54 protein-coding genes, 1 tRNA gene and 1 pseudogene are annotated in these 57200 nt (G+C 63.8%); 30 read left to right on the forward strand and 26 right to left on the reverse strand.

Translation table 11 applies throughout. The features are described 5' to 3' along the window. Positions 1 to 92 precede the first annotated feature (92 nt). Both secG and ACK41X_RS02855 read left to right on the forward strand, forming a co-directional pair. Positions 93 to 485 carry a preprotein translocase subunit SecG gene (secG, locus tag ACK41X_RS02850; RefSeq protein ID WP_409719064.1) on the forward strand — a complete coding sequence of 131 codons (393 nt, stop codon included), beginning with the start codon at positions 93 to 95 and terminating at the stop codon, positions 483 to 485. A 125-nt stretch (positions 486 to 610) separates the two neighbouring features. Continuing rightward, positions 611 to 2239, forward strand: a complete 1629-nt coding sequence (locus ACK41X_RS02855; RefSeq protein WP_409719066.1) for a CTP synthase — start codon at positions 611 to 613, stop codon at positions 2237 to 2239. On the opposite strand, the gene ACK41X_RS02860 is transcribed toward ACK41X_RS02855, so the two are convergent. Both ACK41X_RS02860 and ctaD read right to left on the reverse strand, forming a co-directional pair. Beyond that, entirely contained in the window at positions 2202 to 2450 is a 249-nt protein-coding gene (locus tag ACK41X_RS02860) for a LysR substrate-binding domain-containing protein (protein WP_409719201.1), read from the reverse strand. The genes ACK41X_RS02855 and ACK41X_RS02860 overlap by 38 nt on opposite strands. 145 nt (positions 2451 to 2595) lie before the next feature. After that, the gene (gene ctaD, locus ACK41X_RS02865) at positions 2596 to 4221 is read right to left on the reverse strand and encodes a cytochrome c oxidase subunit I (RefSeq protein WP_409719068.1); all 1626 of its coding nucleotides are present in this window, start codon (positions 4219 to 4221) and stop codon (positions 2596 to 2598) included. A gap of 198 nt (positions 4222 to 4419) precedes the next feature. Between ctaD and ACK41X_RS02870 the strand changes: the two genes are divergently transcribed. From ACK41X_RS02870 to ACK41X_RS02880, 3 genes are read left to right on the forward strand one after another with little or no spacing between them, the layout of a single operon-like run. After that, positions 4420 to 5286: a VOC family protein gene (locus ACK41X_RS02870; RefSeq protein WP_409719070.1), complete on the forward strand. Its 867-nt coding sequence runs from the start codon at positions 4420 to 4422 to the stop codon at positions 5284 to 5286. Between the two features lie 34 nt (positions 5287 to 5320). After that, positions 5321 to 6160, forward strand: a complete 840-nt coding sequence (gene kdsA, locus ACK41X_RS02875; protein ID WP_409719072.1) for a 3-deoxy-8-phosphooctulonate synthase — start codon at positions 5321 to 5323, stop codon at positions 6158 to 6160. 38 nt (positions 6161 to 6198) lie between these two features. Further along, on the forward strand, positions 6199 to 7365 hold the full coding sequence (locus tag ACK41X_RS02880) for an MFS transporter (RefSeq protein WP_409719074.1): 1167 nt from the start codon (positions 6199 to 6201) through the stop codon (positions 7363 to 7365). Here the strand turns inward: ACK41X_RS02880 and queF are convergent. Further along, complete coding sequence (gene queF, locus ACK41X_RS02885) at positions 7362 to 7817, reverse strand: preQ(1) synthase (RefSeq protein ID WP_409719076.1); 456 nt, start codon at positions 7815 to 7817, stop codon at positions 7362 to 7364. The genes ACK41X_RS02880 and queF overlap by 4 nt on opposite strands. A gap of 79 nt (positions 7818 to 7896) precedes the next feature. On the opposite strand from queF, the gene eno reads away from it, so the two are divergent. From eno to ACK41X_RS02930, 9 genes are all read left to right on the forward strand, one after another. Next, a complete protein-coding gene (gene eno / locus ACK41X_RS02890) occupies positions 7897 to 9174 on the forward strand; it encodes a phosphopyruvate hydratase (protein ID WP_409719078.1) in 1278 nt (425 codons plus the stop codon). A 134-nt stretch (positions 9175 to 9308) separates the two neighbouring features. After that, entirely contained in the window at positions 9309 to 9545 is a 237-nt protein-coding gene (locus ACK41X_RS02895; protein ID WP_409719080.1) for a DUF433 domain-containing protein, read from the forward strand. A gap of 3 nt (positions 9546 to 9548) precedes the next feature. Next, entirely contained in the window at positions 9549 to 9884 is a 336-nt protein-coding gene (locus ACK41X_RS02900) for a DUF5615 family PIN-like protein (RefSeq protein WP_409719082.1), read from the forward strand. Positions 9885 to 9958: 74 nt separating this feature from the next. Then, positions 9959 to 10276, forward strand: coding sequence for an FtsB family cell division protein (locus ACK41X_RS02905; RefSeq protein ID WP_409719084.1), 318 nt, complete (start codon positions 9959 to 9961; stop codon positions 10274 to 10276). A gap of 153 nt (positions 10277 to 10429) precedes the next feature. Continuing rightward, positions 10430 to 11440 carry a pyruvate dehydrogenase (acetyl-transferring) E1 component subunit alpha gene (pdhA, locus tag ACK41X_RS02910; protein WP_409719086.1) on the forward strand — a complete coding sequence of 337 codons (1011 nt, stop codon included), beginning with the start codon at positions 10430 to 10432 and terminating at the stop codon, positions 11438 to 11440. A 41-nt stretch (positions 11441 to 11481) separates the two neighbouring features. After that, complete coding sequence (locus ACK41X_RS02915; protein WP_409719088.1) at positions 11482 to 12906, forward strand: pyruvate dehydrogenase complex E1 component subunit beta; 1425 nt, start codon at positions 11482 to 11484, stop codon at positions 12904 to 12906. 13 nt (positions 12907 to 12919) lie between these two features. Beyond that, positions 12920 to 14287, forward strand: a complete 1368-nt coding sequence (locus tag ACK41X_RS02920) for a pyruvate dehydrogenase complex dihydrolipoamide acetyltransferase (protein ID WP_409719090.1) — start codon at positions 12920 to 12922, stop codon at positions 14285 to 14287. 289 nt (positions 14288 to 14576) lie between these two features. Continuing rightward, entirely contained in the window at positions 14577 to 15614 is a 1038-nt protein-coding gene (locus tag ACK41X_RS02925; RefSeq protein ID WP_409719092.1) for a Bug family tripartite tricarboxylate transporter substrate binding protein, read from the forward strand. A 143-nt stretch (positions 15615 to 15757) separates the two neighbouring features. Continuing rightward, positions 15758 to 15982: a hypothetical protein gene (locus ACK41X_RS02930; protein ID WP_409719094.1), complete on the forward strand. Its 225-nt coding sequence runs from the start codon at positions 15758 to 15760 to the stop codon at positions 15980 to 15982. Between the two features lie 77 nt (positions 15983 to 16059). On the opposite strand, the gene modA is transcribed toward ACK41X_RS02930, so the two are convergent. Beyond that, positions 16060 to 16761 (reverse strand): molybdate ABC transporter substrate-binding protein, encoded by a 702-nt coding sequence (modA, locus tag ACK41X_RS02935; protein ID WP_409719096.1) that lies wholly within the window; start codon positions 16759 to 16761, stop codon positions 16060 to 16062. 139 nt (positions 16762 to 16900) lie between these two features. Between modA and lpdA the strand changes: the two genes are divergently transcribed. Further along, complete coding sequence (gene lpdA / locus ACK41X_RS02940) at positions 16901 to 18322, forward strand: dihydrolipoyl dehydrogenase (protein ID WP_409719098.1); 1422 nt, start codon at positions 16901 to 16903, stop codon at positions 18320 to 18322. Positions 18323 to 18356: 34 nt separating this feature from the next. Here the strand turns inward: lpdA and ACK41X_RS02945 are convergent, their stop codons facing one another. Together ACK41X_RS02945 and ACK41X_RS02950 are read right to left on the reverse strand one after the other, a co-directional pair. After that, on the reverse strand, positions 18357 to 18680 hold the full coding sequence (locus ACK41X_RS02945; RefSeq protein ID WP_409719100.1) for a hypothetical protein: 324 nt from the start codon (positions 18678 to 18680) through the stop codon (positions 18357 to 18359). A gap of 184 nt (positions 18681 to 18864) precedes the next feature. Beyond that, positions 18865 to 20331 carry a hypothetical protein gene (locus ACK41X_RS02950; RefSeq protein ID WP_409719102.1) on the reverse strand — a complete coding sequence of 489 codons (1467 nt, stop codon included), beginning with the start codon at positions 20329 to 20331 and terminating at the stop codon, positions 18865 to 18867. A 115-nt stretch (positions 20332 to 20446) separates the two neighbouring features. Here ACK41X_RS02950 and lipA point away from each other — a divergent pair, with 115 nt between their 5' ends. Together lipA and ACK41X_RS02960 are read left to right on the forward strand one after the other, a co-directional pair. Next, positions 20447 to 21397, forward strand: a complete 951-nt coding sequence (gene lipA / locus ACK41X_RS02955) for a lipoyl synthase (RefSeq protein WP_409719104.1) — start codon at positions 20447 to 20449, stop codon at positions 21395 to 21397. Positions 21398 to 21403: 6 nt separating this feature from the next. Further along, positions 21404 to 21865: a type II toxin-antitoxin system RatA family toxin gene (locus ACK41X_RS02960; RefSeq protein ID WP_409719105.1), complete on the forward strand. Its 462-nt coding sequence runs from the start codon at positions 21404 to 21406 to the stop codon at positions 21863 to 21865. A gap of 25 nt (positions 21866 to 21890) precedes the next feature. Here ACK41X_RS02960 and ACK41X_RS02965 read toward each other — a convergent pair whose 3' ends face one another. After that, entirely contained in the window at positions 21891 to 22400 is a 510-nt protein-coding gene (locus tag ACK41X_RS02965) for a CinA family protein (RefSeq protein WP_409719107.1), read from the reverse strand. 9 nt (positions 22401 to 22409) lie between these two features. Further along, positions 22410 to 23582, reverse strand: coding sequence for a bifunctional 2-C-methyl-D-erythritol 4-phosphate cytidylyltransferase/2-C-methyl-D-erythritol 2,4-cyclodiphosphate synthase (locus ACK41X_RS02970; protein ID WP_409719109.1), 1173 nt, complete (start codon positions 23580 to 23582; stop codon positions 22410 to 22412). 149 nt (positions 23583 to 23731) lie between these two features. On the opposite strand from ACK41X_RS02970, the gene dusB reads away from it, so the two are divergent. The 8 genes from dusB (at position 23732) to hflX (ending at position 33862) form a co-directional block, all read left to right on the forward strand. Next, positions 23732 to 24787: a tRNA dihydrouridine synthase DusB gene (dusB, locus tag ACK41X_RS02975; protein ID WP_409719111.1), complete on the forward strand. Its 1056-nt coding sequence runs from the start codon at positions 23732 to 23734 to the stop codon at positions 24785 to 24787. Continuing rightward, on the forward strand, positions 24784 to 25938 hold the full coding sequence (locus ACK41X_RS02980) for a two-component system sensor histidine kinase NtrB (protein ID WP_409719113.1): 1155 nt from the start codon (positions 24784 to 24786) through the stop codon (positions 25936 to 25938). Before dusB ends, ACK41X_RS02980 begins: the two co-directional genes overlap by 4 nt. 19 nt (positions 25939 to 25957) lie before the next feature. Beyond that, a complete protein-coding gene (gene ntrC, locus ACK41X_RS02985; protein WP_409719115.1) occupies positions 25958 to 27400 on the forward strand; it encodes a nitrogen regulation protein NR(I) in 1443 nt (480 codons plus the stop codon). Positions 27401 to 27513: 113 nt separating this feature from the next. Beyond that, complete coding sequence (locus ACK41X_RS02990; RefSeq protein WP_409719117.1) at positions 27514 to 29784, forward strand: ATP-binding protein; 2271 nt, start codon at positions 27514 to 27516, stop codon at positions 29782 to 29784. After that, positions 29781 to 31151: a sigma-54-dependent transcriptional regulator gene (locus ACK41X_RS02995; RefSeq protein WP_409719119.1), complete on the forward strand. Its 1371-nt coding sequence runs from the start codon at positions 29781 to 29783 to the stop codon at positions 31149 to 31151. Before ACK41X_RS02990 ends, ACK41X_RS02995 begins: the two co-directional genes overlap by 4 nt. Before the next feature lie 47 nt (positions 31152 to 31198). After that, positions 31199 to 32056, forward strand: a complete 858-nt coding sequence (locus ACK41X_RS03000; protein WP_409719121.1) for a D-amino-acid transaminase — start codon at positions 31199 to 31201, stop codon at positions 32054 to 32056. 177 nt (positions 32057 to 32233) lie between these two features. After that, the gene (gene hfq / locus ACK41X_RS03005) at positions 32234 to 32491 is read left to right on the forward strand and encodes an RNA chaperone Hfq (RefSeq protein WP_409719123.1); all 258 of its coding nucleotides are present in this window, start codon (positions 32234 to 32236) and stop codon (positions 32489 to 32491) included. Then, a complete protein-coding gene (hflX, locus tag ACK41X_RS03010; RefSeq protein ID WP_409719125.1) occupies positions 32492 to 33862 on the forward strand; it encodes a GTPase HflX in 1371 nt (456 codons plus the stop codon). On the opposite strand, the gene mazG is transcribed toward hflX, so the two are convergent. Further along, on the reverse strand, positions 33820 to 34704 hold the full coding sequence (mazG, locus tag ACK41X_RS03015) for a nucleoside triphosphate pyrophosphohydrolase (protein WP_409719127.1): 885 nt from the start codon (positions 34702 to 34704) through the stop codon (positions 33820 to 33822). The two genes, hflX and mazG, sit on opposite strands and share 43 nt — an antisense overlap. A gap of 207 nt (positions 34705 to 34911) precedes the next feature. Between mazG and ACK41X_RS03020 the strand changes: the two are divergent. The 3 genes and pseudogenes from ACK41X_RS03020 to ACK41X_RS03030 all read left to right on the forward strand — a co-directional run. Further along, positions 34912 to 35055, forward strand: a pseudogene (locus tag ACK41X_RS03020) (IS1595 family transposase); the annotation flags it as partial. A gap of 38 nt (positions 35056 to 35093) precedes the next feature. Then, positions 35094 to 35900: a hypothetical protein gene (locus ACK41X_RS03025; protein WP_409719129.1), complete on the forward strand. Its 807-nt coding sequence runs from the start codon at positions 35094 to 35096 to the stop codon at positions 35898 to 35900. Then, positions 35887 to 36411 (forward strand): type II toxin-antitoxin system VapC family toxin, encoded by a 525-nt coding sequence (locus ACK41X_RS03030; protein WP_409719131.1) that lies wholly within the window; start codon positions 35887 to 35889, stop codon positions 36409 to 36411. Before ACK41X_RS03025 ends, ACK41X_RS03030 begins: the two co-directional genes overlap by 14 nt. Positions 36412 to 36719: 308 nt before the next feature. Here ACK41X_RS03030 and ACK41X_RS03035 read toward each other — a convergent pair whose 3' ends face one another. The 8 genes from ACK41X_RS03035 to ACK41X_RS03070 all read right to left on the reverse strand — a co-directional run bounded on the left by ACK41X_RS03035 (position 36720) and on the right by ACK41X_RS03070 (position 44821). Then, complete coding sequence (locus tag ACK41X_RS03035) at positions 36720 to 37514, reverse strand: MBL fold metallo-hydrolase (protein ID WP_409719133.1); 795 nt, start codon at positions 37512 to 37514, stop codon at positions 36720 to 36722. Positions 37515 to 37544: 30 nt separating this feature from the next. Next, a complete protein-coding gene (locus tag ACK41X_RS03040) occupies positions 37545 to 38339 on the reverse strand; it encodes a TatD family hydrolase (RefSeq protein WP_409719135.1) in 795 nt (264 codons plus the stop codon). 12 nt (positions 38340 to 38351) lie between these two features. Further along, on the reverse strand, positions 38352 to 38783 hold the full coding sequence (locus ACK41X_RS03045) for a hypothetical protein (RefSeq protein ID WP_409719136.1): 432 nt from the start codon (positions 38781 to 38783) through the stop codon (positions 38352 to 38354). A gap of 45 nt (positions 38784 to 38828) precedes the next feature. Further along, a complete protein-coding gene (metG, locus tag ACK41X_RS03050) occupies positions 38829 to 40889 on the reverse strand; it encodes a methionine--tRNA ligase (RefSeq protein ID WP_409719138.1) in 2061 nt (686 codons plus the stop codon). Positions 40890 to 40975: 86 nt separating this feature from the next. After that, a complete protein-coding gene (locus ACK41X_RS03055; protein ID WP_409719140.1) occupies positions 40976 to 42022 on the reverse strand; it encodes a DNA polymerase III subunit delta' in 1047 nt (348 codons plus the stop codon). Further along, positions 42022 to 42687, reverse strand: a complete 666-nt coding sequence (gene tmk / locus ACK41X_RS03060; RefSeq protein ID WP_409719142.1) for a dTMP kinase — start codon at positions 42685 to 42687, stop codon at positions 42022 to 42024. Before tmk ends, ACK41X_RS03055 begins: the two co-directional genes overlap by 1 nt. 29 nt (positions 42688 to 42716) lie before the next feature. Beyond that, entirely contained in the window at positions 42717 to 43940 is a 1224-nt protein-coding gene (locus ACK41X_RS03065) for a D-alanyl-D-alanine carboxypeptidase family protein (protein ID WP_409719144.1), read from the reverse strand. 71 nt (positions 43941 to 44011) lie between these two features. After that, entirely contained in the window at positions 44012 to 44821 is an 810-nt protein-coding gene (locus ACK41X_RS03070) for a septal ring lytic transglycosylase RlpA family protein (RefSeq protein ID WP_409719146.1), read from the reverse strand. A gap of 541 nt (positions 44822 to 45362) precedes the next feature. Between ACK41X_RS03070 and ACK41X_RS03075 the strand changes: the two genes are divergently transcribed. Next, positions 45363 to 45452 (forward strand) — tRNA-Ser (locus ACK41X_RS03075). A 198-nt stretch (positions 45453 to 45650) separates the two neighbouring features. Next, the gene (locus tag ACK41X_RS03080; protein WP_409719148.1) at positions 45651 to 45896 is read left to right on the forward strand and encodes a hypothetical protein; all 246 of its coding nucleotides are present in this window, start codon (positions 45651 to 45653) and stop codon (positions 45894 to 45896) included. Between the two features lie 71 nt (positions 45897 to 45967). Here ACK41X_RS03080 and ACK41X_RS03085 read toward each other — a convergent pair whose 3' ends face one another. From ACK41X_RS03085 to ACK41X_RS03125, 9 genes are all read right to left on the reverse strand, one after another. After that, the gene (locus ACK41X_RS03085; protein WP_409719150.1) at positions 45968 to 46669 is read right to left on the reverse strand and encodes a Crp/Fnr family transcriptional regulator; all 702 of its coding nucleotides are present in this window, start codon (positions 46667 to 46669) and stop codon (positions 45968 to 45970) included. 139 nt (positions 46670 to 46808) lie between these two features. Beyond that, positions 46809 to 50231 (reverse strand): AAA family ATPase, encoded by a 3423-nt coding sequence (locus ACK41X_RS03090; protein ID WP_409719152.1) that lies wholly within the window; start codon positions 50229 to 50231, stop codon positions 46809 to 46811. 296 nt (positions 50232 to 50527) lie between these two features. Then, complete coding sequence (locus tag ACK41X_RS03095) at positions 50528 to 51421, reverse strand: hypothetical protein (RefSeq protein WP_409719154.1); 894 nt, start codon at positions 51419 to 51421, stop codon at positions 50528 to 50530. A gap of 121 nt (positions 51422 to 51542) precedes the next feature. Next, entirely contained in the window at positions 51543 to 51974 is a 432-nt protein-coding gene (locus ACK41X_RS03100; RefSeq protein WP_409719156.1) for a hypothetical protein, read from the reverse strand. Positions 51975 to 52214: 240 nt separating this feature from the next. After that, positions 52215 to 53369, reverse strand: coding sequence for a branched-chain amino acid ABC transporter permease (locus ACK41X_RS03105; protein WP_409719158.1), 1155 nt, complete (start codon positions 53367 to 53369; stop codon positions 52215 to 52217). 9 nt (positions 53370 to 53378) lie between these two features. Next, positions 53379 to 54248: a branched-chain amino acid ABC transporter permease gene (locus tag ACK41X_RS03110; protein ID WP_409719160.1), complete on the reverse strand. Its 870-nt coding sequence runs from the start codon at positions 54246 to 54248 to the stop codon at positions 53379 to 53381. A 5-nt stretch (positions 54249 to 54253) separates the two neighbouring features. Beyond that, positions 54254 to 54955: an ABC transporter ATP-binding protein gene (locus ACK41X_RS03115; RefSeq protein WP_409719162.1), complete on the reverse strand. Its 702-nt coding sequence runs from the start codon at positions 54953 to 54955 to the stop codon at positions 54254 to 54256. Continuing rightward, positions 54955 to 55671 carry an ABC transporter ATP-binding protein gene (locus ACK41X_RS03120; RefSeq protein ID WP_409719164.1) on the reverse strand — a complete coding sequence of 239 codons (717 nt, stop codon included), beginning with the start codon at positions 55669 to 55671 and terminating at the stop codon, positions 54955 to 54957. Before ACK41X_RS03120 ends, ACK41X_RS03115 begins: the two co-directional genes overlap by 1 nt. 126 nt (positions 55672 to 55797) lie before the next feature. Continuing rightward, positions 55798 to 57144, reverse strand: a complete 1347-nt coding sequence (locus ACK41X_RS03125; RefSeq protein WP_409719166.1) for an ABC transporter substrate-binding protein — start codon at positions 57142 to 57144, stop codon at positions 55798 to 55800. Between the last annotated feature and the right edge of the window lie 56 nt (positions 57145 to 57200).

Consider the following 57200-nt stretch of genomic DNA (forward strand, 5'->3'; position numbering starts at 1 on the left):
CCCGCATTCCCTATATGCCAGCTCGACACAAGCGTCCCGGCCGGGGCCAAGCCGGAATGGAAGCGAGCATTGGACGCATCAGGATTTGACGCATGCAGACCGTGGTAATCGTCATTCATCTGCTCATCGTGCTGACCATGATCGGCCTCGTGCTGCTGCAGCGCTCCGAGGGCGGCGGGCTCGGCATGGGCGGCGGTGGCGGCGGCTTCATGTCGGCACGCGGCACCGCCAATCTGTTGAGCCGGTCGACCGCCTATCTGGCCGCGGCGTTCTTCGTCACCAGTTTGCTGCTGTCGTGGCTCGCCGGCCATGAGCGCAAGCCAACCTCGATCCTCGACACGGGCACGCCGGCCGGACCGTCGGTGCCGGCGCCGAGCGGGCAGATGCCGCCCTTGGGTTCGGGATCCGGCGGTGTGCTCGACCAGTTGCAGCGGCCGGCGCAGCCGCCGCAACCCGCGGGGCCTCAAGTCCCGCAATCGCAATAATCCCTGAAGGGCCGGGCCGGTTGACCGGCCCTTCGGCTTTGCAGGTATATCCTGGCAGGTTATCCCAAGGCGCGTGGGGCTTGCCCCTCGTCGAATCGAATGCGGCGGACTAAAGGTTGAGCCCCATGGCGCGGTACGTATTCATCACCGGCGGCGTGGTATCTTCGCTTGGAAAGGGGCTCGCATCGGCGGCGCTCGGCGCGACCCTTCAGGCGCGCGGCTACAAGGTGCGCCTGCGCAAGCTCGATCCCTATCTCAATGTCGATCCCGGCACGATGTCGCCGTATCAGCACGGCGAGGTGTTCGTCACCGACGACGGCGCGGAGACCGATCTCGATCTCGGCCATTACGAGCGATTCACCGGCCGTCCCGCCAACAAGCAGGACAACATCACGACCGGGCGCATCTATCAGGACATCATCGCCAAGGAACGCCGCGGCGATTATCTCGGCGCCACCGTCCAGGTGGTGCCGCATGTCACCAACGCGATCAAGGATTTCATCCGCGACGGCAATGACGGCTACGATTTCGTGCTGTGCGAGATCGGCGGCACCGTCGGCGATATCGAGGGCCTGCCATTCTTCGAGGCGATCCGGCAACTGGGCAACGAATTGCCGCGCGGCGACGCGCTCTACATCCACCTGACGCTGCTGCCGTTCATTCCGAGCGCCGGCGAACTGAAGACCAAGCCGACCCAGCACTCGGTCAAGGAGCTGCGCTCGATCGGCATCCAGCCCGACATTCTCCTGTGCCGCACCGACCGGCCGATCCCGCCGGAGGAACGGCGCAAGCTCGCGCTGTTCTGCAATGTGCGCGAGACCGCGGTGATCGAGGCACGCGACGTCGACAATATCTATGCGGTGCCCGAGGCCTATCACGCCGCAGGACTCGATACCGAAGTTCTGTCGATCTTTGGCATGGACGCGAAGACGGAGCCCAACCTCAAGCGCTGGCAAGTGATCAACGAGCGGATCCGCAATCCGGAAGGCCAGGTGACGATCGCGGTCGTCGGCAAATATACCGGTCTGAAGGACGCCTATAAGTCGCTGATCGAGGCGCTCGCCCATGGCGGCATCGCCAACACCGTGAAGGTCAATCTCGACTGGATCGAGTCGGAGGTGTTCGAGCACGAGGATCCGACGCCGTTCCTGGAACATGTCAACGGCATCCTGGTGCCGGGCGGATTCGGCCAGCGCGGCGCGGAAGGCAAGATCAGGGCGGCGCAGTTCGCCCGCGAGCGCGCCGTACCCTATTTCGGCATCTGCTTCGGCATGCAGATGGCGGTGATCGAGGCGGCGCGAAACCTGTGCGGCATCGAAACCGCCAATTCGACGGAGTTCGGTCCGACGCCGGAGCCGGTCGTGGGTCTGATGACCGAATGGCTGAAGGGCAACGAGTTGCAACAGCGCGCCGCCGGCGGCGATCTCGGCGGCACCATGCGGCTCGGAGCGTATCCGGCTGCGCTCGCGCGCGGCAGCCGCGTCGCCGACATTTACGGCGCGACGGAAATATCGGAGCGGCACCGCCATCGCTATGAGGTCAATACCGCCTACAAGGACCGGCTGGAACAGCACGGCCTGCGCTTCTCCGGCATGTCGCCGGACGGTGTTCTGCCCGAGATCGTCGAGTATCAGGACCACCCCTGGTTCGTCGGCGTGCAGTTTCATCCCGAGCTGAAATCGCGGCCGCTCGAGCCGCATCCGCTGTTTGCGTCGTTCATCGGGGCGGCGGTGGAGCAGAGCCGGCTGGTGTGACGGGGTTCAGCGCCGCATCCCTTCGCAGACGCTCTGCCGCAAAATCGACAAAGGCGCGCACCCGTGCGCTGGCGCGGCGGCCGGATCGGTGGACGATGTGAACCGGGAATGGCGGCGGCTCGAACTCCGCAAGCACGATCGTGAGCTGCCCCGCCGCGACCTCGCGGGCGATCTGATAGGACAGAACGCGCGTCAGCCCGTGCCCCGCGATCGCGGCAGCGATGGCAACGTCCGCCGTGTTCACCACGAGCCGCCCGCGCGGCTGGGCCGCGATGCGGTCCTGCTGCGCTGGACCGCTCCCGAGCTGTCGCCGAGGCTTGCGGCCACCGGATCCTGGGACACAGTGGCCGCATCAATCACCTGATCCTTGGCAATCTCTCGAACTGATGGAACGGCGGCGGCGAGGATAGCGTCCATTCCAGCGTGGTGGCGCCTTCGCCCCAGGGATTGTCGCCCGCCACAACCCTGCTCCGGAACGCGGCGATCACGGCGTAGAAGAACACCAACAACCCGGCAAAGAACACATACGAGCCGATCGACGAGATGTAGTTCCAGCCGGCATAGGCATCCGGATAATCGGCGATACGGCGCGGCATGCCGGCCATGCCGAGGAAGTGCTGGGGAAAGAAGATCAGGTTCGCGCCGATGAAGGCGAGCCAGAAATGCACTTTGCCGAGCGTCTCCGAATACATGTATCCGGTGATTTTCGGGAACCAGTAATACCAGCCGGCAAAGATGCCGAAGGTGGCGCCGAGCGACATCGTGTAGTGGAAATGCGCCACGACATAGTAAGTGTCGTGCAAGGCGCGGTCGACGGCGGCATTGGCGAGCACGACGCCGGTCACGCCGCCGATGGTGAACAGGAAGATGAAGCCCATCGCCCACATCATCGGCGTCTTGAACTGGATCGAACCGCCCCACATGGTCGCGATCCAGGAGAAGATTTTCACGCCGGTCGGCACCGCGATCACCATGGTGGCGGCCACGAAATAGGCCTGCGAAGCGGTATTCATGCCCACCGTGTACATATGATGCGCCCAGACGATGAATCCGATCGCGCCGATCGCGACCATGGCATAAGCCATGCCGAGATAGCCGAAGACCGGTTTTCGTGAGAAGGTCGCGACGATCTGGCTGATGATGCCGAAGGCGGGCAGGATGAGGATATAGACCTCCGGGTGTCCGAAAAACCAGAACAGGTGCTGGTAGAGCAGCGGGTCGCCGCCGCCGTCCGGTGAGAAGAAAGTCGTGCCGAAATTGCGGTCGGTCAGCAGCATGGTGATGGCACCGGCCAGCACCGGCAGCGACAGCAGCAGCAGGAATGCGGTCACCAGCACCGACCACACGAACAGCGGCATCTTGTGCAGGGTCATGCCCGGCGCGCGCATGTTGAAGATGGTGGTGATGAAGTTGATGGCGCCGAGGATCGAGGAGGCGCCGGCGATATGCAGCGACAGGATCGCGAAGTCGACGGCCGGTCCGGGATGGCCGGATGTGGCCAGCGGCGCATAGACGGTCCAGCCGGTGCCGACGCCATTTTCGCCCGGCGCGCCTTCGACGAACAGCGAAATGACGAGCAAGGTGAGCGCCGATGGCAGCAGCCAGAACGAGATGTTGTTCATGCGCGGGAATGCCATGTCAGGTGCGCCGATCATGATCGGCACGAACCAGTTGCCGAACCCGCCGATCAGCGCCGGCATGACCATGAAGAAAACCATGATCAGCCCGTGCGCGGTCACAAACACATTGAAGATGTGGGCGCTTGAAAAGATCTGCATGCCCGGCTCCTGCAATTCGAGCCGCATGCCGATCGAGAGAATGCCGCCGACCACACCCGCGACAATGGCGAAGATCAGATAGAGCGTGCCGATATCCTTGTGGTTGGTCGAATAGACCCAGCGGCGCCATCCGGTCGGATGATCGTGGGTATCGTTGGCATGCGGATCGTAGGCATGCGGCTTGTCGATTGTTCTGGCGTCCACCTTTTCCCCCGGAATGGCATCGTTACGCTCACACCAAATTGGGCGGACAGGCGGGGGTGGAGACCTTGATCTAGATCAAGGTGTTCCGGACAGTGTCTCGCCCGCGTTCGAATCCTCGCTTATATGCACGTCCGGTGGCGGCGGGCCGGAACAGGGGTTCGCCGATGTTTTTTTTGGGGTGGGAGGACTGCCGGGGCCATGGCAAGGGGACTCGATCATATCGTCCATGCGGTGCGCGACCTCGATGCCGGTGCGGGCATGTATCGCCGGCTCGGTTTCACCGTGGGTGCGCGCAACCGCCATTCCTGGGGCACGCATAACCACGTCGTCCAGCTTCCCGGATTTTTCATCGAAGTGCTGACGGTCGCCGAACCTGAAAAGCTCGGCGATGACGGATTCTCGACGCTGTTCGGTGACTTCAATCGCCGCTTTCTGGAAACGGCCGAAGGCTTTTCGCTGCTGATGCTGGAAAGCCGGGACGCGGCCGCCGATGCGCGCGCCTTTGCCGCGGCGCGGATCGCAGCATCCGATGTCATGCGGTTCGAACGCGAAGGCAAACGGCCGGACGGTTCGCCGATGACCGTCGCATTCTCGCTCGCCTTCGCCCGCGACGGCCGCGCGCCCGCCCACAATTTCGCGGTCTGCCAGCAGCATCATCCGGACAATTTCTGGAACCCGGCCTGGCAGCGCCACGCCAATGGCGTGACCGGCGTCGGCGGCGTCGTCATGGTGGCCGACAATCCGAGCGACCATCACATCTTCCTCTCGGCCTTTGCCGGCGAGCGCGAATTGCTGTCGTCGTCGGCGGGCATCACCGTGGCGACGCCGCGCGGCGACATCCAGGCGGTGACGCCGGCCGCGTATTCCGATCTGTTCGGCCTCGCAGCGCCCGACATTTCGGGCGGCGGACGGCTTGCGGCGCTGCGGCTGAGGTCGTCCGACATGAATGCGACGCAGGCCAGTCTGTCGTCGGGAGCATTCAGCCCGATCCGGCATATGGGCCGCCTTGTGGTACCGCCCGATCAGGCGCTGGGCGCTGCCCTCGTATTCGAAGCCGCAGATTGATTCCGGCGCGGCCGCGGCGCATGGTCGGATACGCATGGACCAGCCCTTGATCCCGAACCCGGTCGTGGATGTCGGCACGGCGCGCTTCGGCAACGACTTGCCGCTGGCGCTGATCGCCGGCCCCTGCCAGCTCGAAAGCCGCGCGCATGCGCTGGAGATGGCCGCCGCGCTGAAGGAGATGGCCGGCCGGCTCGGCATCGGCCTCGTCTACAAGACGTCCTTCGACAAGGCGAACCGCACCAGCGGCAAGGCCGCGCGCGGCATCGGCCTTGAGGCGGCGCTGCCGATTTTCGCGGAAATCCGTGCCTCGCTCGGTTTGCCGGTGCTGACCGATGTGCACGAGATCGACCAATGCGCGGTCGCGGCACAAGCCGTCGACATCCTGCAGATCCCGGCGTTCCTGTGCCGGCAGACGGATTTGCTGATCGCCGCCGCAAAAACCGGGCGCGCGGTCAACGTCAAGAAGGGCCAGTTCCTCGCGCCCTGGGACATGAAAAATGTGGTGGCGAAGATCACCGATGCCGGCAATGCGCGGGTGCTGGTCACCGAGCGCGGGGTGTCTTTCGGCTATAACACGCTGGTCTCCGACATGCGGGCGTTGCCGGAACTCGCAAAGACCGGCGCGCCGGTGATTTTCGACGCGACCCATTCGGTGCAGCAGCCGGGCGGGCAGGGCACCGCGTCCGGCGGGCAGCGCGACTATGTGCCGGTGCTGGCCCGCGCCGCGGTCGCTGTCGGTGTCGCCGGAGTCTTCATCGAAACGCATCAGGATCCGGACCGCGCGCCGTCGGACGGGCCGACCATGATCGCGCTCAAGGATCTCGAACCCTTGTTGAAGACACTGATGGCGTTCGACCGCCTGGCCAAGAACTGACCGCACGCACCGCCCGGCAGGCCCCGCGAAAGCCACTCATGAATCGCGAACTGGCCATCATCGCGCTGATCGTCTTCGTCACCTCGCTGTTCACCCGGTCGGTCGATCCCGTGGTTCCGCTGATCGCGGACGGCCTCCTGGTCCAGATCGGAACGGCGGCCCTTCTGTCCACGGCCTTCGCCTTGCCCTACGCGCTGGTGCAGCCGCTGCTGGGGGCGCTCGGCGACATGATGAGCAAGACCCGGCTGATGAGCATCAGCCTGGTCGTGCTGGTGCTGTCGGCGGCCGTCAGCGCGACCGCCCCGAACTTCACCGTGCTGCTGGTATCCCGCATCGCCGCCGGGATCGCCTCGGGCGGAATTTTTCCGATCTCGCTCGCCTATGCGGGCGACCGCATCCCGGTGGCGCAGCGCCAGGTCGCGATTTCCCGTCTGCTCGCAGCAACCATGACCGGAAACCTGCTCGGCGCCTCGCTCGCGGGCGTGGTGGGCGACCTCGCCGGCTGGCGCGCGGTGTTTGTCGTCACCGGCCTGCTCGGGCTCATTGTGACCGCTGCGGCGCTGATCGGCTTTCGCAAGGTTCCGAAAGAAACGCCGCCCGGCTTCGATCTCGCCACCATCGGTCCGAATTACCGCGCCATCTTCGCCAATCCCCATGCCAAAATCTGCTTCGGGGCGGTGTTCGTCGAATCGCTACTGGTCTTCGGAATCTTCCCCTACATGGCGGCCATTCTTGCCGACGCCGGCGAGACCCGCGCCTCGATCGCAGGATTCGTGCTGGCGGGCTTCGGCATCGGTGCCGTGCTCTACACCGTGATGGTGCGCTTTCTGCTCGCCACGCTCGGCGAACGGCGTCTGATGTTGGGCGGCGGCCTGATCATGGCGGCGTTTCTGCTGATCCTGACGCTGCGGCTGCCATGGCCGCTGGAATTTGCGAACTTCGTGCTGCTGGGCTTCGGCTTCTACTGGCTGCATGGCAGCATTCAGGTCTTCGCAACCGAGCTCGCGCCGCAGGCGCGCGGATCGGCCATGGCGATGCATTCGATGTCGTTCTTTCTCGGCCAGGCGGCCGGCCCGATCGTTTATGGCGCGGGTTTTGCGACGATCGGCAAAACACCGCTGCTGATCGGCGGCGCGGTGCTCATCGCGCTGGTCGGGTATCTGTGCTCCCGGACGCTGCGGCGCACGCCGCAGCCTCCCGTCTAGCCACGCCCGCGATAGGGCGCGACGCCCTGGTCGGGCACCCAGACCCCTTTGGGGAGCTTGCCCGCCTGCCAGAAAACATCGATCGGCATGCCGCCGCGCGGATACCAATAGCCGCCGATCCGCAGCCACCGCGGCCGGAGTAGTGCATTCAGCTTTTTTCCAATGGAAACAGTGCATTCCTCATGGAAGCCGCCATGGTTTCTGAATGAATTAAGATATAACTTTAGGGACTTCGACTCGAGCAGGAAGCGGTTCGGAACATAGTCGATGACGAAATGCGCGAAGTCCGGCTGGCCGGTGATCGGACACAGGGCGGTGAATTCCGGCATCACGAAGCGGGCGACGTAATGCGTGTCGGCATGCGGGTTCGGCACCCGGTCGAGCTGCGCTTCGTCGGGCGACGCCGGAAGCCGTGTCGGTTTGCCGAGCTGGAGTTTGGTTTTGCGTGCCATTGCGGGCTCTTAGCGCGACTTGCGCAGGCAGGTCCATCCTGTACAAGCGGCGGCCAAAGCCACCCAGCCGGAATGCCTCATGACCGCCATCGTCAATATCGTCGGCCGCGAAATTCTCGACAGCCGCGGCAATCCCACCGTTGAGGTCGACGTCCTGCTTGAGGACGGTTCGCTCGGCCGCGCCGCCGTGCCCTCGGGCGCCTCGACCGGCGCGCATGAGGCGGTGGAACTGCGCGACGGCGACAAGGCGCGCTATCTCGGCAAGGGCGTGACCAAGGCGATCGAGGCGGTCGAAGGCGAGATTTTCGACGCCATCGGCGGCATGGATGCGGAGGATCAGGTCCGCATCGACGAAACCATGATCGCGCTCGACGGCACGCCGAACAAGGCGCGGCTCGGCGCCAATGCGCTGCTCGGCGTATCGCTTGCGACAGCGAAGGCCGCCGCGGAATCGAGCGGCCTGCCGCTCTACCGCTATGTCGGCGGCACCTCGGCGCGCACGCTGCCCGTTCCGATGATGAATATCGTCAATGGCGGCGCCCATGCCGACAATCCGATCGACTTCCAGGAATTCATGGTGATGCCGGTCGGCGCCGCGTCCTTCGCGGAAGCCTTGCGCATGGGCGCAGAAATTTTCCACACCCTGAAAGCGGCGCTGAAGGCGGCCGGCCACAACACCAATGTCGGCGACGAAGGCGGCTTTGCCCCGAACTTGCCGAGCGCGGAAGCCGCGCTCGATTTCGTCATGCAGGCGGTGGAGAAGGCGGGCTTCAAGGCGGGGACCGACGTGCTGCTCGCGCTCGACTGCGCCGCCACTGAATTCTTCAAGAACGGCGCCTACGCTTACGAAGGCGAAGGCAAGACCCGTTCGATCGAGCAGCAGGTCGACTATCTGGCGCAGCTGGTTGCCAAATATCCGATCGCCTCGATCGAGGACGGCATGGCCGAGGACGATTTCGACGGCTGGAAACTTTTGACCAGAACCATCGGCGGCAAGTGCCAGCTCGTGGGCGACGATCTGTTCGTGACCAACGTCAAGCGCCTCGCCGACGGCATCAAGACCGGGATGGGCAATTCGATCCTGGTCAAGGTCAACCAGATCGGCACGCTGACCGAAACGCTGGCGGCGGTCGAGATGGCGCACAAGGCGGCCTATACCGCGGTGATGTCGCACCGCTCCGGCGAGACCGAGGACGCCACGATCGCCGATCTCGCGGTTGCGACCAATTGCGGGCAGATCAAGACCGGCTCGCTGGCACGCTCCGACCGCACCGCGAAATACAACCAGCTCCTGCGCATCGAGCAGGAGCTTGGCTCGCAGGCGATCTATCCGGGGCGTGCGGCGCTGAAGGCGTGAACTTTGGGTAACCTTACGCGCACGCCGGAATTCGCCACCGGCCGCGCAAACCGACGGCCCTCGTAGACGGCTGTGGCTGACGGGAACGTGCGAGAAGAGACAATCTGTGCTAGGCTGATTGGTGGAGCCGACATATGCCGGGTGCAACCGAACTCCTCAGGCGCATAACCGTGCATCCCGACCGGATGCATGGACGACCCTGCATCCGCGGCCTTCGGATCACGGTCGGCGATGTCCTCGGCATGCTGGCGGCAGGCATGAGCCGCGAGGCGATCCTGCGCGACTATCCCTATCTGGAGACAGCGGACATCGACGCCGCGCTCGTCTTCGCTGCCGAGCAGGCCGATCATCCGGTGATCGCCGCGGAGTAGAACTTGCGCGTTTTGGTCGATGCGCAATTGCCCCCGCGCCTGGCACATCGCCTGAAGGAACTAGGCCACGACGCGACCCATGTTTTCGAACCTGGTCTCGCGACCGCCAAGGACGATGTGATCTGGGAGCAGGCCCTGGTTCGGCGGGCAGCGTTGATCACGAAAGATCGCGACTTTGTGACTTTGCGCGTCGCCAAACAATCTGGACCGCAAATCATCTGGCTGCGGCTCGGCAATTGCGACACCAACTCATTGATCGATCGGATCACCGGATCGCTCGACCTCGTTATCGCGGCCGTCGACCGGGGTGAGGGCGTCATCGAAGTCATACCGCAGTAAGCAGCGCGCGGGCGAATGCCATGGCGCCCCCCTCCATTAATCCGCCCTTAACATCGCCCGCGCATCTTGCCGCAATGGTCTCGCGCAGACGCGCACGCGGCATCCTGACGGCGCTCGGCCTCTATATCGTGGCCGCGGCGATGATCGGCTATTTCGGCTTCCATGCCTTCAGCGGGCAACGCGGTCTGCATGCCCGTCACCAGATCGAGCAGCAAATGGCGGAACTGACCGCCGAGCGCGACCGGCTGAAGGCCGAGCGCAACCTCTGGGAGCGCAGGGTTTCGCTGTTGCGTCCGGATAAGATCGATCCGGATACCCTCGACGAGCAGGCGCGGCAGCTCATCAACCTTGCCCATCCGCATGACCTCGTGATGATGGTCAAGCCGCGATAACGCGGCGGGCGGTCGAAATTTCCTCATGCGCCTCAGGCATTTCGCCGCAATCTGCGTTGCGCACAGGACATGCGGCGCGCTTTAATCGGGCCGCGAATTCGGGTAAGTGATCCCAAAACCGAGCAAAGCGCGGGCAGCGCCAAGGAATTCCAGATGGCTGTAGCCAAAAAGACTGTCGCCGCCGAGGGGCCGGCCGCACGCGCCGAGTTTTCCAAGGATCAGGAATTGTCCGCCTACCGGGACATGCTGCTGATCCGCAGGTTCGAGGAGAAGGCCGGCCAGCTCTACGGCATGGGTCTGATTGGCGGCTTCTGCCACCTCTATATCGGCCAGGAAGCGGTCGTGGTCGGCATGCAGATGGCTCTGAAGGAGGGCGACCAGGTCATCACCGGATACCGCGATCATGGTCACATGCTGGTCTGCGGCATGGATCCCAAGGGGGTGATGGCCGAACTGACCGGACGCCGCGGCGGCTATTCCAAGGGCAAGGGCGGCTCGATGCACATGTTCTCCGTGGAGAAGGCCTTTTATGGCGGCCACGGCATCGTCGGCGCGCAGGTCTCGCTCGGCACGGGCCTGGCCTTCGCCAACCGCTATCGCCAGAACGACAATGTCTGCCTGACCTATTTCGGCGACGGCGCCGCCAATCAGGGTCAGGTCTATGAAAGCTTCAACATGGCCGAGCTGTGGAAGCTGCCGGTCGTCTACATCATCGAAAACAACCGCTACGCCATGGGGACCGCGGTGCACCGCTCGTCCGCGCAGCAGGATTTTTCCAAGCGCGGCGCCTCGTTCAACATTCCGGGCGAGCAGGTCGACGGCATGGACGTGCGCGCGGTGAAGGCGGCCGGCGACAAGGCCGTGGCATGGTGCCGCGACGGCAACGGCCCGTATATCCTCGAGATGCAGACTTACCGTTATCGCGGCCATTCGATGTCGGATCCGGCGAAATACCGCACCCGCGACGAAGTCGAGAAGGTGCGCTCGGAACAGGATCCGATCGAACAGGTGCGCCAGCGTCTTCTGAAAAACAAATGGGCGAGCGAGGACGAGCTCAAGAAAATCGATGCCGATGTCCGCGGCGTCGTCAACGAAGCCGCCGAATTCGCCACCGTCGATCCCGAGCCCGATCCGTCCGAGCTTTACACCGATGTGCTGCGCTGACGTTTCGCTAACGCCCAATTGCAAGCTCACAGAGAGCGTCCATGCCGATTGATGTCCTGATGCCCGCGCTCTCGCCGACGATGGAGAAGGGCAACCTTGCCAAATGGCTGAAGAAGGAGGGCGATGCGGTGAAATCCGGCGACGTCATCGCCGAGATCGAAACCGACAAGGCCACCATGGAAGTCGAGGCGGTCGACGAGGGCACGCTCGGCAAGATCCTGGTCCCGGAAGGCACCGCCGATGTCGCGGTGAATACCCCGATTGCGGTCCTGCTCGGCGATGGCGAGGACGCATCCGCGATCAAGGCGGGCGGCGCAGCCGCGACGAGGTCCGCTGCGGCTCCGCGCGAAGAATTCGAGGAGTCCAAAGCACCAGACGCGCCGGACTCCGAGCAGCCTGTCGAGAAGGGCGAGCCGGTCTCCGCGGTCGCCGCTCCGCCGAAACCGCAGGACGAGCCTGAACCCGACGTGCCGGACGGCACCGAGATGGTGACGCAGACGGTGCGCGAAGCCTTGCGGGACGCGATGGCCGAGGAGATGCGCCGCGACGAGACGGTCTTCGTCATGGGCGAGGAGGTCGCCGAATATCAGGGCGCCTACAAGGTCACGCAAGGGCTGCTGCAGGAATTCGGCGCGCGGCGCGTGGTCGATACGCCGATCACCGAGCACGGCTTTGCCGGCCTTGGCGTCGGCGCGGCGCTGGCTGGGCTGAAGCCGATCGTCGAGTTCATGACCTTCAATTTCTCGATGCAGGCGATCGATCAGATCATCAATTCGGCGGCCAAGACGCTTTATATGTCCGGCGGGCAGATGGGCGCCTCGATCGTGTTCCGCGGACCGAACGGCGCCGCGGCGCGCGTTGCCGCCCAGCACAGCCAGGATTATTCGGCCTGGTATTCGCACATTCCGGGCCTGATCGTGGTCGCGCCATACACCGCGGCCGACGCCAAGGGTCTGCTCAAGTCGGCGATCCGCAACCCCAATCCGGTGATCTTCCTCGAAAACGAAATCCTCTATGGCCAGTCCTTCCCGGTGCCGAAGCTCGAGGATTATCTGGTGCCGATCGGCAAGGCCAAGGTGGTGCGGCCGGGCAATCACGTCACCATCGTGTCGTTCTCGATCGGCATGACCTATGCGCTGAAGGCCGCCGAGGAACTCGCCAAGAAGCACATCTATGCCGAGGTCATCGACCTGCGCACGCTGCGTCCGCTGGACGACGCCACCGTCATCGCTTCGGTGAAAAAGACCGGACGGCTCATCACGGTGGAGGAGGGCTGGCCGCAGAACGGCATTGGCGCCGAGATTTCCGCCCGCGTGATGGAAAAGGCATTCGATTATCTCGATGCGCCGGTGACGCGCATCACCGGCAAGGACGTGCCGATGCCTTACGCCGCCAATCTTGAAAAGCTCGCGTTGCCGTCGGTCGCCGAGATCGTCGATGCGGCGAAAGCCGTGACCTATCGCTAGCGGAGCGCACGCGATGCCGATCGACATCCGGATGCCCGCGCTCTCTCCGACGATGGAGAAGGGCAATCTCGCCAAGTGGCTGAAGAAGGAGGGCGACGCCGTCAAGTCCGGCGATGTGATCGCCGAGATCGAGACCGACAAGGCGACCATGGAGGTGGAAGCCGTCGACGAGGGCACGCTGGCAAAGATTTTGGTCCCGGAAGGCACCGCCGATGTGCCGGTCAATCAGGTGATCGCGGTACTGGCCGGCGACGGTGAAGACGTGAAGGCCGCGGCGAGCGGGGCGAGATCAGCCCCGGCCGCAGCGCCCAAACCCGAAGCAAAGGCCGAAACGAAAGCCGACGACAAACCCAAGGCGTCAGCCACGCCAGGCACGGCTGCAACACCCGCGCCGTCCAAGCCCGCCGATCCGCAGCAATCGCCTAAAGCGAATGGCAACGCCCGCATCTTCTCGTCTCCGCTCGCGCGACGGCTCGCGAGGGAAGCCGGTCTCGACATCGCGCGCATCGAGGGTTCGGGTCCGCACGGCCGCGTGATCGCCCGCGACATCGACGCGGCCAAATCCGGCAAGGCGATGAAAGCCGCACCTGCGGCCGGTGCGCCGATGAGCGCCGCGACGGCGCCAGTCGCCGCTCCCGCCATGAGCGATCAGCAGATCCTCGGCCTCTACGAGCCGGGCAGCTACGAGAGCATTCCGCATGACGGCATGCGCCGCACCATCGCGCAGCGTCTGACCGCCGCGACCAATGCGATGCCGACCTTCTACCTGACGGTGGATTGCAATCTCGGCAAGCTCGCGGCGGCGCGCGAGGAGATCAATGCCGCTGCCGGCAAGACTGCGGAGGGCAAGCCGCTCTACAAGCTTTCGGTCAACGACTTCGTCATCAAGGCACTGGCGCTGGCGCTGCAGAAGGTGCCGGAAGCCAATGTGTCATGGACGGAGGCCGCGATGCTCCGCCACAAGCATTCCGACATCGGGGTGGCCGTGGCGCTCCCGTTCGGCCTGATCACGCCGATCATCCGCAAGGCCGAACTCAAGACGCTGTCGGCCATCTCCAACGAGATGAAGGATCTCGCCGCGCGCGCCAAGGCCAAGAAGCTCAAGCCGAACGAATATCAGGGCGGCACATCTTCAGTGTCGAATCTTGGCATGTACGGCATCAAGGACTTCACCGCCGTGATCAACCCGCCGCAATCGTCGATTCTTGCGGTCGGCACCGGCGAGGAGCGCGCCGTGGTGCGCAACGGGCAAATCGTCGCCGCGACAATGATGAGCGTGACGCTGTCCTGCGATCACCGCGCCATCGACGGCGCGCTCGGCGCCGAGCTTCTGGTCGCCTTCAAGACGCTGATCGAAAATCCGGTGATGATGGTGGTGTGACGCGGTCGGACCCGTGCATCGTCGCCGGTCTCGCGGTCCGGATTCCGGCGCCGATAGTCTCCGCGCCTGCACGGCATGAATGCTTGTTCCGCGGAGATGTTCCGGGTTCACTCTGCGTGTAACCGCACATGGTTCGACCTGCAAAACCGGTTCCACCTGAATTCTTCAGGCGACCTTGCATTCCGTCTTGTTGTGCGGCGGAAAACTCGCATGATGAATCATGCAAGATCGATCCGGACATCGAATCCGGACGCATCGGGAGTAAACGTTCAACTGAAGGGAGGTCTATGTGACTCAAGAAGGCGCGACCGTCGTTCGCTCGCTGCACCGCCGCAAGTTCAACGCTTCATTTCTGCTATCCGGTTTCGCGGGCCTCGCTCTGGCGCTCACGATGACCGCTCCGGCGGCGTTCGCGCAGGCCAACTATCCCACCCGCTCGGTCCGCGTGGTGGTTCCGTTCCCGGCCGGCGGCACGACCGACATGCTGGCGCGGCTCATCACGCAGAAGATGGGCGAGTCGATGGGTCAGACCTTCGTGGTGGAGAATGTCGGCGGCGCCGGCGGCTCGATCGGCGCCGAACAGATCGCGCGCGCGGCGCCGGACGGCTATTCATTATTGTTTCACAATCTGACATTTTCGACCACGACGTCATCGCTGCAATATGCCGGACGCTCGCGCCACGATATCGAAAAGGACTTCGTGCCGATTTCGGTCGGCGCCTATGTGCCGATGCTGCTGCTGGCGCACCCATCGGTACCGGCCAAGGATCTGAAGGAATTCGTCGCTCTCGCCAGAACCTCCAAGGATCCGTTGTTCTATGGCTCGACCGGCCCCGGCAGCGTAATGAATTTCACCGGCGAATTGCTCAAGCGCGACGCCCAGATCAAGATGGACCATGTGCCGTTCCGCGGCGCTGCGCCGATGGTGCAGGAACTGCTGTCGGGGCGCATCCAGTTCGGCGGCGACCAGCTTTCGACCTCGTTGCAGCATGCAAAATCCGGCGCATTGCGGCCGCTCGCCGTCCTAAGTTCGACGCGGTCGCCGGCGCTTCCGGACATCCAGACGGTCCGGGAACAGGGCTTCGCTTTCCTTGAATTGCAGGGCTGGAACGGCTTTTTCGCACCGGCCGGCACACCGGACGCAATCGTGCAGCGTCTGCACAAGGAGATCGTGACAGCGGTCAAAAATCCCGATGTGCGCGCAAAGATGGAAATGGTCGGTGCCGAGCCGGGCGGTTCCACTCAGGACGAAATGCGCAAGATGCTGAAGGAGCAGATTTCCCGCGTGAAACCGGTGATCGAGGATCTGAAGCTGATCGTGCAATAGTCAGAAAACGGTGCGCCGGGCTTGCAGCCGCTGCCCGGCGCAAACCATGCCGCAAGGGCGCGACGGATTATGCGACCGTGCGGCCACGGGGCCAATTTGAAAATCCATGACGCTATGATTGTGGTCTTTTGAGATACGCCGTCATGAAGACGCGCTGGCCCTGGATCGTCCCGCTTCTGTCTGTCGCGCTCGCGGTTTCTCCGCCGGGCCTCAGTCTGCTCAGCGACCTGTTTTCGACCAATCGCTTGACGCAGGGGATCACGCTCTACCTCGTCGCTTTCGCAGTGGCGGTTGCCCTCGCCCTGACATTGGTCGAATGGATCGTGCGCGTTCTTGTCTTGCGCGACCGGGGGACGCGGGCGGAATAACCGTGCCGCCAAGGCGTCGCATTGTGCGCCACTTCGGCGCTGATTGCGCTCAGTCGGCCGCGACGCGGTTTCCGCGCTCAGCCCGGCGTCAGCCCCTTGGCCTTGATCACCGCTTGGGCGTCGGGCGTCCGCAGATAGTCGAGCATCGCGCGTGCGACCTCCTTCTGCTTGCCATCCGACAGCACGCCCATCGAAAATTGCGTGACCTGATCGAGTTCGCCGGGCAGGGGGCCGAGCAGCTCCGCGCCTTCCACTGCAATCAATTCGGAAATCTGTTGTACGGCAAGATCGGCTTCGCCGGAAACGACGAGTCTGGCCGCGGGCGAGGCGTTCTTGGCCTTGGCCTTCACTTCTTCCGCAATGCCGAGCTTCGTCAGCACATTCTCGAAAGCATTACCGCTCAGGCCTCCGGCGGAATAGGCCACAGCCCGCGCATCGAGCAGCGCGCGCCTCACGCCGTCGGGCGTCGAGATGTCCGGCCGCTTCTGGCCGGCCTTGATCGACAGGCCGACCTGCGCGCGCGCGATCTGGCTGCGCGGGCCCGTGACCTTGCCGGCCGCGATCAGCGCGTCGATGTTCTCGGCATTGGCGATCAGGAGATCGGCGGTCTCCCCGGCCTGCACCTTTTTCACAAGCTGGCCGGACGGCGCCACGACCAGATTGACCCTGTGACCGGTCGCGGCCTCGAAGCGCGGCGCAAGCTCCAGCAGCGAGGTCCGCAGCGCCTGTGTACACAAGACCGTCACGTCTGCGGCAAATGCCGCTCCGGCTAACACCATCGTCGCTACCGCTCCAAACAAACCGCCAAGTGCGGTTGAGGCGATCCGGCGCATGGCGAAACTCCGTGACATATTTTCTTTACAGACTAAACCTGCTATCCGGCCGCCACAACTGCCGTTCGCGGAAACGGAGAAATTCGTGGCTGACACCTCCTTTGACATCATCATCATCGGCTCGGGCCCCGGCGGCTATATTGCTGCGATCCGTGCCGCGCAGCTCGGCTTCAAGACCGCAATTGTCGAGCGATCGTTCCTCGGCGGCATCTGCTCGAACTGGGGCTGCATTCCGACCAAGGCACTGCTGCGGTCGGCCGAAATCTACCATGCCATGCAGCATGCCAAGGATTACGGGCTGTCGGCCGAGAACGTGACATTCGACATGCCGGCGGTGATCAAGCGCTCGCGCGGCGTTGCTGGACGCATGAATACCGGCGTCGGCTTTTTGATGAAGAAGAACAAGGTCTCGGTGATCTGGGGCGAAGCCGTCATCGACGCGCCCGGCAAGGTCACCGTGAAAGCATCCGCCGTCGACGGGCCGAAGGGCTCGCTCGGGCCGGGCAGCTATCAGGCCAAGCATATCATCGTCGCGACCGGCGCGCGTCCGCGCACGCTGCCGGGACTGGAGCCGGACAAGAAACTGGTCTGGACCTATTTCGAGGCGATGAACCCCGACCGGATGCCGAAGTCGCTCCTCGTCGTCGGTTCGGGGGCGATCGGCATCGAATTCGCGAGCTTCTATCGCACCATGGGCGCTGCGGTGACCGTGGTTGAGGTGCTGCCGCAGATCCTGCCTGTTGAGGATGCCGAGATCGCCGCCTTCGCGCGCAAGCAATTCGAGAAGCAGGGCATGACGATCATGTCCGGCGCCAAGGTGACGAAGCTCGACAAGAAGGCCGACAGCGTGGTCGCCACCATCGACGACGGCAACGGCAAGACCCAGAGGATCGAGGTCGACCGGGTGATCGCGGCGGTCGGCGTGGTCGGCAATATCGAGAATCTCGGGCTGGAGAAGCTCGGCGTGAAGACCGACCGCGGCACCATCGTGATCGACGGCCTGTGCCGAACCAATGTCCCGGGCATTTACGCGATCGGTGACGTCGCCGGTCCGCCGATGCTGGCGCACAAGGCCGAACATGAGGGCGTGATCTGCGTGGAGAACATCAAGGGCCTGCATCCGCATCCGATGGACAAGATGATGATTCCCGGCTGCACCTATTGCGCGCCGCAGGTGGCTTCGGTCGGGCTCACCGAGCAGGCGGCGAAGGACAAGACGCTCGATATCCGGGTCGGCCGCTTTCCCTTCGTCGGCAACGGCAAGGCGGTGGCGCTCGGCGAGGATCAGGGCCTCGCCAAGGTGATCTTCGACAGGAAGACCGGACAGCTGCTCGGCGCGCATCTCGTCGGACCGGAAGTCACCGAGCTTATTCAGGGCTTCGTGGTGGCAATGAATCTCGAAACCACCGAAGAGGAGCTATTTCACACCATCTTCCCGCATCCGACTTTGTCGGAGACAATGAAGGAAGCGGTGCTCGACGCTTATGGCCGCGTTCTGAACATGTAATGGGGGCGGTGCGTGTCCGCCCGCACGCGCAGCGTTACCGCTGACCCGTAGCCCGCTGATCGGTGGCGATCCGGCGCGGCCGTTTGGTTTCGACCACCACCACACGCTGTCTTGCAGCGGCACCGGTCGAGATGACGGCGCGGCCCACGTCCTTGCGCACAGGGGCGAGGTTGAGCAACGCCGCCCGAACCTGATCCTGCGGCACGCCCATCAGTGCGGACGCAATTTCAATCTGCTCCTCGCGATCGTCCGAAAGCCCCTGGGCTGCGGCAATCGCTTCCTCGACGGTCGCCTCCTCGTTGCGGACGCGACGCGCGCCATATTTGGTTTGCCAGGGCCTATTCTTGTTCTTGCTCATCGATCTGCCTTCGCGGATTCCGATGCGGAGATAGCGACTCTCCTTTTGCATTGCAATATCGAATTTGGTGCAGCGCAACATGGCAGTCTTGCTAACCGTTGACGCAGGTGTCCGCGTCATATTGCTTGTCACATTCCTGTCACGCACGCTGGCACGTGCGGTCACGCCTGCGCCCGAATCCGAATCACGTCGCGTCCCGGTGGGATATTTCGATCACGCGCGCGCGGCTCGCGAGTTCTTCAACCAGCGCATTGGCGGCAGCCCGGTTCGGACCGTCGAGATTGGCGTCCCATTCGTCGAGCAGATAGATCGGCGCATCGGTATGGGCGACGATTTCCTGCAGCGACTTGATCTGCCGCTCGCCGGAGGAGAACCCGCCCTTGCGGCGGCGGCGCTTCGGTGCCTCCTCGTCCTCATCCAGGGCCGGGTCCGGCTCCTTGGCGGCGAACCGGAAGGCCAGGCGGTCTGTGGTCGGCCAGTAATAGGCACGATTCCTGATCTGCGCTTTCAGCGCGGCGAGCAAGGTCGACTTGCCCGAACCGTTGCCGCCGCGCACATTGACGCGGCCGGTCTGCCTGGCCAGCACCAGGCGCATCGCATCGTCGACCGTTTCCACGGTCTGCACTTCGCCGCCCTCGCGCAAGGTCAGACGGTCGAACTTGATGCGCCGGTTGAAATTGGGATCGGGATCGGGCCGCATATTGGCCGCGATGCCGCCGACGCGGGTCCAGGCCGCGAGCACGTCGTTGAAGTCGATGGCGAGCTGATGCACTTCGTTGGTCATGTCGATCTGGCGCGGCAGGGTCGCGGCGAGCCCGATCAGCAGCGCGACATTGCCGGCATCGCGGAACGCGATATAGGCCAGCGTGATGAAGACGATGGTGAGGCCGAAAATCGCCCCGGCCGCGCTCAGACCCTCGCGCGCCACGATCACCATGATCGCAGCGCGCAGGCAGCCGCGCGCGCGTTCCTTGAACGTCTTGAACCAAAGGTGAAGGTTGTATTTGTTGCCGGAAAACACATTGTCCCAGGCGGTGTAACCATGTGCGGTCACGCGGTTGTTCCAGCGCTGGCTGTCGAGATAGATTTCGGTGACGCGCTTGCGCACCAGGATTTGCAAGATCACCAGCGTGGTGAAGATGGTCCCGTACGCCAGCGGCAGAAGCCCGTCGATCTCGGCGCCGAGCACGATGGCGTTGAACACCAGCGCCAGAAACACCTTGAGCTGGCCTTCGACCTCGTACATCAGGCGGTAGATGGTGTGGAAGGTCTCGCTGGTGAGAAACGGTTCCACCTGTTCGCGGGCGTGGCGGTCGGCGAGCAGCGTCGGGTGGTGCCGGTTGTCGCGGGCAAATCTCGCCATATAGAGGCCGAAGGCGCGCATGCCGGCCCGCTCGGCATAAATCCAGCTCACCGCGCCCGCCGCATAGGACGTGCATTGTACGATCAGGATCCAGATCAGGTCGTTGACCAGGTTTTCGCCTCCGGCGGCGACATCGCGCCCGGCCTTGATGACGAGCCAGGTGGTTGCCGCCGACAGCAGCGCCTCGAAGACCAGCAGGGTGAGGGTGACGTAGAGCGGGCCGCACCAGAAGAATCGGACGAATTGGGCCCTGGTGAAGGGCTCGCGGACGGTGTCTTCGCGGATCATGGAGGTCGGTCCCGGAGGCTTTTGGGCCCGACGCTAGCCGCCTTGCGGTGAATGGTTGCAAAACGTAAGTAGAGCGTGCCTGCCGCGACCGGCGGCGCTCAGTCACGAGGCTTCGGTGACGGTCATTATCGACACCCTGTCCCGGCCAAGGCCGCGGCACCCGGAAAAGGCCAGCCGGCCCGACAGCCCGGTGCTGCGCAAACCCGACTGGATCCGGGTGAAGGCGCCGGTCTCGCAGGCCTATGCGGCGACACACGCGATCGTCCGCGAGAACAAGCTCGTCACCGTCTGCGAGGAGGCCGGCTGCCCGAATATCGGCGAGTGCTGGGAGAAGAAGCACGCGACCTTTATGATCATGGGCGACACCTGCACGCGGGCCTGCGCCTTCTGCAACGTCAAGACCGGGCTGCCCGGCGCGCTCGATCCGGCCGAGCCCGAGCATGTGGCGCTCGCCGTGGCGAAGCTCGGCCTCGCGCATGTCGTGGTCACCTCGGTCGACCGGGACGATCTTGCCGATGGCGGCGCCGGGCATTTCGCGCAGACGATCGCAGCGATCCGCAAGGCCTGCCCCTCGACCACAATCGAAATCCTGACGCCCGATTTCCTGCGCAAGGACGGCGCGCTGGAACAGGTGGTCGCGGCGCGGCCCGATGTCTTCAATCACAATCTGGAAACCGTGCCGTCGCGCTATCTGACCGTGCGGCCCGGCGCGCGCTATTTCCATTCGATACGCTTGCTGCAGCAGGTGAAGGAGCTCGACCCGTCGATCTTCACCAAGTCCGGCATCATGGTCGGCCTCGGCGAGGAGCGGAACGAAGTGCTGCAATTGATGGACGACCTGCGCAGCGCCGATGTCGATTTCCTGACCATCGGCCAGTATCTGCAGCCGACGCGCAAGCATCATCCGGTCGTGCGTTTCATTCCGCCGGACGAGTTCAAGTCCTATGAGGCCATCGCCTATGCCAAGGGATTTCTGATGGTCTCGGCCTCGCCGCTGACGCGCTCCTCGCATCATGCCGGCGAGGATTTCGCGCGCCTGAAGGCCGCCCGCGCGGCGCGAGCCTGAGCGCGGATGCCGGAATTCTCGACCACGCGCCGCGTGCGCCACAACGCATCCGATATGTTCGACCTCGTGGCCGATGTCGAACGCTATCCGGACTTCGTGCCGCTCTGTTCGGCGATGAAGCTGCGCAGCCGCAAGGAGCAGGCCGAAGGCGTCGTGGTCATCGTCGCCGACATGACGGTGGCCTACAAGCTGATCCGCGAAACCTTCCGCAGCCGCGCCACGCTCGACCATGCGAATTTGCAGATTCTCGTCGAGTATCTCGACGGCCCGTTCAGCCGGATGGAGAACCGCTGGGAATTTCACCCGGTGCAGGACAGGCTCTGCGACGTGACATTCTTCATCGACTACGAGTTCAAGAGCCGCATGCTCGGCATGCTGATGGGCGCGATGTTCGACACCGCGTTTCGCCGTTTCGCGATTGCCTTCGAGCGCCGCGCCGACGCCATTTACGGGCGCAAGACGGCGTGAGCCGGACATCCATTTGTGCGCTCCGCTAACGGCGCGGCGCCTCGCCCTCGGCGAGATCGTGCAGCATGCGGAACGCCTGCAGCACCGATTGCTTCCGAACCTCGGCGCGGCCGATATTGCCGAAGTGCTTCTCGGCATGAACGAACTGGCCGGACCGCGACGCCGCGGCAAAATGCACAAGCCCGACCGGCTTTTCCGCCGTGCCGCCGTCCGGCCCGGCGATCCCCGTTACCGCGACCGTGAGGTCGACCGGCGCATGTGCCAGCGCACCGCGCGCCATTTCTTCGGCGGTCTCGCGCGACACCGCACCGTGGGCCGCAAGCGTCGCTGGCGACACGCCGAGCATGTCCTGTTTGGCCCGGTTGGAATAGGTGATGAAACCGCGGTCGAGCATCCCGGAAATACCGGGCACGTCGGCCAGCGTTCCGGCAACAAGGCCGGCGGTACAGCTCTCCGCCGTCGCAAGCGTGAGCTTCTTGCGCCTGCAGATGTCGAGCAGCCGTCTTGCCGCATCCACGATGTCGTCGTCCAGCATGGTCGTCGCTCAACCCGCGGGAAGTCTGATCGTCGCCGTTACATAGGCGACCATGCCTTCGCGGCGGCCGATAAAGCCCATGGCCTCGTTGGTCGTGGCCTTGACCCCGACGCGGTCCGGGGTGATCCCGGCAATCTCGGCGATGCGCGCACGCATGGCGTCGCGATGCGGGCCGATCTTCGGGGCCTCGCTCACCACCGTGACATCGAGATGGGCGAGCACGCCGCCGCGTTTGGCAAGCCGGTCGACGGCAAACTTCAGAAACCGGTCGGAGGTCGCGCCTTTCCATTGCGGATCGCTCGGCGGAAAATGCGCGCCGATGTCGCCGTCGGCCAGCGCGCCAAGGATTGCATCCACGGCCGCGTGCAGCACCACGTCGGCATCCGAATGGCCGGACAGTCCCTTGTCGTGCGGGATGCGGACGCCGCCGAGCGTGACATGGTCGCCGGGCCCGAAGGCATGGACGTCGAAGCCCATGCCGGTGCGGATGTCGGAAAGCTCCTGCCGCAGCATGGTCTCGGCGCGCATGAAATCCTCGGGCGTGGTCAGCTTGATATTGCCGGCTTCGCCCTCGAAGGTTGAGACCGGACGTCCGGCCCATTCGAGCAGCGCGGCATCGTCGGTGAAATCGGTCCGGCCGGCAGCCTCGGCGCGCCGGTGCGCGTCGAGCAGCGACGCGAAGGCGAAAGCCTGCGGGGTCTGCACGATCCGCAAGCGATCGCGGTCGGCGGTGCCGACGATGCGCCCGGTGGCGTCCACGGTCTTGACGGTATCGATGACCCGGAGAGCAGGGATCGCAGCGCCGGTCGCCTTCGCCGCCTGCTGCGCCCGCGCAATCAGTGCGGGGGAGGCGAAAGGCCGGGCGGCGTCGTGCACCAGCACGACTTGCGGCCGGTGCGACTCGAGGGCCTTCAGCCCGGCAAGGACGGAGGTCTGGCGGGTTTCTCCGCCGGCGACGGGCGGAAGCAGACGATCGAAGCCTCGCGTCGCCTCATCGTAGAGATCGCGGTCGTCGGGATGGATAACGACCTGCAGGATCGGAATCCCGCTGGCAGCCAGACGCGCAATGCTGCGTCTTAGCGCCGATTGGCCTGCCAAAGGTCGATATTGTTTGGGGATACCGTCGCCGCTGCGGCGGCCGCGGCCTGCGGCGACGATTATGCCAGCGCTGGATTCGGGCATGAGAGTATCCAACTACCGATGCACGGATGGCGCTGAGCCATGCACATAAAATGACCCCTTTTTGCACTGCAGCACTTGTGTCATAGTGGTTTTTGGCTAACCTCTGAGCATAGGCAATGACGCCTAATTTTTGTGCAAATCCTGCAACGATGAACGGCACCCCTCAAGGCATTGCGGTCGGCGCGAAGCGCTTGCCGAACCCGGTGGTGCTGGCGCCGATGTCGGGCGTGACCGATACGCCATTCCGCCGTCTCGTCGAACGTCTCGGAGCTGGCCTAGTCGTATCCGAGATGGTCGCGACGTCCAAGCTCGCCGAGGGCAAGCGCGACGCCCGGCTGCGCGCCGATGGAAGGGGGGTTGCCATCCACGCGATCCAGATCGCCGGCTGCGAGGCGCGATGGATGGCGGAAGGCGCCCGGATCGCGGAGGACGCCGGCGCCGCGATCATCGACATCAATATGGGCTGCCCGGCCAAGCACGTGACCAATGGGCAATCCGGATCGGCGCTGATGCGCGATCTCGATCACGCGATGACGCTGATTGAGGCGACGGTCGGCGCGGTCTCGGTGCCGGTGACGCTGAAGATGCGGCTGGGCTGGGATTTCGACTGCATCAACGCACCCGAACTGGCGCGCCGCGCCGAGGCCGCCGGTGTCGCGCTTGTCACCGTGCATGGCCGCACCCGCAACCAGTTCTACAAGGGTAAAGCCGACTGGGGCGCGGTGCGCGCGGTCAAGGAAACCGTCTCGATTCCGGTCGTGGTCAATGGCGACGTGACCGGTTGCGCCGACGCGCGCGAGGCGCTCGCACAATCGGGTGCGGATGCGGTGATGGTGGGGCGCGCGGCGCTTGGACGGCCATGGCTGCCGGGCCAGATTGCGCGTCATCTTGCCGGCGGAACCGTATGCGGCGATCCGTCCCTCAATGAACAATACCGGATCGCGCGCACGCTCTACGAAGAGATGGTCTTGCATCACGGTGTCGAGATTGGCCGGCGTCATGCCCGCAAGCATCTGGCCGCGGCCATCGACGTCGCTGGCGAAAGCGCGGGTGCAGCGCCGGATTTCGTCAAGGCGTGGCGCACGCAGGTGCTGACCGCCGAAACGCCGCAGGACACGCAATGCCTCCTGGCTCTGGCGTTCGATGCGTTTGAAACTTCTGCCGCCCAGGCCGGACGCGCGGAGGGATTAAAGGTCGCCGCATGAACATCACCGCAGGAAATCTGGTCCCGCGACTGCCCGACGCCATCGTGAATGCGCTGCCGCTCCCGGTGATCGTGATCGCTCCCGATGGCAAGATCGTCGATGCCAACGTCGCCGCCGAGAGTTTCTTCGAAGTTTCGGTGCCATTGCTCAAGCGCCATGTGCTCCAGGAGCTCGTTCCGTTCGGCAGCCCGCTGCTGGCCCTGATCGAACAGGTTCGCGAGCGCGGCGGTGCCGTCAACGAATACCGGGTCGACCTGTCGACGCCGCGCAATCCCGGTGAGCACGTCGTCGATCTGCATGTCGCGCCGCTGCCGGAACAAGACGGTCATGTCGTGGTGATGCTCCAGGAGCGCACCATTGCCGACAAGATGGACCGTCAGCTTACGCACCGGGGCGCAGCCCGCTCGGTCAGTGCGCTCGCATCAATGCTCGCACATGAGATCAAGAATCCGCTGTCCGGCATTCGCGGCGCGGCGCAATTGCTGGAGCAGTCCGCCGCCGACGAGGACCGGACCCTGACGCGGCTGATCTGCGACGAGGCCGACCGCATCGTGAAGCTGGTCGATCGCATGGAGGTGTTTGCGGACGAACGGCCGATCGAGCGTTCGCCGGTCAACATTCATTCCGTGCTTGAGCACGTGAAACGGCTCGCACAATCGGGTTTTGCCCGGCATATCCGCTTCGTTGAGGAATATGACCCGTCCTTGCCGCCGGTGCTGGCCAACCGCGATCAGCTGATCCAGGTTTTTCTGAACCTTGTCAAAAACGCCGCCGAGTCCATCGGAGAGACCGCGATCGACGGCGAAATCCATATGACGACCGCGTTCCGGCCGGGCGTGCGCCTGACGCTGCCGGGAAGCCGCTCGCGGGTCTCCCTGCCGATGGAGTTTTGCATCAAGGACAACGGACCAGGCGTGCCGGCCGATCTCTTGCCGCACCTGTTCGATCCGTTCGTGACGACCAAGGCGTCCGGATCTGGCCTCGGTCTTGCATTGGTGGCCAAGATCGTTGGCGACCATGGCGGCATAATCGAATGCGAATCCCAATCCCGGCACACCGTTTTCCGGGTCCTGATGCCGATGTATGCCGGAAACGGTTCCGGCCCGGTTCCGTCCGCAGACCCGGATGGTGCCGCAACACACGCGCAATGATTGGCCGAGGCTGATGCAGATGCCTGCGGGAAACATTCTTGTCGCGGACGACGACGCCGCAATCCGGACCGTTCTCAACCAGGCGCTGTCCCGCGCCGGCTACGAGGTCCGCTCCACCAGCAATGCCGCAACACTGTGGCGCTGGGTGAGCCAGGGCGAGGGCGACCTCGTCATCACCGACGTGGTGATGCCCGACGAAAACGCCTTTGAATTGATCCCGCGGATCAAGAAGCTGCGGCCGGAACTTCCGATCATCGTCATGAGCGCGCAAAACACGTTCATGACCGCGATCCGGGCCTCGGAACGGGGCGCCTATGAATATCTGCCGAAGCCGTTCGATCTGAAGGAACTGATCGGCATCGTCGGCCGCGCCTTGTCCGAGCCGAAAGACCGGCCGCGCAGCGCCGGCAAGCCGGAAGAAATCGATTCCTCGATCCCGCTGGTCGGCCGTTCGCCGGCCATGCAGGAAATCTACCGGCTGCTGGCGCGGCTGATGCAGACCGACCTGACCGTGATGATCACCGGCGAATCCGGGACCGGCAAGGAACTGGTGGCGCGCGCGCTGCACGATTACGGCAAGCGCCGCGGCGGTCCGTTTGTGGCCATCAACATGGCCGCAATCCCGCGCGATCTGATCGAATCCGAATTGTTCGGCCACGAGAAGGGGGCCTTCACCGGCGCCAACACGCGGTCGTCCGGGCGCTTCGAACAGGCGGAAGGCGGCACGCTGTTCCTCGACGAGATCGGCGACATGCCGATGGAAGCGCAGACGCGGCTTCTTCGCGTGTTGCAGCAAGGCGAATACACGACGGTCGGCGGCCGCACCCCGATCAAGACCGATGTGCGCATCGTCGCGGCCACCAACAAGGATTTGCGGATCCTGATCCAGCAGGGCCTGTTCCGGGAAGACCTGTTCTTCCGGCTTAATGTCGTACCGTTGCGTCTGCCGCCGCTGCGGGAGCGCGCAGAGGACGTGCCCGACCTGATCCGGCATTTTCTCGCACTGGCCGAACGTGAAGGCCTGCCGAGCAAACAGATCGACCAGGCCGCCCTCGAACGGCTGAAGAAATATCCCTGGCCGGGCAATGTGCGCGAACTGGAGAATCTCGCGCGCCGTCTTGCCGCTCTGTACCCGCACGAGGTGATCTCGCTTGCGGTGATCGAATCCGAACTGACCCAGCCCGCCATCGCACCGGATCTGGATTCGGCGGCGCCCGACACGCTATCGGCGGCGGTCGAGCGCAATCTCGCGCGTTACTTTGCCGGGTTTCCGGATGGTCTTCCGCCGCCCGGGCTTTATCACCGCATCCTGCGGGAGGTTGAATATCCGCTGCTCACCGCCGCCCTGGCCGCCACGCGCGGCAACCAGATCCGGGCGGCCGACCTGCTCGGCGTCAATCGCAACACCCTGCGCAAGAAAATCCGGGATCTCGATATTCAAGTTATCCGCACAACCAGTTGAATTGACGGCCGCCCCGCCGCGGATTAGTCGCAATTGCGCAACAATGTTGTAGAATTACATCATTGCGGGCCGGTACGGCTCATTCACGCAAAAATCGCAACGAATGGGGGGCGATGGCTAGCGCAGACCAATCGTTGCCATTGGATAAGCCGGTTGTCGCCACGACCGCGCGGCGTTTTCCGTGGCGCTGGATCGGTCTCGTGGCCGTGGGCGCTGCGCTTTTGTCCGCGCTCGCCACCTTCCTGGTGCTGTCCGGACTGACTCCGCTTCCGCCCACGCATAATGTCGTCGTCAGCCTGCTGGGCATCAACGCGCTTGCGGCGCTGATCCTGGTTGCGGTGATTGCGCGGGAGATCGTCCAGATCGTTCAGGCGCGCCGGCATGGCCGCGCCGGGGCGCGGCTGCATGTCAGGATCGTCGGACTGTTCGCCATCATCGCGGCGGTCCCCACGATTTTGGTCGCGACCGTCGCGACCATCACCCTCGATCGCGGCCTCGACCGGTTTTTTTCGAGCCGCACCAAAGCAATCATCGAAAACTCGCTGCTGGTGGCCGAAGCCTATCTGAGCGAACATTCCCAGATGATCCGCGGCGACATCCTCGCCATGGCGCAGGACGTCACCCGGGCAAAGCCGCTGTTCGATTCCGAACGCGAGCGCTTCCGTCAATTCCTGACGGCGCAGGCGACGATCCGCGGCCTTCAGGTGGCGGTGATCATCAACGGCGATCTCGAAGTGGTCGAGCGCACCAGTCTGCGCACCACCCAGGACTTCGCGATCCCCAGCAGGGAAATCCTGAAGACCATCAACGAGACCCAGCCGCAGATCGCAATCATTCCCGACGCCAATTACGTCGCCAGCATCATCAAGCTGCGCAACTACGACACGCTCTACCTTTATGTCGTGCGTCCGCTCGATCCGCGGGTGGTCGCGCATCTGCGCGAAACCCGCGCGAGCGTCTCGGATTATGCGTTGATGGAAGCGCGGCGCGCCGGCGTCACCGTTGCCTTTGGGCTGATGTACACGGTGATCGCGCTGATCGTGCTGTTGTCCGCAGTGCTGATCGGACTGAATTTCGCCAATCGGCTGGTGGCGCAGATAAACCGGCTGATCGGCGCGGCCAATGTGGTTGCGACCGGCAATCTGCATGTTCAGGTTCCGGTCAGCCGGTCCGAGGGCGATCTCGGCCAGCTCGGCGAAACCTTCAACCGGATGACCCACGACCTGCGCACGCAGCGCGACGACCTGGTGCGCGCACGCGACCTCGTCGACAGCCGCCGGCGCTTCTCCGAAGCCGTGCTCGCCGGTGCGAGCGCCGGAATTATCGGCGTCGACCAGGACGGGAAGATCAGCATCATGAACCGGTCGGCGGAACAGCTGATCGGCGCCCCGGCGTCCGAGGTCAACGGCCGGCCGCTCCTCGACATGGTCCCCGAACTGAACGAACTGGTCCAGCAGGCGATCGAGAATGGCCAGCGTCTGGCGCATGGTCAGGTCACGCTCGCCCGCAAGGGCAGGGAGCGGATCCTGTCGGTGCGGGTCGCGTTCGAACAATCCGCCGATGCCGAACATGGCTATGTCGTCACGCTCGACGACATCACCGAACTGGTGACGGCGCAGCGCACATCCGCCTGGGCCGATGTGGCGCGCCGGATCGCCCATGAAATCAAGAATCCGCTGACGCCCATTCAACTGTCGGCCGAGCGGCTGCGCCGCAAATACGGCAAGGTCATCACCGAGGATCGCGCGATCTTCGAGCAATGCACCGATACCATCGTGCGGCAGGTCGACGACATCCGGCGCATGGTCGACGAGTTCTCGCGCTTTGCGCGCATGCCCAAGCCGGTCATGGAGCAGGAGGACGTCGCCGACACCGTGCGGCAGGCCGTGTTCCTGATGCGCGTCGGTCATCCCGACATCGACATCGACTTGTCGATTTCGCAAGACCCGATGCCGGCGCGGTTCGACCGCCGCCTGGTGTCGCAGGCCCTCACCAACATCATCAAGAACGGCACGGAGGCGATTTCCGCGCTTCCGGAGGGCTCGGAAAAGGGCCGCATCGAGGTCATCGCGGTGCGCGACGGCGACCAGATTCATATCGATGTCATCGATAACGGCATTGGTCTGCCGAAAGAATATCGCTCGCGCCTGCTCGAACCGTATGTGACCACACGCGAGAAGGGCACCGGCCTCGGGCTCGCGATCGTCGGAAAAATCCTGGAAGATCACGGTGGCGGCATCGAACTGCATGATGCATCGGAGCGGGAGCCGGACCGCAGAGGCGCGTGGATAAGGCTGCGCTTTGCCGTCAATCCGCCGCAACCCGCCAGCACCCCTGCAAATGCGGAAGACAAATCGAGACTTGCGAGCAGCGTAGCACCATGAGCGCCGAAATACTGATTGTCGACGACGAGCCCGATATCTGCGAACTGGTCTCGGGCATTCTCCAGGACGAAGGCTACGCGACGCGCACCGCGCGCGACGGCGACACTGCGCTCGATGCGATCAGAACCCGGCGGCCCAACCTTTTGTTTCTCGACATCTGGTTGCAGGGCTCCAAACTCGACGGCCTGCAATTGCTCGACGCCGCCAAAGAGCAATATCCCGATCTGCCGGTGGTGATGATTTCCGGCCACGGCAACATCGAGACGGCGGTCGCCGCGATCAAACGCGGCGCCTATGACTTTATCGAGAAGCCGTTCAAGGCCGACCGGCTGGTGCTGGTCGCCGACCGCGCGCTGGAAAATTCCAGGCTCAAGCGCGAGGTCAAGGAGCTCAAGGCGATCTCCCCGGTGCCCTCGGCGCTGATCGGAAAATCGCCCGCCATGAACCAGCTGCGCCAGACCATCGAGAAGGTTGCCCCCACCAACAGCCGGATCATGATCATCGGCACCTCGGGGTCGGGCAAGGAATTGTGCGCACGCACGATCCACAATCTGTCGAGCCGCGCCAACGGCCCCTTTGTCGTCATCAATGCCGCCGCGATCACCCCGGAATCGATGGAGATCGAGCTGTTCGGGGTCGAGCAGAGCAATGGCGGCCAGAGCCGCAAGGCCGGCGCCCTGGAAGAGGCCCATGGCGGCACGCTGTTCATCGACGAAATCGCCGACATGCCGCGCGAGACCCAGAACAAGATCCTGCGCGTGCTTGTCGACCAGACCTTCCACCGGGTCGGCGGCAGCAGCAAAGTCGCTGTCGATGTGCGCATCATCTCGTCGACGGCGCGCAACCTCGAAGCCGAGATTGCCGCGGGGCATTTTCGCGAGGATCTCTATCACCGCCTGTCGGTCGTGCCGATCCGGGTGCCGCCGCTCGCCGAACGGCGCGAGGACGTTCCGCTGCTGGTCGACTATTTCATGGACCAGATTTCGACCGCGACCGGCCTGCCCAAACGCACCATCGGCGACGACGCCATGGCGGTTCTGCAGACCCATGACTGGCCGGGCAATGTGCGCCAGCTGCGCAACAATGTCGAACGGCTGATGATCCTGGCGGGCGGCGATCCCAATGCGGTCATCAGCGCCAATATGCTGCCGCAGGATGTCGGCTCGATGGTGCCGTCGATGCCGAACGGCAATGGCGGCGAGCAGCTCATGAGCCTGCCGCTGCGCGAGGCCCGGGAAATGTTCGAGCGTGAATATCTGGTGGCGCAGATCAGCCGGTTCGGCGGCAATATCTCGCGCACCGCCGAATTCGTCGGCATGGAACGGTCCGCGCTGCACCGCAAGCTGAAGGCGCTGGGAATCGGCTAAAATCGCCGCGCCGCTTGTCGCATGCCCGCGCTTTCCAAGGATCCGCTGTGCCGCGCATCGCTTATGTGAACGGACGCTACCTGCCGCATCGTGCCGCCGCCGTTCACGTTGAGGATCGCGGCTATCAGTTTGCCGATGGCGTCTATGAGGTCTGCGAGGTGAGGGCGGGCCGGCTGATCGATCAGCGCCGCCACATGGAACGTCTTCAGCGCTCGCTGTCCGAATTGCGGATCGCAATGCCGATGCCGCTGCGCGCGCTCGATGTGGTCCTCCATGAAGTGGTGCGGCGCAATGCTGTGCGCAACGGCATCGTCTATCTTCAGATCACCCGCGGCGTGGCGAAGCGCGATCATCCCTTTCCCCCGGCCGGGACGCGCCCCGCGCTGGTGGTGACGGCGAGCCGGATCGATCCGGCCAGGACCGAAGCGTTCGCAACCGGCGGCATCGCCGTCATCACGGTGCCCGACAACCGCTGGGAGCGTGTCGACATCAAGTCGATCGCATTGTTGCCGAACGTGCTGGCCAAGCAAGCGGCGCGCGAGCAGGGGGCGCGGGAGGCCTGGTTCGTGGCCGCCGACGGCACGGTGACGGAGGGCGCGTCCTCCAATGCCTGGATCGTGACGGCGGACAATGAGGTGGTGACCCGGCCGGCCGACCACAGCATCCTGCGGGGCATCACCCGGACCGTCCTGCTCGACGTCCTGCGGGCGCACGACCTGACCCTGGTCGAGCGGTCCTTCACCGTCGCAGAGGCAATGGCGGCGCGGGAGGCCTTCATCACCTCGGCCAGTCAGACCGTCATGCCGGTGGTCCGAATCGACGGCCGCGCGGTCGGCAATGGAGCGCCCGGTCTGATCGCGACCGCATTGCGCGCCGATTTCCACCGCTTTGCCGAAGAATCGTGACGATTTGTCCCTTTGGGGGAGATAAAGGGCGGGATGTTGGGCTTGCACAGGGTCCGGCCGTGCCATCTAATACGCTGCCCCAAGTCCTCGTGGGTGACACGAACGAGGGACGATGAGACTTGGCAATAACGTCCCACGGGTCAGGGGTCCGCGGGCAAGAAAATGGAACGAACGGCGATGGCTGCCGAACGAACACAAAACCTCCAGGACACGTTTCTCAATCACGTCCGCAAGGCCAAAATCCCGCTCACGATCTTCCTGGTGAATGGGGTGAAGCTGCAGGGCGTCGTGACGTGGTTTGACAATTTCTGTGTCTTGCTGCGGCGGGACGGGCATTCGCAGCTTGTCTACAAACACGCGATTTCCACCATCATGCCGGGGCACCCGATCCAGCTCTTCGAGGGTGCCGAGGACGGCGCCGGAGAAAAAGGCTAATTGGAGCCGCGCCGCCGAGACGCCGTTCGCAGCCGCCGGAACCCCGGCGGGCCCGTTGCCTCGACCGGCCGCGCGCTGGTGGTCGGCCCCTATCTGCGCCACACCAAGCCAGGCGGCGCTGGCACCGTTCGCTCGCCTGAGGCAAGGCTCGCTGAAGCCGCCGGTCTCGCTCTCGCCATTGATCTCGATGTGGTGGAGACCGGGATCGTGCTGCTCTCCGACGTCCGGCCGGCAACCTATATCGGCAAAGGCAAGGTCGAAGAACTTGCCGGCGTCATCAAGGCCAAGGAGATCGGCCTGGTGGTGATGGATTGCGCGCTGTCACCGGTGCAGCAGCGCAATCTGGAAAAGGAATGGGGCGCCAAGGTGCTGGATCGCACCGGTCTGATCCTGGAGATTTTCGGCAAGCGGGCGCAGACGAAAGAAGGCGTGCTCCAGGTCGAGCTTGCGCATCTCACCTACCAGAAAAGCCGCCTGGTCCGCTCCTGGACCCATCTTGAACGCCAGCGCGGCGGCTTCGGCTTTCTCGGCGGACCGGGCGAGACCCAGATCGAGGCCGACCGCCGTGTCATCGAGGAGCGCATCGCGCGCATCGAGGCCGAACTGGAAAAGGTCAAGAAGCGGCGCAAGCTGCACCGTGCGGGCAGGGCGCGGGTGCCGTTCCCGGTCGCGGCCTTGGTCGGCTACACCAATGCCGGCAAGTCGACGCTGTTCAACCGCATGACGCGGGCCAAGGTGCTCGAGGCCGACATGCTGTTCGCAACGCTCGACCCGACCTTGCGCGCCATCGACCTGCCGCACGGCACGCGGGTGATCCTGTCGGACACGGTGGGCTTTATCTCCGATCTGCCGACCATGCTGGTTGCGGCGTTTCGGGCGACGCTGGAAGAGGTGACGCAAGCTGACGTGATCTTGCATGTGCGCGACATCGCCCATGACGATACCGAAGCGCAGATGCAGGATGTCGAGGACGTGCTGAAGGCGCTCGGTATCGACGAGGCAAGACGGAACCGGGTCATCGAGGTCTGGAACAAGGTCGATGCGCTCGATCCCGAGGCGCGCCTGCGCGTCGAGAATGCCGCAGCGCGGACCGCGCCGGACCATCATCCCGTGCTGGTTTCCGCGCTCACGGGCGAGGGCGTCGACCGGCTGCTGGCTGCCATCGAGGACCGGCTGGCGGAGTCGCGCATCGCCATGGAGCTGGTGCTCGAGGGCTCCGACGGCGCCGGCCTGTCCTGGCTTCACCGCAACACCGAGGTGATTGGAAAATCACTGCGCGACGACGGCAGGCTCGCCATTGTCGTGCGCGCCGACCCGGCCAAGGCGCCTCAGGTCCGGGCGCGTTTCCCCGGCGCCGAACCCGTCTCCTGACCGAGCTCCGCGCGCTCGGCCGCCTTGGCCTCGTCCCACAGCGCATCCATTTCGGCGAGCGTCGCGTCCGCAGGCGTCTTGCCGATGCGGGCGAGGGCAGCCTCGATCGCAGCAAATCTGCGCTCGAATTTGATATTGGTGCCGCGCAAGGCCGCATCCGGATCGAGGTCGAGATGCCGCGCCAGATTGACCAGCGCAAAGAACAGATCGCCGATCTCGTCGGACGCGGCGTCGCGATCGCCATGGTCCAGCGCCGCTTCGATCTCGTCGGCTTCCTCGCGGATCTTCGCCAGCACGGCCTTGGGGTCGTTCCAGTCGAACCCAACTCTGGAGGCTTTCTGCTGCAACTTGAGGGCGCGCATCAGCGGCGGCAGACCGGACGGAATGCCGGCGAGGGCGCCCGCCTCCTCGTGCCGGTGCCGATCCGGGCCGCGCCGCCGAAGGCGCTCGGCCTTCTCTTCGGTCTTGATGCGGTCCCAGAGCCCCTTGACCTCATCCGGCGTCAGGCGCGCGGTGTCCCCGAAGACATGCGGATGACGCCGGATCAGCTTCTCGTTGATTGCCAGGACCACGTCGTCAAATGCGAAGGCGCCTTGCTCCTGCGCCATGCGCGCATGGAAGACGACCTGCAGCAGGAGATCGCCGAGTTCGTCCTTGAGGTCGTCGAGGTCGCCGCGCGCGATGGCGTCGGCAACCTCGTGCGCTTCCTCGATGGTGTATGGCGCGATGCTCGCGAAATCCTGTTTCAGATCCCACGGGCAACCGGTCTGCGGCGTCCGGAGCGCAGCCATGATCTCGATCAGGCGGGCGATATCGCGGGAGGGCTTGAGGGGCGCGGTCATGGCCTGCGATGTGGCAAGGCGGTGCGCTCCGGCACAAGCGGTTTCACGTCATCATCCCCAGGCGGGCCCATGTGGCCCAGGCGGGCACATACCGCCCGGGCGGGCACGTTACGGGCCGGCCTTGTCTGACCGCACGGCTCGATTCGCATAAGACATATTATGGAATAGTTTTGGGCGACGTTACACTTGACATACGGACCCTTATTCCATCTTGACCGCTATCTGGCCGAGTTCGATTTCCGGCAGAACACGCGCGAGCGCCTTGGCATCAATGACACTCGCCGCGCGGAAATCGCACTGCAAGGCGTGGTCGGGAAAAGGCTTATGTACCGGGACTCATTCGCAGAGTAGAATCCCTACGAAGCGGCTTTCGTATCGTGTTGAAGGTCATGGCCGAAGAAGACAGGATCACGTTGATAATCGAAGGCTTGCCCGAAGATGAAGGGCAAGTTCGGTTGGGCGTGTTCCTTTCTCAACTTCAAAGCCTCAGCGCCGCTATCACGCAAGTGGATCGGGGTTTAAGCGAGGGGAAGCCCGCGACCGTTTTGCGGATCGCGGAGCTTTCCTACCGGAGCCCGATCAAAGTTGTCCTAGAACCGCAGGCGCTTCCGAACCGTCCGTATGTCGTTCCCGCGATCTTGACGCGCCTTGAGCGCGTGACCGAGGCGCTGGCCAATGGCGATGATCTCAGCGGCGTGGATGCCGACTTGTTGGAGGACATTCGCGGACTCACGCGCCCCGTTGGCAAGACGGTCAAGAGTGCCGCCCTTGTCTTCCGAGATCGCACCTTTGAACTAACTGAGACTGTAGGGAGCAAGGTAGATCGCGCCTTAGCGGTTGATGAGGAATGCGAAGGCTCTATTGAGGGGATGCTAGAGCAAATCAACCTGCATCATGGCGCGAACATTTTTCACATCTATCCCGAGATTGGCCCGAAAAAGGTCACCTGCAAATTCCCGCCAAAACTCTATGACGACGCGGTTGCTGCGGTCGGCCGGCGCGTCGAGATTTCCGGAATGCTCCACTATCGTATCGGCGCGAGTTTTGCGCACCAGGTAGCTGTTTCTCAGATAGATGTTTTCCCGCCGGCTTCTGAATTGCCGGACTGGGATGACCTACGCGGACGCGCCCCAGACGCGACGGGGGCGCTTAGCAGCGAAGCGTTCGTTCGGGAGCTTCGCGATGGCTGGCGCTGATCCAGCGTATTATTGGGATACGTGTCTATTTCTCGCATGGATCAAGGACGAACAACGTCCGTCCGGGGAGATGGATGGCGTTCGTGAGGTCATTGCTAGAGCCAAACGCCGCGAATGCAAAATCATTACATCGGCTATTACGTTGGTCGAATGTCTGGAGAGCAAGCTACCTGTCGGTTTGGACCGACTGTTTAAGGATATGATGAAACGCGTCCATCGTATCAGCGTGGACATCAAAGTTGCCGATCTGGCCCATGACATACGCGACTACTACACGGTGCGGGCGCAAGAGTACGGCGGCAAAAAGCTCACGACCCCCGACGCCATACATCTGGCGACCGCCATCTTGTATCGGGCGGCGGAGTTTCACACATTCGATGATGGCGGCAGCGATTCTAAGTCCATCGGACTCATAGGGCTTTCAGGCAACGTCGGAGGACACAAACTCACGATATGCAAGCCAGCGGCAAAAAATCCCGGCCTCGATCTGCGAAGGCCGACACGCCCCTGACTGACGCTGAGCGTCACAGGCGGTTCATTGAGATGGCCCGCGAGGTAGGCGCTTCCAACGATCCGGGGGCGTTTGAGCGTGCCTTCAAGCGCGTCGTCGGCAAGTCCAAGCGTCGCAAGAGCACCTAGCCAAAAAAGCCTAGGCCCATCAATATCTTGTAATTCGCATGTCAAGTGTAACGTCGCCTATTTTTGATCGGATGTTTCGGGCCGATTCCGACTTGGCTCACCGAGCCGGCACAACATCTTGCGCCAAATCCGGCGGATCGGCCCGACTTCTCAACCATCGTCCACGCCGCCTCCGTCCGCTCAGGCGACGATTCGCATCCCGTCGAAGGCCGGCTCGACATGCGGCGGCAAGGCGTCGCGCAGCGCGTCGTAATCGAGATCGGTATGCATGTTGGTCAGGATCGCCCTTTTGGGCTTGAGACGGCCGATCCAGTCCAGCGCGTCCGACAGCGAGAAATGGCTCGGATGCGGCGTATGGCGCAGCGCGTCGACGATCCAGACATCGAGCCCGGTCAGCGCCTGCGCGCTGTCGTCGGGCATGCCGACCAGATCCGCCGTATACGCGATTGCGCCAAAGCGGAAGCCCAGACACGGAATGTCGCCATGGTCCAGCAGCACCGGCAGCGCGGTGACGGCGCCGCCATCGCCATCGATGACGACAGGCTGGCCCGGCACGATCCGGTGCTCGGCAAGGATCGGCGGATAAGCACTGCCGGGCGGCGTCATGAAGCAATAGCCGAACCGGGCATGCAGCGCACGCGACGTCGGCTCATCGAGATAGACATCGATGCGGCGCCGGTGCCTGATGAAGAACCCGCGCAGATCGTCGATGCCGTGGGTGTGGTCGGCATGCTCGTGCGTGAACAGGACGGCGTCGAGTTTCGCGACCTCGGCGTCCAGCAACTGCTCGCGCAAATCCGGCGAGGTATCGACCAGCACACAGGTCGTGCCGCCGGGTCCGGTCTGTTCAACCAGGATCGAACAGCGCCGCCGCCGGTTTTTCGGATTGTCCGGATTGCACGCGCCCCAGCCGAGCGCCGGACGCGGCACGCCGCCCGACGATCCGCATCCCAGAATGGTGACGGTCAGGCTCATGCGACGCTCAGGCTCATGTGACGAAAAAGCTCATGCGGCGGCTGAGATGTTGCGCGGGACCTTGTTGAACAGACGGAAGAAATTCTCCGTCGTCTGTTCCGCGATTTGCTCCGGCGAAACGCCGCGCGTCTGCGCCAGCACCTTGGCGGTCTCGACCACATAAGCCGGCTCGTTGCGCTTGCCGCGATATTTGCCGGGCGCGAGATACGGCGCATCGGTCTCGACCATGATCCGGTCGGCCGGCAGCGAGGCCGCGATGTCGCGCAAGCCCTGCGAGGTCTTGAAGGTCAGAATGCCGGTGAAGGAGATATAGAGCCCGAGCGCGATGGCGCGGCGGGCGAGGTCTTGGGCGCCGGTGTAGCAATGCAGCACGGCGGGGAAGGCCCCCTTCCCCATCTCCTCCTCCAGAATGCGCGCGACGTCGTCATCGGCATCGCGCGCATGGATAACCAGCGGCAGCCCGGTCTGGCGCGCCGCCGCGATATGCGTGCGGAAACCCTGTTCCTGCGCCAGGCGCGGCGACGTGTCGTAGAAATAATCGAGGCCGGCTTCGCCGATCGCCACGACTTTGGGATGCGCGGCCTTGGCGACAAGATCCGCGGTGGAGATATCGATTTCCTCATGCGCATGATGCGGATGGGTGCCGACCGAACAGAACACATCGTCGTAGCGCTCGGCGATGGCGAGCAGGTCGGCCAGCCGGCGCACCCGGGTGGAGATCGTCACAATGCGGCCGATGCCGGCAGCGCGCGCGCGGGCGACCACGCCGTCGAGATCGGCGGCGAGGTCCGGAAAATCGAGATGGCAATGGCTGTCGACGAGCATCGCGGGCCGCACCTATGACGCCGCGCGGCGATCGGCAAGCGCAGCGATCGCCTTCACGTCGCTATGCTCGGCCTGCAGATCAAGGATGAAGGGCGTCCGCCGTCCGGCAACCCGGATGGTCATGCCGCCGGCCTCGGGCCGCGCCACTTCGAGCACCTGCGACAGCGGAAGACGGACCTCTTTCGGCCCGAACAGGCCGAGCGTGGTGACGTCCAGCATGTCGCCGTTCCGGACCAGCCGGACCACATAGACATTGCCGTAGAAATAGAGCGCAACCAGCGGCAACAGGCCAACGATGACGACGATCAGCACCGCTGCCGGCCGGGTGCCGCCGCTGCGCAGCACATTCGCCCAGTAGAACCATCCCACCGACCAGACCACGGCCGCCAGAATGCTGAACCGCGCGCGCTTGGCGCGCCCGCGATTTTCATACAGCAGCGCCATGTCCGAACCCAGTGCCCATCCTGAGATTGCCGGTCGCCAAGACGCTCATGGATTGCCGGCCTCGGCTTCGACATAGCGCGGGAAAACCCCGACCGGCGCCGGCAGGCTGACGCCGGACGCAAGCCGGTGCGTTCCGCCGAGCCGCGCAAAATCGCGTTCGCCTTCGGGCACGGCCAGAAGATCGAGCAGCTTGCCCGCCGATTGCGGAATGAAGGGTTGCGCCAGAATCGCAACCTGCCGGATCACCTCGGCGGTGACATAGAGCACAGTCGCCTGCCGCGCCGGATCGGTCTTGGCGAGCGCCCATGGCGCCTCACCGGCAAAATAGCGATTGGCGTCGGCGACCACGGCCCAGATCTGATTCAGCACCTGATGCAGCGCCTGCGTCTTCATCGCCTCGCGTGCGCCCTCGATCATCGCATCGGCCGATTCAAGGATGGTCCGGTCGGCCTCCGAGAAGCCGCCCGGCGCAGGCATGACGCCGCCGAGCTGCTTTGCAACCATCGACAGCGAGCGTTGCGCCAGATTGCCGAGATCGTTCGCAAGCTCCGCATTGATGCGCGTCACGATCGCCTCGTGGCTGTAATTGCCGTCCTGGCCGAACGGCACCTCGCGCAGGAAGAAATAGCGCAGTTGATCGACGCCATAGGCGTCGGCCAGCGCAAACGGATCGATCACATTGCCGACCGACTTCGACATTTTCTCGCCGCGGTTGAACAGAAAGCCGTGGCTGAAAATGCGGCGCGGCACCGCAACGCCCGCCGACATCAGGAAGGCAGGCCAATAGACGGCATGGAAGCGCACGATGTCCTTGCCGATGACGTGGAGGTCGGCCGGCCAGTATTTGCGGAAGGTCGCGCTGCCGACATCGGGATAGCCGACCGCGGTGATGTAATTGGTCAGCGCATCGACCCACACATACATGATGTGCTTGTCGTTGCCGGGCACGCGCACGCCCCAATCGAAGGTGGTGCGCGAGATCGACAGATCCTGCAGGCCGCCCTTCACGAAACTCGCGACTTCGTTGAGACGCTCCTTCGGCAGTACGAAATCCGGATGCTCGGCGTAAAGTGCGAGCAGCTTGTCCTGATAGGCGGAGAGACGGAAGAAATAGCTCTCCTCCTCGACCCAATCGACCGGCGTGCCGGTTTCCACTGCAACGCGCGCGCCCTGCTCGTTCAGGCGCGTCTCGTCCTCGGCGAAATAGCGTTCGTCGCGCACCGAATACCAGCCGGCATATTTCGCAAGATAGATATCGCCGTTGGCCTCCATCCGCTCCCAGATCGCCCGCGAGGCGGCGTGATGGCGCGCTTCCGTGGTGCGGATGAAGTCGTCGTTCGAGCAGTTCATCCGCGCCACCATCTCGCGGAAACGCTGCGCGTTGCGGTCGACCAGATCGCGCGGGCTCAGGCCCTCCTTGACCGCGGTCTGCTGGATTTTCTGACCGTGCTCGTCGGTGCCGGTGAGGAAGAAGACGTCGTAACCGTCGAGCCGCATGAAGCGCGCAATCGCGTCGGTGGCGATCGCCTCATAGGCATGGCCGATATGCGGCACGCCGTTCGGATAGGAAATCGCGGTGGTGATGTAGAAGCTGCGACGCGCCGGCGCGTCCGTTACCTGCGGACGAACGGCCAGTTGCGGCGCCGGCGGAAGCTTCGCGCGGGGCTTTGCGGGTGGCGCGGCGGGCGGCTTTGCCGGCGTCCTAACGGGCGGCTTGGTCTCGGCGGTGACGGGCGCCGGTATCGGAGCGACTGTGAGCGTGCCCGGTGTTGCGGCGGACAGTGCTGCGGTCTTGGCCCTCTTGGCGGTCTTGGTGCTCTTGGCCCTCGTGGCGGTCTTGGACGATTGCTTCGTTTTCCTTGCGGACGGCGCTTTGCGCGCTGAAGCCTTCTTCTTCGCGGCAGTCCGTTGCTGGTTTTTCGTGACCGCTTTTTTCCGTTTCCCGGCGGCAGGCTTTTTCGTTTTCCTGACTGCTTTTTTCCTGGCCGATGTCTTTTTGACCGGCCTCTTCCGTTTCGCTGCGCCGTTCCGCGAACGCCTGACCTTGCGCGCAGCGGCCGATGTCGTCGCCCGCTTGGCGTGTTTCGATTTGGTTTTCTTCGCCATGGTCACTCAGCCGTCACGGGATGCGGTTGCACACAGGAATGGCCGCGGCGCAGGCGCGGCCGGTCGGATTTTCGACGCGAGAGCTATCAGCCGCGCGCTGCGTCGGCAAGGCGGCCGAAGGTTCTGAAGATCAAGGGCTTGCGATCCAGATTATAGGTATCGGTATCGCGGGCCGCGAGGTTCAGTTCATCCCAAATCCCGGCGATCTGCACTGCTTTGGCGCTATCGGCTTGGGCCTTGGCCTGAACCGTCGCAGCAAGCCGCGCCGAGAGCCAGTCATTGACCGCATCAAGCACAATCTCGAAGACCCGCGCATCGGACTGGGCGAGACTGTCGGCAAGCGCGTGAAGCTCGCGCATGTCGAGCGCCGGCAGCCTTGCCAGCAAGTCCATGGTCTGCTGACGAAGCTTGAAGGCCGGCCCCTCCGAGAGCGACAGGGCCCGGCTCACGCTGCCTTCGGCTGCGGCGACGATGGCGGGATCGGGCGCCTCCCCGGTCGCCGCGGCAAGCGCCTTGGTCAGCGCATCGGGCGCGAGCGGACGCAGCATCAGCCGGTGGCAGCGCGACCGGATGGTCGGCAGCACCGCGCCGGGGGCATGACTGACGAGGAGAAACAGCGTCCGGGCCGGCGGCTCTTCGAGGCCCTTCAGCAGCGCATTGGCGCTTTCGGCATTGAGATCGTCAACCGCATCCACGATGACCACACGCCAGCCGCCGAAGCCTGCGGTCGCGCCGAGAAACGTTGCGACCTTGCGGGCATCGTCGACGCGGATCACGGTGCGCAGCTTGCCGGTCTCTGACAGGGTCCGCTCGAGCACCAGCAGGTCCGGATGGGAACGTGCCGCGATCAGCCCGGCGGCGGGATGATCGGCTGCGACCGACAGCGATGCCGCGTCCTGCACGGCCGGCGCCGCCGGATCGGGATGGGCGAACACGAATCGCGCCATCCGGAACGCAAGCGTCGCCTTGCCGATGCCGGGCGCTCCCCCGATCAGCCAGGCATGCGGGATGCGCCCCGACCGATAGGCGTCGAGCAGCGTACGCTCGGCGCCGTCATGGCCGAACAGCACGGCGGTTTGCCGCGGATGCGCGATGCCGTCGTCGTCCGCGGCCGCGGATGCAGCGCGCGCCATCAGCGGGCGTCCTGGATCGCAAGCGGCGCTGTTGCGGGGTCGAGCCTGCGCACGACCGCCGACCAAATCCGCTCGCTCACCTGTTCCGGAGTACCGGCCGCATCGATCAGCACGCAGCGCTCCGGTTCGCCCGCGGCCAGCTGGCGATAGGCCTCGCGCAGCCTTTCGTGAAACGCCAGATCCTCGCTTTCGAAGCGGTCGGCATCGGCATGGCCGCGCCGCGCATGCGCGCGCGCAAGGCCGGTTTCCGCCGGCGCATCAAGGATGACGGTGAGGTGGGGCCGGGTGTCGCCCACGGTGATCTTCTCCAGACGCTTGATGAGCCGTGGATCGACGTGGCCGAGCACGCCCTGATAGACGCGGGTCGAGTCGGCAAAACGATCGCAGATGACCCAGCGGCCGCGGTCGAGCGCGGGCCTGATGGTGTGCGCGATGTGATCCTCGCGCGCCGCCGCAAACAGCATTGCTTCGGCCTCGGGACCGAGCGGCTTTGCCGCGCCGGAGAGCAGCACATGACGGATCACCTCGGCGCCGGGCGAACCGCCGGGCTCACGGGTGACCGTCACGGAAAGCCCGAGCGAGGTCAGCCGCTCCGCAAGCGCCTGCGCCTGGGTCGACTTGCCGGTCCCCTCGCCGCCCTCAAAGGTGATGAACTTGCCGCGCATGCCTCATCTCTGCCGCCGAGCGGCCGCCGTCACAGTTTCTCCAGCCCGGCGCGGAACCAGCCGCCGAACAATTCCGCGAGCGCGTCCATGGCGCGGCGATGCAGCGGGCCGCCGGTCACCGCCTCCGCCGTCTGCAGCGGCACTTCCAGCGCGACATTCTCGCCGCGCCAGACCTTCAGGACGCCGACCGGTTGCCCCTTCTCGACCGGAACCTGCAGCGGCCCCTGATAAACCACGCGCGCGATGATCCTCTCCGTGGTGTTCTTGGGCACCATGAGCCGGATCGGCTTGTTGTCGCGCGCTTCCAGCCCGACATAGCGCTGCTCGCCGCCGAACACACGGGCATCGCCGACTTTCTGCCCTTGCTCGAACAGCACGCGCGATTCGAATCCGTTGAAGCCGAAGTTCAACAGGCGACGCGCCTCGTCGGCGCGCTCATTTGCCGTCTTCAGTCCGTTCACCACCACGATCAGGCGCAGATCGTTCTGCACCGCAGAGCCCACCAGTCCGTAGCCCGCTTCCTTGGTGAAGCCGGTCTTGAGCCCGTCGGCGCCGATATTCATCGCGAAAAGCGGGTTGCGGTTCAACTGCCGGATCTTGTTCCAGGTGAATTCGCGCTCGGCATAGAGTTTGTAGAATTCCGGATAGGTCTGAATGATGTGACGCGCGAGTTTTGCGAGCTCGCGCACGGTGACGCGCTGATCGGGGTCGGGCAGCCCGGTGGAATTGGTGAAGTTGGATTGCGTCAATCCGAGTTCGCGCGCGCGGCTGTTCATCATCCGCGCAAAGGCGTCCTCGTTGCCGGCGATACCTTCCGCCAGCGCGATACAGGCATCGTTGCCCGACTGGATGATGGCGCCGTGCAACAGGTCGGAGACGGTGATGCGACTGTGGATCGGCGCGAACATGGTCGAACCGCCGGACGGCGCGCCGCCCCTGCGCCACGCATTCTCGCTGATGACGAATTCCTCGTCCAGCTTGACATTGCCTTCCTTGATCTCGTTGAAGACCGTTTCCGCGGTCATCAGCTTTGCAAGGCTGGCCGGCGGGACCAGCATGTCGGCGTTCTTTTCGAACAGCACCGTGCCGGATTCGTATTCGATCAGGATTGCAGTTGGTGCTGCGGTCTGAAATCCATCGTCCTTGGTCTTGCCGCCGGCGATGGTTGCGGGTGCGGCAATCGCACCAGCGTATCCTGCAACGACAGCAAAGCCGACGGCGGCGGCAAGGGCGCGGAAGGCCAATCTCGACATCGGACGGACAATACCACGTTAGGCGCGAACATCGCGCGAGCGACGCCCCCAAGGATGAAGCCGGCAACGCGCTAGTAAAGACCGCGTCCGCTAATGAAACCGGCGCGCGCATCATAGCGCATGCCGCCCGCGTCGGGAACCGCATGAAGTGAGGAGCGCTGCGACCGGGACGCCGCGGTCATCGCGGTCAGGCCCGGCGAAACCGGCTCGCCGAGATTGTAGGGCCGCCCCGGCGGAACCGGAACCGGGCCGCCAACCGGGATACCGCGCGGGGTTTGCGGCAATGCGATCGGCGCGTTGCCGGCGGCGGCTACAACGACCGGCGCCGGCGCTGGCTCACCATGCCGCAGTGTTGCCACGAGCCGGCGGTCATCCGAGCCCTCGAGTGCGGCGCGGCCGATATATTCGACCCGGACCCGGGCGACGCCACTGTCCTTGAAGCCAAGCAATTGTGCGCTTCTGTGCGAGAGATCGATCACCCGGTTGCCATGGAAGGGCCCGCGATCGTTGACCCGGACGATCAGCGAGCGCTTGTTGGCGAGATTGGTGACGCGGACATAGGACGGCATCGGCAGCGTCGGATGCGCGGCGGAGATCGATTCCATGTCGAAGACCTCGCCATTCGCCGTCAGCCGCCCGTGGAAATCGCGGCCATACCAGGACGCAAGCCCCTCCGACCGGTAGCTGGTATTCTCTTCGGGAATGTAAGTTCGGCCGGCCACGACATAGGGCTTGCCGACCCGGTAGACGCCGCCGCCCTTCGGAACCCGCTCGCCCATCTCGACCACACGCGGGCTCGACGCAACGCCGTATTTCGGATCGACCTTGCGGGCGAATTTGTCGGACGAAGCGCAGCTCGCGAGTGCAAGCGCTGCGGCCATTGCGGCCGCGGCCCGAATCGCACCATTCCCCCGAAACGACGGCATCCCGTCCCCAACGCATCTCAGGGGCCGCAAGCCCCTCCCCGGATTCACCATAGCGTGACCCGTGCGCCACGCAAATGCCCGGGCTAATCAGATGGTTAACGCGGCCTGAGCGCATGGTATCCGGCACCGGAATTTTGTACAATGATACCGTAAACAGGAGACGTGCGAGATGGCCGCGCTCCTGAAGATTTGTCTCGGGTGTCTATCCGGCTTCGATCTGGCTGCTGTTCTCGCTGGCCGTCGTCGCCTCAGGTCACGGGCTGTCGGGCGCCATGGGCCTGCCATCCGTGGCCGCCAACGTTCTCGCCTTTGTCATCTGCATCATGCTTTCCATCCGGCCATGGCGTTTTTCCCTTCGGTCAGGTGGTCGGCGACGTGCGCGCGATGCGAAGCCACTTGCACGCCATGCGCGCCTGTTACGAGCCCGGGACGCAGCCCTAACCCGGTTTGCGGCTTGCAATGGCGCCCTCCTTCCCCCATTCAGAGACAGCCGGATGGAAGGGTGGCCGAGTGGTTTAAGGCAGCGGTCTTGAAAACCGCCGTGGGTGCAAGCTCACCGTGGGTTCGAATCCCACCCCTTCCGCCAGAAGCAGGCGAGATGGCCGGGGACGACCATCCCCGGGGACGGCGTCGCCGCCAATCCTCTCGCGCCACAAAGCCTCACGCCCCTGTGACGGCCGAAGGCCCGCGCATGTGACGCCCCTCACATCGGCACGGCGGCCGGCGAACTACGTCAATTCCAGCTGAAAAGTCGTCACCCCTCCGCAACAGGGAGGATACCGGCATGGTTCGTCACAGCATGCTGACATTGGCCGCCGTCGCGGCGCTTGCCGCCGCCGCAGCCATGTACGTCTCCAGCGCCCATCAGCCGCACCCGGAACTGAGCGTCGAGACCGGCGACGGATATCACGCTCACCGGAAAGTGCAATTTGCTCCGCATTACGGATACCATTCGCCCAGTTATGGCCGGGGTCACATTCTCGAGCGGTGCCTGTCCGAGCCGATCGATTGCGGCCTCGTGGTCTGGTAGCCCCGACGTGCGGTGGACCTGCGGCTTCATGGGGCCGATGTTTTTCTGGATATGCGCGCTCAAATGACGGGTCAGGTCGCGCCTGCGACCGCCGCAAGCGATCGCAAATCCATGAGCACGATCTCGCCGCGCTCGAGCCGGATCCAGTTCAGATTTTCCCAGTCGCGCAGCTGCTTGTTGGTGCTTTCCCGCGACGCCCCGATGATCTGCGCGATCTCGTTCTGAGTCAGCGCAATCCGGTTGCCGCCTGCACTGTCGCAAAGCCGCAGCAGCGTCCTGGCGAGCTTCGCCGACAGATCGAGGAACATCACCTCCTCGACCTGCCGGCTGGTATTGCGCAGTCTCTCGCACAGCACTTCGATCAGCCGCTGCGCCACGTCCGGGCTGCTGTGCACCAGCGGCAGGAAATCGCGGCGCTCGATCACGATGAGCTTACAGTCGGTGAGTGCGATGACGTCCGCCGTCCGCTCACCGCCGTCCAGAAGCGCGATCTCACCGAAAATGTCTCCTGTGTTCAGAACATTGAAAACCGCATATTTGCCGCGGGACGAGAATGAGATGACTTTGACCTGGCCCTCCAGAATCGCGAACAGACACGTCCCGGCATCGCCCTTGGAGAAGATGGTGGCACCACGTTCCACATTGCGGACGCGGGCGTGCGATCGCAACCTGTCGAGAAGATCGGACCCCAATATCCCAAAGATCGGGTGATTGCGAAAAAACGCGAGCCGCTCTGCAATCTGGATCTGGTGCGCTGACAGCTCGGTCGTCATCGTCGCTCGAATCGGCTTGCCGGAAAAGTCCGGCAAATCCCGCCCATGATGGTGGCGATGGTGGCGGAGGACGGACTTGCGGGGCACTCGCCGCCGCTTCCGAAACCATTTTCTTTCCCGCGTATCGCCTGACGCCTGATCATTCCCGCACGCTCACATTTCGGCCGTTGCAGCGGTTGTCCTGGGCAGACAAGGCCGTCAGGAGGCCACGGGCTCGCGTCAAATCCTCGGTATCGTAACCCTCGCGGAATCCCTCATAGACCGGTGCGATCCACCGGCGCGCCTCCTCGCTGCGGCCCTGCGAATGCAGGAGCGCCGCAAGTCCGCTCGCCGCCCGCAGCACAAACGAGCGTGCGCCCTGCCGCTCGGCAATCTGAACCGCCTTCTTGAAGCTTGCCTCGGCTTCGGCTGCGCGCGCCGCGCCAAGCGTCGCAAGGATCTGTGCCCGCTGCCGGTGCAATTCCGCTTCCCACGACCGGCCCGTCACCTCGTCCAGCCCGACCAGAGCCCTTTCGATGATGGATAGTGCCGCTTCGCGATCTCCGCTTCTTGCGGTCATGTCTGCGAGCCATTCGTCCATCATCGGCAGCATATACCGTACGCCGGCCTTGCGCATTTCCGCGAGGCCGAGCCTGATTTCGGATCTGGCCAGTTCGGTTTCGCCAAGCCCCCCGCGCGCGTAGCCGCGCGACACTCTCGATAGCAGGACATACAGCGAAAAACGCTGCTCCCGCGAAATCTCGAAGCTGGTCTCGGCGCTGGCCAGCGCGGCACGCGGTTCGCCGCGCAGCAGATGGACAACGGACGTCATATAATGCGCGAAGGCGATGCTATAGGGCTGGTCGAGTTGCCGCGACAGCTCGAGCGCCTTGGACACCCGCGACAACGCCTGTTCGGGATACCCCAAAATCCACAGATCCCATGACAGCAGCAACAGGGATGCCGTCTGGGGTTCGACCATATAGCGGCTGTAGAGCGATTGGCGGTCTTTGCGTTGCGATAGCTCGATCGACATTTCGAGATGCTGTCTCGATTGCTCGAATTCTCCGATCGACAGCAGCGTACTGCCCATAACCCGATGACCAACCATGAGCGGCACGGCGTCCGACGTTCCCTCCGCCCTGATCAGGAATTCTTTCGCCATACTCAGCGCCTGATCGTTGTTGCCGCTCATCCAGGCATGCCCCCAAAGCCCGTAGAGCGCCTGAAAATATTCACCGGGCTTGTTCAGCTGCAGGCACAGGCTGCGGGCGCGGGCAAACACCTCCCGCGTTTCTTCCGCGGCATAGCCGCGGACGGCGATCATCGGGATCCCGAGCGCCAGATGCAGACTGATTTCCTGCGCGGTGCGATCGGATGTGTCCGGGCAGCCCGCCAGCGCGTCCAGCGCACGCCTGAAATGCGAGATGGCCTCGACATTGGCGGACCGGGCGGTCGCCCGCTGACCGGACAGATGCCAGAATCGAACAGCCTTCAAATAATTTCCCGCTTCGCTGAAGTGATGCGCAAGCAGTTCCGGCTGCGTCTCAACGATTCCGGAAAAGCGGCTTTCCAGAATTTCCGCGATCTCGGAATGCATCTGGCGCCGGCTGCTTTTCAGGAGCGAGTTGTAGATCGCATCGCGCATCAAGGCGTGCTTGAACGCGTAGAGCGGATGCGGCGATCCCCCCGACCGATAGATGATATCGGCCTCTTCGAGGCGCGCGAGAGTGAGGTGCAGGCTGTTCTCGTCGACCGGCAGCGCCAAGGCCAGCAGTTCATGAGAGAAATCGCGGCCGATCACCGCGGCGGTTTGCGCGAGACGGCGTCCCTGCGGAACGCGATCGAGACGCTCCATCAACGCATCGGAAAGCGTGTCCGGAACCCTGAGGATGGCGGCTGGATTTGCATAACCTGCGCCGTCGGCCGACGGCTGGCTGCGCATTGCGGACAGAATGCTGTTCGTCAGTTCCTCGATGTACAACGGCAATCCGTCCGCCTTCTCGATAATCTGGTTCATGACCGGCTGGAGCGGCACGCTTTCCCGCAGCGCAATCGCCTCAACCATTCCGGCGACCTCACTGCGCGACAGGCGGGTCAGGGAATGAACGGTGACGTTGGAGCGGGTGAGCCAGTTCGGTCTGAATTCCGGGCGGTATGAGACGATGAGCAGGATGCGGGCGCGATCGACACGGCCGATCGCCAGCTCAAGCAGCTCCCATGTCGACGGATCGATCCAGTGAACATCCTCGAAAATGCAGAGCGTCGGATGCTCCGCGGAGAAGCCCAGCAGGATATCCACAAGGGCCGTGACGGTTCTGTTCTTGATCTGTTGCGGCGTGAGCGACGCAAGCTGATTTTGCTGGTCGCCTGAGATCGACACCAGATTTGCCACCAGTGCGAGAGTATCCGGATCGTCCCCGACGGTGCCGGGAAGATAAGCCTGCAGCTTCCTGAGCTTGTCGCTGGCCGATTCGCGCGGCAGCAACTGCGCCGAACGCTCGATCTGCTCGATGACCGGAAAGAACGCGCTCTGGGTGTGATAGGGCGAGCATTGGTGATTGAAAAGAAAATGCGGTTCGGACTGGAGCTGGACTTTCAGTTCGTGAATGAGCCTCGATTTTCCGACACCGGGCATTCCCGACAGCAAGATGACCTGGCCATCGCCCTCCTTCGACTTGGCCCAGCGGTCGAACAGCATATTCAGTTCGGTCGAGCGCCCAACCAGCGGGGTTAGCGTCTCCGGATGCGCTGCGTCGAACCGGCTGTCGACCGATTTGGCGCCGAGCACCCGATAGACCTGAATGCGCCGCGTAATGCCCTTGAGTACGTGGCGGCCGATGTCCTGGTACTCGAAGGCGCCCGCGAGCAGCTTTCGCGTGGCTTCGGAAATCACAATGGCGTTTGGGGCGGCCATGGCTTGCAGCCTGGCGGCGATATTCGGGGTCTCGCCGACCGCATCCACCGACGAATCATCGCCTGCGCCGACTTCGCCGACCACAACCGGGCCGGAACTCACGCCGACCCGGGCCGCAAGCTGTGCCGGACCTGCGATCCCAGAGATGGCCGAGATTGCCTCCAGGCCGGCATGAACCGCACGAATGGCATCGTCTTCATGGGCGCGGGGCCAGCCGAAAAAAGCCATGACTCCGTCACCCATGTAGCGGGCGACCCATCCGCCATACCGACGGATGGCGGTGCTGCAGGCCTCGCGATACGACGCGAGCAGAACCTGCAAGTCCTCCGGCTCCATCGTCTCGGAGAGTTTGGTCGAATCCACGAGATCGCAGAACATGACCGTGATGTGCCGATGCTCGGCTTCACGATACGGCGCAGCGGCAGCAACCGATGCGGCATGAAGCGCAGCAACGCCATGGCCGGAGTCTCTGCCGCTGACTTCGGCCCTGAGAGCACGCAAGAACGACTTCCGATGTCCAAGCGACATGCCGATCCGTTCCAGATCGGCCTCGGTCAATTCAGATAGAAGCGTATAGTCGATGTTGTGATCGATGAACGACGCCGTGTACTGACCGAGACCGTGTTCAGTCAGCCATTCCCCAAGGTCATGGATTGACTTCGGCAATGTCTGGATCCCGCTGTCTGCGGCCTGCGAAACGGGGTGATGACGCGATCGGATCGGTCCGGGCCCACCCGCGAGCCGGATGCCAGCCATCATCGCATGATCGCCATAGCGAACCGATAAAAATAATCGTGTCCGTTGTTCTGCATGCAACGGATTGCTTAGCCCGGCGCGAGGCTCATACGTTGGACCCCAACGCAGACTTGGCGCCTTTCGCGCACAGTATTGACTGCGATGCACCGCGCCGGCGTTGCACCGTCCGATTTGGCGCAACCACGGATGCGCGTGGCCGCGCGATGTCAAACTGCAGGCCGAGACCCGGCCTGCATCAACGGCCGCCCAGTGTCGAAGCCCAACGGCTCGCCGGCCGCGCGTTCCAGTATCGCTATGACTTCCGCCTCGGTTCGCATCAATTCGCGATTGTATCCCTTCGCCATGATCACGGCAGACTGATAGGTCTCCCGTACGACCTTGATCCGGTCATCCGCGGGAAGCGCCGCCACAAACGCAATCGTCTCTTCGACATGCGCGGCTTCGCTGCCGAGACCGCTGTGGCTGCGCAGGAAGCGGGTCGCATCCACGCCCTCGGGGCAGATCGCCTTGACGCTTTCGATATCGGCCGCCTGCTTCAGCGCCGCGATCCGTTCCAGACAGTAGGAATAGCCGACGCAGCCGATCGGATAGTCCTCGGCGCACAGCTCGTCGAAATGCCTGCACATCGGCGCGATGCCCTCGGGCACGAGATTGGCAACCAGCCGTTCAGCGGGGACACCAAGCGCACCGAGATCCTTGAGTGCAAGCCGGTCGTGCCCGGTTTCCTCGCGCGCACGCTCTTCGAGGTAGGCCGTCACATCGGGACGGCCGAGCTCTTGGAACCGCCGGCCGGCGCGCCGCAGGTTTTTCGCTGTGTCGACAGAGGTGTGATAAGCGCCGATCAGCGCCATCACGTAGCCCGCAATGGTCGGACTTGGTGTTGCAAGGGTCGTTTCGATCCGCCTGAAGCCGAGATGAATCGCCCCATCGAGCAGGGAGACGGCCGTTGCAGCCGAGCCGCGCCCCGTCATCGGTGTTCCGAATGGATCAGCGCCCTTGTCCTTCGCGTCGGGCCTATAAAACCAGACTTCTCCGGTCTCGCGCGCGATGATCGAAACATCGCCGTCGACGTCGACCCATTCGGTGATCGGCCGTGCCATTCCGAACCTCCTGCTTGCGGAGTGCTCGCGTGAAGCCGTGTCTGGAAGAATATTTGCGCGACGCGAACAAAGCTCCCGTGAAGATAAAGCCGCCGGATCTGAACTGTGTTGGATGTACGGACTAAATGCCGTTCGGCACGCAGGCCATCAGAAGCTTCGCCGTCTCAAGCAGGCTGTGCTGGGGCGCGTTTGTCGCGACACGCTTTTCATCGGGCAAGACAAACACAACCTCGTTGTCGTCATCCTGCGTGTATCCTTGGACGCTCCAGTACTGATCCTCGCGGATAACGACTGGATTCTCGAGGAAAATTCCGCGCTTTTGCAATTCCGCTTTGACAAAGGCCCTGTCGTTCAACAGGTTGGTTCCGAAATTATTCTTGTTGACCCATGCATCGACAATAAGTTGGGCAAGTGCATCGCTTTGGTAGGACGTGTCGGCCACAGCCATCCTGTCCCGGCGGGCATCCAGCATTCCTGGCCCGGCCGATTGATCCGCCGCCGCTGCCATACGTGCAGCTCGCTCCTCGCCTTTGACTTTGCGATAAATTGTCATAACCAGCCCTCCGCTTCTGAAGCAGGTCCGACGCGCAGCCGGTGGCGGTCAACAAGCCAGCGGCTTGCAATTTACGCATGCTAGTTGTGAAAGGGTACGATTGCAAGCGAACCGAATTCGCTAACGCCAAGTCGGCATGTCACGTCGACATGATGCCAGTCACTAAATACCATCACCTCAGAAAACGCCGCGATCGATGCGCCGAGTTTTCATGCAATTCGTCTTTTCCAGTTCGTCGCGCTAAGCGTCGTTGCGGCGCTGATCGATCACGTTGTCTGAGACCTTCAGGGTGCGGCGCACCGGAAACAGCACCAGCCCCCATCGGTCCGAGACGTAGCCCCAAATGCCCTTGGGCGCGAACAGCATGATCACGATGGCGAGCGCACCGAGCAGGATGAGGTAATAGGTGCCGTAGCTCGAGAGATAGGTCTGCATCAGATAGAAGATGATGACGCCAATGATCGGACCTTCGATGGTGCCGATACCGCCGATCACCACAATGAAGATCACATAAGCGGTCCAGTCGAGCACGGAGAAGGCTGCATCCGGCGAAATGCGTGCCTTCTGAAGATAGATCAGCGCGCCGACCATGCCGGTGCCGATGCCTGCGAACACGAACACCCAGAATTTGGTCCGGAAATTATCGATGCCGACGGCCTCGGCCGCGGTCTCGGAGTCGCGGATCGCCGCGAGCGCAAGGCCCCGCCGCGACCGCAGGATCCAGTAGACCGCAGCAACCGTACCCACCACGAGTGCGAGCGCGATCCAGTAGGTGACAATATCGCGCGCGGCTGGCGTGCGCACATCGAATGCGGTCCTGACCCAATCGATGCCGAACACATTATTGGTGACCGCAGGCGGCAGCGAGGTTCCGGTGCCGCCGCCAAGCGACTTGAACTGCGCGAGCACCAAACGATAGACCTCGGCCATCACCCAGGTGCCGATGGCAAAGTATGCGCCGCGCAGCCGGAACACGACAAAGGCTGTCGGGATGGCGCACAACCCCGCAAACGCGCCCGCAAGAATGATGGCAAGGATCGGATCGAGATCCAGAAAGATCGTCAGCGCGAACAGCAGATACGCGCCAAGTCCGACAAAGGCCTGCTGGCCGACCGAGACCAGGCCGGCATAGCCGGCCAGGAGGTTCCAGTATTGCGCCAGGGCCAGCATGTAGAAGATAAAGATGAGATCCTGAATGGCATTGCGGCTCGCGAAGGCCGGCAGCACGATCAGCAGACCCACGACGCCCGCCGCCAGCAGGCCGAGCGCCCGCCCATAGCTGCCGCCGACCTCGCTGGAATAGGTCTTTGCGGATGAAAGCGGCTCGACCCCGGTTCGCCGCCGGTCCGTGTCTTTGCGCTGCTGCCAGCTGGCGACTTGCCAAAACAGATCCATCGCACGGCCTCAATCGAAGGCGCGCGGGAACAGCCCGCGCGGCCTGACAACGAGGACGATGAGGAAGGCGATGTGACCCGCGAGGATCTGCCATTCGGGGTTGATGGCGGCGCCGATCGTCTGGGCGAGCCCGATGATCATGCCGCCGATCAGCGTGCCCCACAGGCTGCCAAGCCCGCCGATAATCACCGCCTCGAATGCATAGATCAGCCGCGCCGGACCGATGGTCGGATCGAAATTGGCGCGCATGCCGAGATAGAGCGCGGCAATCGTCACCACGATCATGGCGATCCCCATCGCCATGGCGAAGATGCGGCCATGATCGATGCCCATCACCTGGGCGACCTCAAGGTCGTCGGAGGTGGCGCGAAAGGCGCGGCCGAGCTGCGTGCGATAGAACAGAAAGTTCAGGGCGAGGATCACGCCGATCGCGGACAGGAAGGTGAGCAGCGGCAGCACCCCGAACGCCACCCCTCCCCCGAGCGAAATCGACGCCGTGCCGATATCGCCGGCACGAAGCAACTGGCTGTCCGCGGAGAAGGTCTCCAGCAGTCCGTTCTGGATAATGATCGACAGACCGAAGGTGACGAGCAGCGGCGGCAGCAAATCGCGACCGAGCGTGCGGTTCAGCAAGACGTGCTGAAGGCCGAAGCCGATCGCGAACATGATCGGGATTGCAAACAACGTCGCCAGAAAGGGATCGATCCCCAGCCCGGCGCCGATCGCGAGGATGACGAACGCGCCGAGCACGATCAGATCGCCATGCGCCAGATTGACCAGCCGCATGATGCCGAAAATCAGCGACAGCCCCGCCGCGAATAATGCGTACAACCCGCCGAGCAGGATGCCCTGGATGATGGTGTTGATCCACTCCGCCATGACCGTCACGATCCGAAATAGGCGTTGTGAATCTGCGCGCGCGTCAGCTCTCCCGGGCGCCCGGCGAGCGACAGCCGTCCCTCCTGGAAGCAATAGACGCGATCGGCGACCTGCAGCGCCTGCACGATATCCTGCTCGACGATGATCACGCTGGTGCCGCTGTCCTTGATGCGCGGCAGCGCCGCATAAATGTCGCGGATGATGATCGGAGCCAAACCCAGGCTGATCTCGTCGCAAAGCAGCAGACGTGGATTGGAAATCAGCGCGCGCCCGATCGCCGCCATCTGCTGCTGGCCGCCCGACAAGGTGGTGCTGGCGGCATTACGGCGTTCGCGCAGCACCGGAAACAGCCGGTAGATTTCCTCAAGCGACCACGGTCCGGGAGCTTGCCGGCCGTAGCGGCCGATCAGGAGATTTTCCTCGACCGTGAGCGAGGGAAACAACCGCCGCCCCTCGGGCACCAGCGAAATGCCGAGCTTCATGACATGTGCGGCAGGCAGCGCGCCGATCGCGCTCCCGTCGAACATCACGCTGTCCGCATCGTTGCGGATCAGACCGGCGATCGATTTCAGATAGGTGGATTTACCCGCACCGTTGGCGCCGATAATGGCCACGGTCTCGCTCTGCTCCAGATAGGTGTCGATACCGTACAGCGCCTGAAAATCGCCGTAGAATGATTTCAGCGCGCGGGTTTCGAGAAGGGCCATTACGCGTCGATGCCCATATAGATCTGCCGCACTTCGGGGGAGTTCATCACCGTGCGCGGATGCCCTTCGGCAATCTTGCGTCCGAAATTCAGCACCACCAGCCGCTCGACGATGGCGAGCAAGGCATGCACCACATGCTCGATCCAGACGATGGTGGTGCCGTCGGCATGGATGCCGCGGATGGTCTCGACCAGTTCGGAGCATTCGCCCTCGGTCAGGCCGCCGGCGATCTCGTCGAGCAGCAGAAGGCGCGGTCCGGTGGCCAGCGCTCGTGCCATTTCCAGACGCTTGCGCTCCAGCAGCGTCAGCCGGCCGGCCGGCACATTGGCGCGCGGCAACAGATGCGTGAGATCGAGGATGCGACCGCAGGCGTCGATCACGTCGCGCTCGTTCTGGTCGCGTCCGTAAACCGCCCCGGCCAGCAGATTCTCGAACACGGTCAGATTTTCGAAAGGCTGCGGGATCTGATACGAGCGGCCGATTCCGGCGACGCAGCGCCGGTGCGTCGGTACCCGCGTGATGTCCTTGCCGTCGAGAAGGATCTTGCCGGCTGCCGGCGAAATGCCGCCTGCGATGAGGTTGAACAGCGAGGTTTTTCCGGCACCGTTCGGTCCGATGATGCCCAGCGCCTCCCCGGCCGCGACCGACAGGTCGATCTTGTCGGCGACCACAACGGAGCCGAACGATTTGGAGATGCCCTGCAGTTCAAGAAGCATGTGTGTCGATACGCAACCTTGTGCCGGATAGGACAAGGGCCGGGCATGATCCCGGCCCTTGCTTTATGCGCAATCCACGTCAGATCGGCCTCACGCTGAAATGCAGATGTAACTGCGTTCAGGGGTTTAGCCGATCGGCTCCATCTTGCCGCCGGTCGGAATCTCCGGCGCGGTACGGTTATCGGTGACGACGATCTCGAACTTGTTGCCGTCCTTGATACGCCACTGACCGCCGACCAACGGGGTCTTGGCGATGTTCTTGGCGGCGAAGGGCGGCACGTTCTTGCCGTCCCATTTCACCGGACCGGCGACGGTCTGCAGGTCGGTCTTCTGGATCGCATCAACCGTCGATTTGGAATCGCCGATGTCCGCCGTGCGCTTGAGCACGTCCAGCCCGACCTCGAACAGCGAATGCACGAAGCCGATCGGCTGGGTCCATTGTTTCTTGGAGGCCTGCTCATAGGCGTCGCCAAGCTGCTTGGCGCTCATGCCGTTCAACGACGACTTGAACGGATGATTTGGTGTCCACCAGACCTCGGTCGAGAGGTTATGACCGTCCTTGCCGAGCGCCTCCAGCGCGACCGGGAACAAGAGCGCCTTGCCGACCGAGGCGGCCTTCGGGCGGAAGCCCTGCTGCATCGACTGTTTCCAGAAGGTGGTGAAGTCCGGCGGCAACACCACGCCGGTGAGGATCTCGGCATTGGCGCCCTTGAACGCCGCGATCTGCGCCGAGAAATTATCAGTCAGGTTCTGGTAACGGCCCGGATCGAACAGCTTGAACCCGGCCTTGTCGAGCGCCGGGGGCAGGCCGACGACCTTGTCGCCCCAGGCGTTGCCGTCGGCATCGTTGGGGAACAGGCCGCCGACGATCTTGTTGGTGTCGAGCTGGTTCCACATGTTGAGGAAGACGGCGATGACGTCTTCGAGTCCCCAGAAATAGTGATAGGTGTAGTTGAACGGCTTCCAGCTTTTCGGATCGCCCGGATTGGCCTGCCGTCCGATGAAGTATGGCTGCCATGGGCAATTGTTGGTGACGCAGGCCACTTCCTCGATCTCGCACTGGGTCGCCACCGGATTGGTGGTTTCCGGTGTGTTGGCGGCGAGCATCAGATCGATCTTGTCGCGGACGATGAGTTCCTTGGCGACTTCGGCGGCCCTGTTCGGATTGGACTGGCTGTCGCGCACCACGATCTCGATCGGACGGGTTGCGTTGCCGACCTTAAGGCCGCCTTTGGTGGCTTCGCGCACCTGACCGAGCACAAAATTGTCGGCCTCGGCAAAAGCGGCCAGCGGTCCGGTTTGCGGCGACACGAATCCGATCTTGATCGGCTTCTGCTGAGCAATCGCCGGCATGAACACGCCGCTCGATGCCAGCGCCGCGCTTCCCGCCGCCGAATATTTCAAGAGCGTGCGCCGGTCGATGCCAGGTCTTGTGTTTTGTCGTGTGTTTGGGCGCGTGGTTTTGTCGGTCATCGCTTCCTCCCGATATATCATTATGTCTGCTTCGCAAGCGCGCAGCCAAGAGTCGT

Origin of the sequence: Pseudorhodoplanes sp., from assembly GCF_046289595.1 — a bacterium.
Taxonomy (GTDB): Bacteria; Pseudomonadota; Alphaproteobacteria; order Rhizobiales; family Xanthobacteraceae; genus Pseudorhodoplanes.

Coding starts and splice junctions, on each gene's coding strand:
- ACK41X_RS03110 (WP_409719160.1), bottom strand. CDS start 54,248: ATGGCGGAGTGGATCAACACCATCATCCAGGGCATCCTGCTCGGCGGG.
- tmk (WP_409719142.1), bottom strand. CDS start 42,687: ATGCGCGGCAAGTTCATCACCTTTGAGGGCGGCGAGGGGACCGGCAAG.
- ACK41X_RS02945 (WP_409719100.1), bottom strand. CDS start 18,680: ATGAGCAAGAACAAGAATAGGCCCTGGCAAACCAAATATGGCGCGCGT.
- ACK41X_RS03035 (WP_409719133.1), bottom strand. CDS start 37,514: ATGAGCCTGACCGTCACCATTCTGGGATGCGGATCGTCGGGCGGCGTG.
- ACK41X_RS02920 (WP_409719090.1), top strand. CDS start 12,920: ATGCCGATCGACATCCGGATGCCCGCGCTCTCTCCGACGATGGAGAAG.
- ACK41X_RS02870 (WP_409719070.1), top strand. CDS start 4,420: ATGGCAAGGGGACTCGATCATATCGTCCATGCGGTGCGCGACCTCGAT.
- ACK41X_RS02965 (WP_409719107.1), bottom strand. CDS start 22,400: ATGCTGGACGACGACATCGTGGATGCGGCAAGACGGCTGCTCGACATC.
- queF (WP_409719076.1), bottom strand. CDS start 7,817: ATGGCACGCAAAACCAAACTCCAGCTCGGCAAACCGACACGGCTTCCG.
- ACK41X_RS02995 (WP_409719119.1), top strand. CDS start 29,781: ATGAGCGCCGAAATACTGATTGTCGACGACGAGCCCGATATCTGCGAA.
- ACK41X_RS03120 (WP_409719164.1), bottom strand. CDS start 55,671: ATGCTTCTTGAACTGCAGGGCATCTCCAAATCGTTCGGCTCCGTTGTG.
- ACK41X_RS03040 (WP_409719135.1), bottom strand. CDS start 38,339: ATGCTCGTCGACAGCCATTGCCATCTCGATTTTCCGGACCTCGCCGCC.
- ACK41X_RS03085 (WP_409719150.1), bottom strand. CDS start 46,669: ATGACGACCGAGCTGTCAGCGCACCAGATCCAGATTGCAGAGCGGCTC.
- modA (WP_409719096.1), bottom strand. CDS start 16,761: ATGGTGTTAGCCGGAGCGGCATTTGCCGCAGACGTGACGGTCTTGTGT.
- ACK41X_RS03065 (WP_409719144.1), bottom strand. CDS start 43,940: ATGTCGAGATTGGCCTTCCGCGCCCTTGCCGCCGCCGTCGGCTTTGCT.
- ACK41X_RS02855 (WP_409719066.1), top strand. CDS start 611: ATGGCGCGGTACGTATTCATCACCGGCGGCGTGGTATCTTCGCTTGGA.
- ACK41X_RS02970 (WP_409719109.1), bottom strand. CDS start 23,582: ATGCCCGAATCCAGCGCTGGCATAATCGTCGCCGCAGGCCGCGGCCGC.
- ACK41X_RS02915 (WP_409719088.1), top strand. CDS start 11,482: ATGCCGATTGATGTCCTGATGCCCGCGCTCTCGCCGACGATGGAGAAG.
- ACK41X_RS03115 (WP_409719162.1), bottom strand. CDS start 54,955: ATGGCCCTTCTCGAAACCCGCGCGCTGAAATCATTCTACGGCGATTTT.
- ACK41X_RS02950 (WP_409719102.1), bottom strand. CDS start 20,331: ATGATCCGCGAAGACACCGTCCGCGAGCCCTTCACCAGGGCCCAATTC.
- pdhA (WP_409719086.1), top strand. CDS start 10,430: ATGGCTGTAGCCAAAAAGACTGTCGCCGCCGAGGGGCCGGCCGCACGC.
- ACK41X_RS03055 (WP_409719140.1), bottom strand. CDS start 42,022: ATGGCGCGCGCTGCATCCGCGGCCGCGGACGACGACGGCATCGCGCAT.
- ACK41X_RS03105 (WP_409719158.1), bottom strand. CDS start 53,369: ATGGATCTGTTTTGGCAAGTCGCCAGCTGGCAGCAGCGCAAAGACACG.
- ntrC (WP_409719115.1), top strand. CDS start 25,958: ATGCCTGCGGGAAACATTCTTGTCGCGGACGACGACGCCGCAATCCGG.
- ACK41X_RS02895 (WP_409719080.1), top strand. CDS start 9,309: ATGCCGGGTGCAACCGAACTCCTCAGGCGCATAACCGTGCATCCCGAC.
- ACK41X_RS03095 (WP_409719154.1), bottom strand. CDS start 51,421: ATGGCACGGCCGATCACCGAATGGGTCGACGTCGACGGCGATGTTTCG.
- eno (WP_409719078.1), top strand. CDS start 7,897: ATGACCGCCATCGTCAATATCGTCGGCCGCGAAATTCTCGACAGCCGC.
- ACK41X_RS03070 (WP_409719146.1), bottom strand. CDS start 44,821: ATGGCCGCAGCGCTTGCACTCGCGAGCTGCGCTTCGTCCGACAAATTC.
- ACK41X_RS03030 (WP_409719131.1), top strand. CDS start 35,887: ATGGCTGGCGCTGATCCAGCGTATTATTGGGATACGTGTCTATTTCTC.
- ACK41X_RS02905 (WP_409719084.1), top strand. CDS start 9,959: ATGGTCTCGCGCAGACGCGCACGCGGCATCCTGACGGCGCTCGGCCTC.
- ACK41X_RS02930 (WP_409719094.1), top strand. CDS start 15,758: ATGAAGACGCGCTGGCCCTGGATCGTCCCGCTTCTGTCTGTCGCGCTC.
- kdsA (WP_409719072.1), top strand. CDS start 5,321: ATGGACCAGCCCTTGATCCCGAACCCGGTCGTGGATGTCGGCACGGCG.
- ACK41X_RS03080 (WP_409719148.1), top strand. CDS start 45,651: ATGGTTCGTCACAGCATGCTGACATTGGCCGCCGTCGCGGCGCTTGCC.
- ACK41X_RS03045 (WP_409719136.1), bottom strand. CDS start 38,783: ATGGCGCTGCTGTATGAAAATCGCGGGCGCGCCAAGCGCGCGCGGTTC.
- ACK41X_RS03025 (WP_409719129.1), top strand. CDS start 35,094: ATGGCCGAAGAAGACAGGATCACGTTGATAATCGAAGGCTTGCCCGAA.
- ACK41X_RS02990 (WP_409719117.1), top strand. CDS start 27,514: ATGGCTAGCGCAGACCAATCGTTGCCATTGGATAAGCCGGTTGTCGCC.
- metG (WP_409719138.1), bottom strand. CDS start 40,889: ATGGCGAAGAAAACCAAATCGAAACACGCCAAGCGGGCGACGACATCG.
- ACK41X_RS02960 (WP_409719105.1), top strand. CDS start 21,404: ATGCCGGAATTCTCGACCACGCGCCGCGTGCGCCACAACGCATCCGAT.
- mazG (WP_409719127.1), bottom strand. CDS start 34,704: ATGACCGCGCCCCTCAAGCCCTCCCGCGATATCGCCCGCCTGATCGAG.
- dusB (WP_409719111.1), top strand. CDS start 23,732: ATGAACGGCACCCCTCAAGGCATTGCGGTCGGCGCGAAGCGCTTGCCG.
- ACK41X_RS03100 (WP_409719156.1), bottom strand. CDS start 51,974: ATGACAATTTATCGCAAAGTCAAAGGCGAGGAGCGAGCTGCACGTATG.
- ACK41X_RS03125 (WP_409719166.1), bottom strand. CDS start 57,144: ATGACCGACAAAACCACGCGCCCAAACACACGACAAAACACAAGACCT.
- ACK41X_RS02980 (WP_409719113.1), top strand. CDS start 24,784: ATGAACATCACCGCAGGAAATCTGGTCCCGCGACTGCCCGACGCCATC.
- ACK41X_RS02880 (WP_409719074.1), top strand. CDS start 6,199: ATGAATCGCGAACTGGCCATCATCGCGCTGATCGTCTTCGTCACCTCG.
- hfq (WP_409719123.1), top strand. CDS start 32,234: ATGGCTGCCGAACGAACACAAAACCTCCAGGACACGTTTCTCAATCAC.
- secG (WP_409719064.1), top strand. CDS start 93: ATGCAGACCGTGGTAATCGTCATTCATCTGCTCATCGTGCTGACCATG.